Here is a 57671-nt window from a genome sequence, read left to right on the forward strand (position 1 = left end):
TCGACCCGAGTTTCGCCCATTTGTCGACTGTGTATTCTCTCAGGCAATTGAAGCCAGCCAGACTGAGCTCCCTAAATCCGAACTTCATTTGAAAGGCAGCACAAAAGTCGAAGACGTCTGGAATTCTTATGGTATTTTGTTAGGAGAGGATAAGTCGTCCACTTTAGAGCAGCTCATCAAGACACTCCTACCTGAAAATTGCAAACCGAATTCTATTGCAACAATTGAAGGAATGCAGATTCAAGTCGTCAAAATGGTAGGAGAAAGAATTACAACCATTTCGCTATCATTAGCTTGATATAATAACGGCCAAAGAAACCATTACGCATGGCAGGCTTTGTGCAGAAATGCGATAAACAATAGCAGGAATGACCGCAAAAACGGAGCCGAGTGAAATGATCATTCAAAATCGACCACTCCACTCGGCTCCGCGCAACATGGTTATGCACAAACCATTGAACACCACCTCACTTTATCCATGATTTATGATCATAGATATACCTTACCCTATCTCCATAATTCATGGTCTTATCTGCACCCAGGAAGTGATATAGGCTGGCTATCTTTTCGACACTTGGAGCTCTCACCCTCTCTTCGATTCTCTTGAGCAATACGGCCGCCACATGCACATTTGGCCTGGTGAAATTGTCTACATCTTCTTTCAAATAGCCTAACTCACTAGCCAGCGGCTTCCATTGGCCGTAGTGAATATTCATTGGCCTGAACGAACTATTCCACCAGGGGGTATTCCAAGGATCACTCCATAGGTCAATATGGTCTCGACAACCATAAGAGGCTTCCATGTAAGCAATGGCAGCCAATAAATTAGGATCTATTCCCACTTCATGGGCAACTTCATAATACATGAAGTCGTCACCATAGATTTCATCGAAGAAATCCACCTCCACTTCGAGAGTTCCATATGATGCCTGAGGCTCCTGGGCTATCTCGAAAATTGCTGGAGTGTTGTAGATAATACTCTGACGGCGGCCAGCTTCGGTATTGACGATAGGGATCTGCCTCCCTGTGTCCTGTTCCTGAAGCCTGCCCCTCAAGGGATCTCCTTCGGAGTCTCTGGCTGATTCGGTTCTCTGCTCCTCAGGCAAGCCTGGAAATGTGTGTAATTTTCGCATCTTCTGTACCCTGCGTTGTATATTTTCTTTCCTCCATGCTGGGCACAGGTTGCTGAAGGACATAGCCAGCCATAGATGAACTTGGGGTAAGAAATTTCTCAAAGGATGATAGGATCAACCCTTTGCGTCAGTTGCTCTGTTTTGCTCTACTGCACTGACTTTGTCTGACTGAAAAGACCATGAACCCATCCGACCTGCTGGCGACCAGCACAAGCCAGGAGTGGCATCAAAGCCTTGCCACCTTGATTCGCAGTGCTGCCGATGCTGATTTGCCACGCCGCCTGGAACAGGCCTTGCAGCGCCTGGTCAGCTTCGACACCGTCGTCCTGCATGCTTATCGCAATCGTAGTCGACCATTGGTTATCCACGACAATTACCCCCCTCATCGCCGTGAAGCGGGTGTGGATAAATATCTGAGCAGAATCTACCTGCTGGACCCGATCTTCCTGGCCACTGAGTCGGGCATCGATAGCGGCGCTCACCGCCTCAAGGAACTGGCGCCCGACCGCTTCGAGAGCAGTGAGTATTACGATCACTACTATCGAAGCCTGGGACTCAAGGACGAAGTCGGGCTCTTTGCTCGAGTCTCGGACGATACCGTCATGGTGGTCTCGCTGGGCTTCAGTGCCGAGTCCCCGCCTCTGACTCGGCGGAGCATGCAGGCACTGCGCAACCTGACCCCCGTGGTCGCCGCCCTGCTTAGCCAGTTTTGGGCCTGGCAAAGCGCCCGCTTCGACGATGCCATGACCACCACAGAACCGGTAGACCTGGCCTTTTCCAGTTTCGGCCAAGGCCAACTGACACGCCGAGAGCAGGAAATCGTGAAATTGCTGCTGGCCGGACACTCGGCCAAATCCGCAGCCAGGGAGCTGGGTATCAGCGACGGCACAGTGAAGGTCCATCGCAAGCACCTCTATCAGCGTCTCGGCGTGTCCAGCCAAGCCCAGTTGTTTCGCACCTTTCTCGACCATGTCGCCCTGATTTCACGCCAACATCGTCAGTAGTGCCATCCCTGCTGGAAGCCGCCCGTCAACACTCTTGCTGCCGCGCTCTTTCCAGCAGCACATCGCATAATACCTGGGTACCCATGGCACATTGCTCTGGCGAAGCATACTCTGCCTCGTTGTGGCTGATGCCATCCCGACACGGGACAAAGATCATGGCTGTCGGCGCGACACGCGAAACATAAACGGCATCGTGCCCGGCGCCACTCATCATGCGCCGATAAGGCATCCCTCGGCCCTTGGCTGAACGTTCCACACTGTCGATGCAGTCTTCATCAAACGCCACGACCGGCGATACCCATAGCGGCTCGGTACGAAATGTCACGCCAAAGGCTTCTTCAAGCTCCGCCACTTCGCTCTCGAAACGTTTCTGCAGTTGATCCAACAGTTCTTCATTGCCATGGCGCAGGTCGACACTCATGCGCACCTCACCGGGCACCACGTTGCGCGAAGCTGCCACAATCTCAAGTTGCCCAAAAGTCACCCGTGTGGCACCGGACGTATCGGCCAGAGCATAGGCATAGAGCCGATCGATCAGACGCGCAGCTGCAGCCAAGGCATCCTGCCTCAGGCTCATGGGCGTCGGGCCTGCGTGGGAAGACTGACCTGCAATGGTCAGGTCAAACCAGCGCATTCCCTGTACGCCGGTGACGACACCTATCGATTCTCCGGCATTCTCGAGTACGGGTCCCTGCTCGATATGCAGTTCAATGTAGCTGCCCAACCCAGGCTCACCCAATGCCAGCCCCCGAGGCAGGCCACTCTGCTCAAGCGCCTGCCCAATGCTGATGCCATCGCTGTCGGTGATGGCCAGAGTATCTTCCAGCTTGAAGACGCCAGCGTAGGTCCCCGATGCCACCATGGCCGGGGCAAAACGGCTGCCTTCCTCATTGGTCCACACCACCAGCTCCAACGGACGTTCGGTAACGATGCCCTTGTCATTCAAGGTACGAAACACCTCCAGGCCAGCCAGCACACCCAGAATGCCATCAAAGCGCCCTCCTTTGGGCTGCGTGTCCAGATGACTGCCTGTCGCGACCGGAGGCAAATCGTTACGGAGCCCCTCGCGGCGAATGAACAGATTGCCGACCGGATCCAGGCGCCACTGGCAGCCGAGTTGCTCGCACCAGTCGATCAACAGACGACGACCCGCGGTGTCTTCAGCCGTCAGGGCCAGACGGCAACTCCCACCGCCATCGGTGGCACCGATCTCGGCCATGGCCATCAGGCTGTCCCACAGGCGCTGGGAATTGATCTCGGGGGAAGGCAATGACGTCGCAGTCATGGGCCAGGACTCCTGTTGTTATGAGGACTGTTATGAAGATGGATATTGCTGCCGTTCAAGAAACGCTGAATAAATCGGCGAGCATGCACAGGCATGCATGCACTGTGTCCTTCATTGTGGGGAGGCGCTGGCCGCTCACGACATACCCCCATGAGGATATGTCACCTGCACGCCGCCTCTAGCGAGACTGACCTCATTCAACAGGAGGTCTCCAATGACAACGCATACGCCCTCATCCACTCCCAATCAGCCGCTCGATGCCCAGCGCCTGTGGCGCCAGGACAAGGATCACTTCATCCACCCTTTCACTGATTTCAGCGTGTTTCACGAAAAGGGCTGTGAGCTGATCACTGACAGCGAAGGGGTTTTCGTCTCCGATATTCATGGCAACCGTTTCATCGATGGCATTGCTGGCCTTTGGTGTGTCAATGTTGGGCACGGGCGCAGCGAAATCGGCCAGGCAATGGCCGACCAGGCCACTCGCATGGCCTATTTCTCCACCTTCAACAACTTGTCCAATGCCCCCGCTGCGGCACTTGCCGCCAAGCTCGCCGAGCTTGCCCCGGCGCACCTCAATCATGTGTTCTACACCTGCGGTGGTTCCACCGCCAACGATGCCACCATTCGTCTGGTGCACTACTACTTCAACCGCCTCGGCAAGCCAACCAAGAAGCGCATTCTGTCACGCCGCAACGCCTATCACGGCACGACGTACCTGTCTGCCAGCCTGACCGGCATTGAAAGCAACAACTGGGAGTTCGACACTCTCGACCATCTGGTCACTCACGTCAGTGAAGCCAACCTCTACCGGCGTCCTGAGGGCATGAGCGAAGACGCTTATTGCGACCATCTGGTCAAGGAATTCGAAGACACCATCGCCAGCATCGGCGCCGATAACATTGCTGCCTTCATTGCTGAGCCGATCATGGGCGCCGGCGGGGTACTGGTGGCGCCAGACGGTTACCATGCCCGCATGCAGGCCGTGTGCCGCGACAACGACATCCTCTACATTGCCGACGAGGTCGTGACCGGTTTTGGCCGGCTGGGCCATTTCTTCTCTTCCGAAGCGGTATTCGATACCCAGCCCGACATCATTAATGTGGCCAAGGGATTGTCATCCGGCTATGCCCCACTCGGTGCCACCCTGATCTCCGACAAGCTTTACGAGGTCCTGGGCACACCGCAGGGCAAGGGTGGTGTCTTGAGCACAGGCTTCACCTACTCCGGGCATCCTGTCAGCTGTGCTGCTGCCTTGAAGAACATCGAGATTCTGGAACGGGAAAATATCTGCGCCAACGTGCGCCAGGTCGGCCCCTACCTCGAACAGGCGCTCAAGAGTTTGAGCCATCACGCCACCGTGGGGGATGTTCGCGGCAGCCACTTCATGATGTGCATCGAGAATGTCGCCGACAAGGCCACCAAGGAACTGTTGCCGTTAGAAGCCCGTGTGGGAGACCGAGTCGCTTTTGAAGCCCAGAAACGCGGCTTGATCATTCGACCGGTGGGCCACCTCAATGTGGTGTCTCCCCCCCTGATCTGGACTCGGGAAACCATCGATACCGCAGTGGCCATTCTGGACGAGGCCTTGGCCGCCACCACCGCATCTCTCCAGGCTGACGGTTACCTGTAACCCTCGCCGGAAAACCTCCGCTCCCCCGACAACAGGCCGCCGCAAACGGCGGCCACAATAATTGGAGCTTGTATGGATAATTATGGCGTTCTGAGCCTGATTCCCACCATTGTGGTGCTGGTCATGGCCATCATCACTCGACGAACCATCGAATCCCTGCTGGCTGGATCCCTGGTCGGCCTGTTGATGATTTCCCCTTCGCAGGTCATCAGCCAGGGTTCCGATATTCTGCTCAACGTGCTCGGCAATGACACCGTCACCTGGATCATTCTGGTCTGTGGCCTGTTCGGTAGCTTCATCGCCCTGCTGGTACGCACCGGCGGAGTGTTGAGTTTTGGTGACGCCATGACCAAGCGCCTCACCTCACGCCGCCAGAGCCTGCTCGCGACCTGGTTCCTGGGCCTGGTGATCTTTGTCGACGACTACCTCAACGCTCTGACCATCAGCGCTTCGATGAAGAAAATCACGGATCGCTACGGTATATCCCGGGAAAAGCTGGCCTATATTGTCGACTCCACCGCGGCCCCTGTATGCATTCTGGTGCCATTTTCCACCTGGGCGGTCTTTTTCGCCGGCCTTCTGGAAGATAACCAGGTCACCAGCAATGGCATGTCGCTGTATATAGCATCCATTCCCTACATGGCCTACGCCTGGGTGGCCGCCGCTATCGTTCCCCTGGTGGCCATCGGGATGTTTCCGGATTTCGGCCCGATGAAGACAGCGGAAATCCGAGCCCGCAATGGCCAGCCTGTTCCCGATGGCGGAGAAGAACATGCCCTGGAACTCCAGGATAACGGTGGCACCACTCCCCACCTGATCAACTTTCTGCTGCCGATTGCCAGCCTGATCTTTGCCACCTGGTACTTCGACATCGATATCCTGCGTGGTGTCATGGTGGCCCTGGCAGTGACTCTGGTCTTGATTGCCAGCCAGCGCCTGCTCAGCTTCAACGATACCTTCGATACCGCCCTGGAAGGCTTCAAGGCCATGATCATGCCGCTTGGCACCTTGGTTGCTGGCTTTACCCTCAAGGAAGTCAACGATGTCCTCGGTCTCACCGAAGTGGTCATCCATGCGGTCGAGCCACTGATGACCCCCGGGCTATTGCCTGCAGTGGTCTTCGTCACCATGGCTTTCCTGGCCTTCGCTACAGGCTCCTTCTGGGGGTTGTTTGCGGTTGCCATGCCCATTGTGCTGCCCCTGGCGCAAAGCGTTGATGCCAACATGCCGCTGGTCGTCGGTGCCCTGATCTCGGCCAGTGCCTTCGGCAGCCATGCCTGTTTCTATGGCGACTCCACGGTGCTGTCTGCGCAGGGCAGCGGATGCAGTCCCATGGCCCACGCCCTGACCCAGTTACCCTATGTCCTGATTGCCGCGGCCCTGGCCACCGGTGTATTCCTGATTATCGGTCTACAGTGAGTCCTTTCATGAACACCATCATTTCTCCTACTCCAGCCGAACAGGGCTGGTCCATGCCTGCGGAATTTTCCCCCCACGATGCCTGCTGGATGCTGTGGCCACAGCGGCCAGACACCTGGCGACTGGGTGCCAAGCCGGCTCAGCAGGCCTTTGTCGAAGTGGCGACGGCCATCAGCCACAGCGAGACAGTCTACGTCGGTGTGAATGATGACCAGTACGAAAATGCCCGCCATCAACTGCCCACACAGATACGCGTCGTGGAGATTTCCAGCAATGATGCCTGGATGCGCGATGTCGGCCCGACCTTTCTCACTCATCCCGAGAAAGGCCTGGCCATGGTGGACTGGGAATTCAATGCCTGGGGAGGGCTCAAGGATGGACTCTATTTCCCCTGGGACAAGGACCGGCGCATTCGCCAGAAGATTGGAGAAATGCTGGGGGTACCGTGCTTCAAGGCTGGAGTGGTTCTGGAAGGCGGTGCGATTCATGTGGATGGCGAAGGCACCCTGATCACGACCGAGGAGTGCTTGCTCAACCCCAACCGCAATCCGGGCCTGACACGTGACGAGATGGAGCAGGTACTGTGTGCCTATCTGGGTGTCAGCAAGGTGATCTGGTTACCCCGTGGGTGTCATTTGGACGAAACCAATGGCCATGTGGATAATCTTTGCTGCTTCATCGCGCCATCCGAAGTTGCCTTGACCTGGTGCGACGACACTTCGGATCCACAGTATGAAATCTGCCGTGAGGCCTTGTCCGTACTGAGTTCGTCGGTCGATGCAAAGGGTCGCCCCCTTACGGTACATCGTCTACCCCAACCCGGCCCTCTGTATATCGCCGAGGATGAAGCCAGCGGCATTGATCGTCTTGCCAGCTCCCACCCGCGCCAGCCTGGAGACCGCATGGCTGCGTCCTACGTCAACTTCTACATCGGCAACCGTGTCGTGGTGATGCCCCTGCTGGACCCTCAACGAGACGCCGAAGCCAGCGCCATTCTTGAAAAGCTGTTCCCGGGGCGTCGAGTCGTAGGGGTCCCGGCGCGGGAAATCCTGCTCGGAGGCGGTAATATCCACTGTATTACGCAACAGCAACCGGCATTCGGCAAGAAATGAGGAGAGATCGTCGCCAGCAAGAGACATTTTAGAGAAAGATCAATATCTTGAGAAACTAGAACAGTGTTCGATAAGATTCGTCTCAACAGCGTATTCAACAGGAGGCGCAATCATGAACAAGCATATCAAGACTCTCTCTTCCATCATGTTGGCGGGTGTCATGGCTCTGAGCCTGAGCGCCTGCGGTACCAGCACTGGCGGACGCGCCTTGAGTGGTGCCGGTATCGGTGCAGCCGTGGGTGCTGGTACTGCTGCCGTGACCGGTGGCAGCATGACCAAAGGTGCTGTCATCGGCGGTGGCCTGGGTGCCGCGGCAGGGGCCATCACGGATTCCGACGACATCGACCTGAGCCGTGACAAGCACCGCCGCTACCGTTACTGAACAGCGGCTTGACGACCGGATAGACCTGATGACGATAGGATAGGCGGGCTCGACTACGGGCCTGCCAGGACAAGGAAGCCCTGTATCGGGCGATACAGGCGTCACCTGTGCGAAAATCTCGGGACGAGATGCCTCAGGATGAGGTTGCCCCAGGATGGGCATCATCTACCTTCTGCGTTACGCTTTTCCAACGACTCTATTCCAGCCCCTCTTCTTCCATTCCTGCTGATGCCAGGATGGTTTCCTCTCTTCTTCGCCTGCTCAAGATGCCCCCATGGCTGATGGCAAATCCCGTTCAGGGCTGTTGATAAAAAAACCGCTCAAGGTTGTTCTATGGAAAAACCGCTCAGGGCTGTTCTATGAGACCGCTCAAGGCTGCTCTATAAAACCGCTCAGGGCTGCACAAACAACGACATGCCCAGCGCCACCGCTCCGACGATGACAGCAGTGATAACCGCGATAGTGACGACTCGATCCAACCAGCGATCCAGTCTGCCGTCATGCGGTACCGTTTTCCTGCTGCGTTGACGGGAGGTGCGATGAGAAGTGCGGCGTGGCGTGGCGCCACGGGCGTGAGAAGAAGGCATGCCCCAGATTCCTTTCACTTATGTGGAAAGCTTACGCTCTCCTGGTCGTACTGACCACCATGTCAGTAGCCCGGTGTACAATTTTCTTCCCGGCTTTTTATTTCGTGTATCTGCCTGCCTCTTCGAAACAACGCCGACACACAAGGCGTCGGCGTTGTTGGTCAAAATGAGACCAGGCTTCCTGCTATCGGTTCCATCTCGCTATCGGATCGGAGCCTCCTGGGACACTGGAGTCCCTGGGAAGTCATCATCTTCTTCCAGCAGGTCATCGTCTTCCTTGAGCGCTTCTTCTGGCGGAGGCATGCCTTGCTCCTTGGCCAGATCACAGGCTTCGAAAGCGTCGGCTCCCACTGGCATCTCCTTGTAATGGTTATAAAGCCCTTCGAGCATCAGTTTGCGATCCCGGCGCAACTGTTTCATCAGGACGATGACCATCAGGAACAGGATAAAGGTGAAGGGTAGTGCCGCCAGTACAGAAGCGGATTGCAGGCCCTTGAGTCCTCCGGTGACGATCAATGTCAGGCAGATGGCCGCAATCAACACTCCCCATAGCACTCGCTTGTAGAGAGGTGGATTCATCGAACCGTTGTCGGTCATTTGAGCGACGATATACGTGGCAGAGTCCGCCGACGTCACCAGGAAGATGAAGATCAGCACCATGGCCATGACAGAAAGCAGGCCGGAGAACGGCATCAGGTCGAACATCTTGAACAGGGCGACGGTGATGTTGTCCTGGGTTGCCGCTGCCAGACCGAGGTTCTCCGTCGCCAGCTCCATATGGATTGCAGTACCGCCGAAGATCCCCAGCCATACGCAAGCCAGAACCGGAGGCACGAACAACACACCAAAGACGTACTCCTTGATCGTGCGACCTCGAGAGATACGTGCCACGAAAGTACCCACGAAAGGCGACCAGGCAATGACCCAGGCCCAGTAGAAGATGGTCCAGCTCTCAGCCCAGGGGTTTCCGTCATAGGGGGACATGCGCAAGCTCATGACGAAGAAGTTCTGCAGGTAATCCCCCAGCCCCAGGGTAATGGTCTCGAGGATTTTCAAGGTCGGGCCGGTCACCAGCATATACAGCATCATCAGGATGCACAGCAGCATATTGAGGTTCGATAGCCGCTTGATGCCTTTGTCCAGGCCTGACCAGGTAGACGCCATGTAAGCCATGAACATGCAGGCCAGAATGATGAACTTCCACAGGCCATTCTCCGGAATACCGAACACTTCATGGAGTCCGCCATTGGTCTGCAGTACACCTAACCCCAGAGAAGTGGCCACCCCCATCACCGTGGCAACAACGGCAAACACATCAAGCATGCTGCCAAAGCGCTGCAAGCCAGGGCGTTTTACCGTCAAAGGGCGCAGCACTACCGAGACCAGACCCGCTTGTTCCTTGCGAAACTGATAATAGGCGATGATCAACCCGACCAGGGCGAAAGCGGTCCACTGATGGATACCCCAGTTGAAGAAGCTGTATTGGATCGCGTAACGCGCAGATTCCACGCTTTCCGGAGGGACATCCCCATAGGGAGGTGAAATGTAATGGGTCATGGGTTCAGCCATGCCGTAGAACACCAGTCCGACACCAAACCCTGCAGCGAGCAGCATGCTCACCCAGGAGAAAAAGCCATATTCCGGTTTTTCATCCTGCGACCCCAGGCGCACCTTGCCGTATTTGCTCATGGCAAGGGCAAGCAGGAATATCATGATGACGAACACGGATAGCAGATAGAACCAGCCGAACAAATGTACGACGGAACTGAGTGCGGCGCCCGCGACGTTGCCAAACTCCACGGGAAAGATGGCACCGAGAGCCACCAGCACCAGTATGATGATGGCGGAGACATAGAAGACCCGCTGTCCTTCGTTTTGTTGCATAACGCCTTCCTAATTATTGACACTTATTGGGAAGGCCTGTGCAGCGCCGCACCGGCCGTGTCCTACGGACGGAAGCTCTTCTAGCAAAGCATTGCCAGGCGGCCTTTGCAGACCCATAGCAAGATAACAGTTAAAATGTTATCGATATATCGGAGGCAAGGCCCCCTAGCATGTCCAGCATACCGAACAAGGCATCGTTGGCAGCCGGATTCGCTACTCTACTACCAATACAGCACAAAAATCTCCTCCTCCTTGCCATCACAACGTGCAAACCCCTGACTTTTGGCGGTCCACACTATGTCTCTACTCAGCAGCACCCCACTATCCGTACTTGACCTGGCGCCTATTCGGGATGGAGGTACCATTGCCGAAAGCTTCCAGGACAGTGTTCACCTGGCCCAGTTCGTCGAATCATTGGGCTTTACCCGTTTCTGGCTAGCCGAGCACCACAGCCTGGAAGGTATCGCCAGTGCCGCCACCTCGGTGTTGATCGGCCATATCGCCGGGCACACGTCACAGCTGCGCGTCGGCAGTGGTGGGATCATGTTGCCCAATCATCCTCCATTGGTGATCGCGGAACAGTTCGGTACCCTTGAAACCCTCTACCCCGGACGCATCGACCTGGGGCTAGGCCGAGCACCTGGTGCCGACGGAGCCACCATGGCAGCCCTGCGCAGGGACACTTACGCTGGTGTCGAAGACTTCCCCCAGCGCCTGGCTGAGCTGCAGAAATTCCTCGGCGACGAGCAGCCAGGCCAACACGTACGCGCGGTTCCCGGTCAGGGCACCAAGGTGCCTCTCTGGCTACTTGGCTCAAGCCTGTACAGTGCTCAATTGGCCGCACGGGAAGGCCTGCCCTTCGCCTTTGCTGCCCAATTTGCGCCGGCCCAGCTCGACGAAGCCCTGCACCTCTATCGCACCCAGTTCCGTCCTTCTGATGTGCTGGAGAAACCCCATGCCATGGTCGGACTACCTGTCATTGCCGCGCAGAGCGATGAACAAGCCAATTTCCTCGCCAGCACGGCACGCCAGAAGTTTCTAGGCATGATTCGAGGCAAGCGCCAGCGCGCTCAACCCCCGACCAAGGAACTGGACTGGACCCCAATGGAGCGCCATCAAGTGGAAGGGTTTCTTGGGGCCTCCATCATCGGAGGACCCGACACCGTGCGCCAAGAGCTGGAGCGCTTCCTTGAGCGTACCGGTGCCGATGAGCTGATGCTCAACACGGATACCTACGATATCGAGGACCGCCTGGAGAGTTATCGCATCGTAGCCAGTATCTGGAAGGAATGAACGATCAACGCCAGTCCGGCTCTCGACTCAGCCACTCCGGCCCAGCAGCCTCAAAGGCTGCCGCATAACGCAGCAGCTCAAGCTCCTGGCGGGGCGGAGCAATCAACTGCAGGCCCATGGCCTTGCCCTGTTGATTGAACCCTGCCGGGATGCTGATTACCGAGCAACCCGACAATGATCCCGGTATGACCACTTCCATCCAGCGATGATAGGTATCCATGGAACGCCCACCCACTTCCTTCGGCCAAGGTGTATGCACGTCAAAGGCAAAGGTCTGGGCACTGGGTAGCGCCAGCACATCGAAACGTTCGAAGAGCTTGAGCAGGGACGCATACCAGGCGCTGCGGGACACGTTGGCCTCGTGCACTTCCAGTGCAGAGCGCTGCATACCCTGCTCGATCTCCCACTGCGCCTCGGGCTTGAGGGCCTGACGACTGTCTGGATTCGACCAGGCCGCCACCAGCTTGCCGGCCACCGCCCACTGCCGCAGGACCAGCCAGCTCTGCCACAGTCGTTGTGGGGAAAAGTCCGGAATCAAGGGCTCCACCTCAGCGCCCATGCGCGAGAAGATATCCAGCGCGCCCTTGCACACATCAAGCACACCGTTCTCCATCGGCAGATATCCATTCCAGTCGCCAATCCAGCCGATGCGCATGTCTTTCGCAGCCCTGGTATCACCGGGCTCCTGGGCAAATCTTGCAAAAACCGCAGGATCATCCTGCAATGACAATGGCTGGCTGGGATCAGCGCCGGCCTGAATGGCCAGCAACTGGGCCAGATCCGCCACGCTTCGAGCCATTGGGCCTTCGGTGGCCAATTGATGGCCAAAGACATCGAAAACGGGACCATAGGGAACTCGCCCGAAGGATGGGCGCAGCCCGTACACATTGTTGTAGGCAGCCGGATTACGCAGTGAGCCCATCATGTCACTGCCATCGGCTACCGGCAGCATGCGCATGGCCAGCGCTACTGCCGCACCGCCACTCGAACCACCCGCACACAGGTCATGATCATAGGCATTGCCGGTGGCACCAAAGACACTGTTGTAGGTCTGGGAGCCAAGGCCAAATTCGGGAGTGTTGGTCTTGCCAATGAAAATGGCCCCCGCATCACGCATGCGCTTGGCCATCAAGCCATCATCGGCAGGGGTCTGGCCGGCGAACAACGGAGATCCCATCGAAGTAGGAATATCACGAGTGGGAGACAGGTCCTTGATCGCCTGAGGGATGCCATGCAGCCAGCCCCGCGAATGGCCCTGGGACAGCTCACGATCACAGGCTTCGGCCTGAGCCAGCAGCATGTCATCGCTGACCCTGGAAATGATGGCATTGACCCTGGGATTGACTCTGTCGACATGCCCCAGATAGGCCGCCATCACTTCGCGACAGGAAACCTCCCGGGAGTGAATTGCCCTGGACAGCGCCGATGCGCTCCAGGCCAGTATGTCAATATCGGCTGATGAGCCAGAAGCGAGCAATGACATGGAAGAACCTCGCAGGCACGAATGTTGTTGTCAGAGGCTCAGGATATAACACCCTCAATGTTGTATACATCATTCGTCAAGAGATTCATCAGGAGAGAAACATGTCTATGCCATGGACAGGCATCTTGTACATGGGCCATCTGCATGGGGATGCATTCGATCATGTCGCGTCATCAACCGCGGGGCATGCCTTTCTCCACCACCTTTTATGTCGACTCAACCTGCCGCCACTGAATGGGAAGATTCCGCGTTCGATAGTCGCGTCGTGCCTGAACCCCGACAGACCCTGTGCCTTTCTCCACTGATTGATTGCCTCCAGAGCCCCTTCTGGAGAATCTTCCTTGTCGGATGATGGATAAAAGATGAGATCTCTGACGTAAGGGTAGCGGCTGACCTGCTCTACATGTGATACCAGTTGATCCATATAGACGCCCAACTCGGCGATCGACATGTCCTTGCGGACCGGAAGAGCAAAAATCTCCCACAGCAGATCGAGAAACTCTGTTTTGGTGTAATCAGAAAACATTTGTTTTCCGGCAAGGTGCTGCTTGACGCCATCCACTCTTTGCCAGGGCGCCTGATGTGTATCGTGCCGACTGCCGCCGTTGCGGCAGCCGAGCCACCGAAAGAGTCTCATCCCCATCTCCTTGCCCGAAAGCATTTTTCAACTTTCTCATGTTGGGCGTGGAGACGGTCTTGTCACAATCATCCAGAGATAAAGAACATGTAAGACGTTTCCGAAAACACTCTCCTCATTACAGACTCACTCACCGAGGCGACCATCTTTCTTAATTTTCACACAACACCATACAGTCGGTTCTGGGTGTCAAGATAACCCTTGAAGGCTTCCTCGTAGGCTTCGCCGTTGCGAGAGTCAGGATCCACTTGAGCCGCACCATCCAGATGAACCAGCTGCTCGCACAGGGCATCAAGCTCACCGACACCCGCGCACCATGCCGCTTGAATGGCAGCACCAAGCGCCGCCGCATCCGTCACCGTGGGACACACCACCTGGGATTGCGTGACATCGGCAACGATCTGGCGCCAGGCAGCGCTTTTGGCCCCTCCTCCGATAAGGCGAATCTGACTGACCTGAGAGGCCAAGGGGCCAAGCAGCTCCAGGCCATAGCGCAGGCCAAAGGTCGCCCCCTCGACCACCGCGCGGCACAGGTTCTCCGGGGTTGTGTTGACGCTGGTCAGGCCGTGGAACGAAGCAGAGGCCTCCGGCAATGTCGGTACCCGCTCACCATTGAAGAAGGGTAATACCGTGACGCCACCAGCACCAATGCGCGACGCTTCTATCGCGGCATTGAAGGCGACGATATCAAGCCCGAACAGTTCTCGTACCTTGGTCGTCGCCGAGGTGACATTCATCGTACAGATCAGTGGCAACCAGCCGGTGTGACTGGCACAGAAGTTGGCTACCTGCGCATCTGCCTCGACAGAGGCTGAGGAATGAGCGCACACCGTTCCGGAAGTGCCCAGGCTCATGGTCACCATGCCCGGCGCGATATTACCGGTGCCAATGGCTCCGAGCATGTTGTCGCCACCGCCACTGGACACCACGACTCCATCACGCAGGCCAAGCTCCCGTGCCAGCTCGGGACGAACATGTCCTGCCGCTTGTCGAGAATCGATCAGGCGGGGCAACACCCGGTCCGGATCAAGCTCCGGCGCGATCATGGAAAAGACCTGATGATGCCAGCCACGTTTTCGGGTATCGAAGTATCCCGTGCCCGAAGCATCACCGGCTTCGGCCACCTTCTCGCCGGTCAGCCAGAGGTTGAGATAATCGTGGGGCAACAACAGGCTATTGATACGGGCATAGGCATCTGCCTGGTGTTGACGTAACCATGCCACCTTGGAAGCGGTATAACCGGTCTGCAGCACCAGACCAAGCTTGTCCAGACAGCCGGCTTCTCCGCCCAGAGCTTCCTTTAGCGCCTCATTCTGTACATGCGTTTCGGTGTCGCACCATAGCTTGGCGGGGTATAGCGGCTGGTCATTGGCATCCAGGGCTACCATGCCATGCTGTTGGCCCGACACACCGATGCCACGGATGTCCCCCGCTTTCACACCGGCACGTTGCAGCGCCTCATGAAACGCGCCGAGAAAAGCCCTTATCCATTCTTCAGGACGTTGTTCCCGGCGCCCATTGTCTCCTTCGACAAGCTGGTGAGGCCGACTGCTCTCCCCCAGCAAACGACCGGCATCCACATCCACCACCACCACCTTGGTGCTTTGGGTTCCGCAATCCACTCCCACGTACATGCGCTTATCGCCCTCTCGAAGAGTTTCCGTCAGACAAATGATTCAAGGGTAGCTCGAACCCCCCTTGCATGCAGGGATTCCAATGTATCGAGATAGGCAGAGACGAAACGTGGGTCGTCCACAAGGTCTCCGAACAGCTCGCGGTTTTCGATAAAGGCCGTCGGCCTGCGACGATTTTCGCCAGCAATGGTCATCAGCGAATCCTTCAGCCGATCAACCACTTCGATGGGTTCTCCAGCCTCATCGACACCTTCAGCATAACGCGCCCAACTGGCCACTACCGCGGCAGAGCGCCTGATGTCACCGCCATGCTCCAGTTGATGACGTATGACGGGCACCAGCCATTTGGGGATACGATCAGAACTCTCGGCACAAAGACGTGCCAGGGTATCCTTGATTTCCGGGTTGGCAAAACGCTCGATCAAGGTCAGGCAATACTGCTCCAGATCGACGCCTGGCACCGGCTCCAGGGTTGGACTGCCTTCCTCTCTCATATAGCCCAACAGGAAATCGACGAACAATGCATCCTGGCAGACCTCATGAGCATAACGATATCCAGCCAGATACCCGAAATAGCACAAGGCCTGATGACTGGCATTGAGCAAGCGTAATTTCATCAGCTCATAGGGCATGACATCCGTCACGACCTGCACACCCACCTTATCAAGCTCCGGGCGGCCTGAAACGAAGTTATCCTCCAGTACCCATTGGCTGAAGGGTTCGCACACCACAGGCCAGGCATCCTCGATGTTGAAACGTTGCTGGAGCTCGGCGATGTCGTTGGGCGTCGTGACCGGAGTGATGCGGTCGACCATGGAATTGGGGAAAGGCACATGATACTTGATCCACTGCGCCAGCTCTGGATCCCTCGCCTGGGCAAAGGCGCCGAACATCGCACCAGCCACCTCTCCGTTGCCTTGGATATTGTCACAGGACATCACGGTAAAAGGCGCGATCTCTCGTTCGCGACGACGACGCAACGCTTCAACCACCAGACCAAAGCTGGTGCGAGAAGACTCCGGATGACGCAAGTCGTGCTGAACATCAGCGTTATCCAGGTCGAATTCTCCCGTGACGGGATGAAAGTTGTACCCGCCTTCCGTCACGGTGAGTGAGACGATGCGAATGTCAGGGGCCGCCATGGCCTCAATGACGGCTTCCGGGTCATCCGGGGCAAACAGATAGTCAAGCATGGCGCCCATTACCCGAGGCTCGTAGCTGCCATCCGGGTGCTTGACCACGAGGGTATAGAGATAGTCCTGGCGACTCAGGGCATCACGCATGCGGCTATCTCCAGGCATCACGCCTACGCCGATAATGCCCCAGTCCCGGGCCAGGCCTTGTTCCATCAGGGTATCCACATACATGGCCTGGTGAGCGCGATGAAACCCACCGACACCAATATGCACGATGCCCGGCGTAATATGGTCACGATCATAGCCTGGGCGAGCCACACGCACGTCAAGCTGGCCCAGCGTCGCTTGGCTGAGTCGAGTCATGGCAAAGTCTCCCGATATATTGAAGCGTTATCAGTCCCAGACCAGATCGGCAGCTGCCGAGCAAGCCTTGATCAGCCGGGCATTGAGCATGTCCTTGTCGCGTGTCTTGGCGATGGCTCCTGCCTGATCCTGGCCCATGCCCAGCCAGCGCTGGATCAGGCGCTGCTCAAGCACTTCGTCATCGACATGGAGAAACAGGCTGAAATCGAAATAATCCCGCAACGCAGGCCAAGGACCTTCTTCCAGCAACAGGTAATTGCCTTCGACGATGAGAATTCGCTGACAAGGGGTGATCACACGCCCCCCGGCACGCGCCAGGTCCAGGGGCCGGTCGAATACCGGCACAGCCACATCACAGTCCGCCGGCCTGAGCCGAGCCAGATCGTGGCACAAGCCCGCTGCATCAAAGGTCTCCGGCGCTCCCTTGACGGGCAGTAGCCCCATGGGCTCAAGGACAGCATTGTCGTAGTGGTAACCATCCATCGGCACCACCGCCGCCACTCCGGGCCTGCGTTCATTGATGGCGCGTTCCAGCCAGGCTGAGCGATAGGACTTTCCGGCACCGGGAGGCCCTGCCAGGGCAACGATATAACGCTTGCGCCCTTCAGCCGCTGCAATCAGCCGTTCAGCGACACTGTCGATGGAAAGATTCATGCAAGGACTCTCCGTTTTCAGCTCATCCAGTTGCCGCCATCGACATTGAGCGTCTGCGCGACCACATAATCGCTGTCGCCACTGGCCAGAAACACGGCCGCACCGGCATGATCCTCAGGGCGCCCCATGCGTCCCATGGGGACTGCCTCACCGACCAGACGCTTCTTCTCGCCCAGGGGGCGCTGCTCGTACTTGGCAAACAGGGCATCAACCTCCTCCCACATGGGAGTATCCACCACCCCGGGAGCAATGCCGTTGACGCGAATACCGTGCTTGACCAGATCAAGCCCTGCAGATTGCGTCAGGCTGATCACTGCTGCCTTGGTCGCACAGTAGGTACTGACTAGAGCCTCTCCTCGCCGCCCTGCCTGGGACGCCATATTGATGATGCGTCCTGCGCGTTTCTGTTCGACCATGGACTTGGCCACCGCCTGCAAGGTAAAGAACAGGCCTTTGACGTTGACGGCGAACTGACGGTCGAAGCTGCTTTCCTCGACGTCCAGCACAGGGGCCATATCAAAGACAGCCGCATTATTGACCAGCACATCGATGCCACCGAACTTCGCTGTCACCTCTGTCACCATGGCATCGATGGAAGCCCGGTCACAGACATCCAGTCGCACCCCCAGCACCCGATCTCCACCATCCAGATGCATGATGGCTTCTTCTATGGCGGCAGTATCGATATCTGCCACCACGACCCGGGCGCCCTCCTGAAGATAACGCTCGGCAATGGCCAGGCCGATACCTCTCGCACCTCCTGTAATCACCGCCACCTGATTGTCCAGCCTAGCTGTCATGCTGTTTGCTCCTGTTGGCAAAGGCTTCATTCAAAGGATTACAAGGTCGCATCAAGCCTTGAGCCGTTGTTCACTGCGCCAGTCCTCCACCAGCCCGGGTAGCTCCGCCATGCGCTGCATGACTCGCCATACCCCGAGCTCGCTCAGCCTGTCGGCCTGTCCTGCCGGTACATGGCTGGCACCGATAAAGCCGATCACCGTCATGCCTGCAGCCCGCGCGGCTCGGGCTCCGGATACCGAGTCCTCGACGACCAAGCAGTTTCCCGGCATGACACCAAGCGTCTCTGCCGCCAGCTGATAGACCGCCGGATCGGGCTTGGGACGCTCGACCTGTTCCGCGCAGAAAATCGGCGCGCCCTGCAAGACGCGATCCAGCCCGGTCTTGGACAGGGATGCCACCACTCGGCAACGACGGCTGTTGGAAACTACCGCCTTGGGCAGATCCACAACCGTTATCGCTGCCGCGGCACCCTCGATGGCATCGAGCTCCTGGGCCAAGCGCGCTTCAATTTCATCATCGAGCAGTGCCAACGCCGCCTGGGGCAATGCATGGGCGCTAAGCGCCTCGAGCCCCAGCAGAATGGCCTCGGTCGTCTGGCCAAGCGCCTGGGCCAGGGCCTGTTCCACATCAACATCTGGCAACCACTCACTGAGGCGTTCGATCAGAGTCGCTTCGGCGATCACCTCGCTATCGACCAGTACGCCATCACAGTCAAAGATCAAGGTCTGCATGGGCGTTCCTTCTTGTAGATGGATTCGATCCAGTTCCAATGTCCAGGCCTTCGAGGTTGGCGCATCATTCAGGCCTTTGACTCAGCACGATTGTCCTGGCGCGTCAGCGATGCCAGGGGATGACGTTCAAGGCTTTCCAGGGCCAGGCCATCGGCGTCGAACAGGTGAGCGCGCGAGGCTGCGAAGCCGAATCGAATATCATCGCCAACACGATGGGCCACATCGCCATCCACCATCAGGGTGACCAGCTGACCCTCGGTCTCTACATACAGCGACGTCTGGCCGCCCAGGCGTTCAATGACGCTGATTCGGCCACTGAGCGCCCCCTGCTCGTCCAGCTCAAGGTGTTCCGGACGGATGCCCAGTTCCATGGCGGCATCGCGGGCAATGCCTTCGCCATTGGCTGGCACGCATACGTTCCCTCCGCCCGGCAGGCGAACCTCGACCCCGGCGGCACCAACGCCTTCGGCGACCGCGGGCAGGAAGTTCATCTTCGGCGAGCCGATGAAACCGGCAACAAAACGATTGCGGGGATGGTGATAGAGTTCCATGGGCGACCCTACCTGCTCGACGACACCGCCCTGCAGGACCACGATCTTGTCCGCCATGGTCATGGCTTCGATCTGGTCGTGGGTGACATAGATCATGGTGGCCTTGAGCTCTTCATGCAGTCGCGCCAGCTCTATGCGCATCTGTACACGCAGCGCAGCATCCAGGTTGGATAGTGGCTCATCGAACAGGAAAATGCTGGGATTGCGCACGATCGCACGACCAATGGCCACACGCTGACGCTGACCACCGGACAGGGCCTTGGGTTTGCGTTCGAGCAATGGTTCGAGCTGAAGGATCCTGGCGGCTTCCAGCACCTTCGAGCGGCGCTCTTCCTTCGATACACCGGCCAGCTTGAGGCTGAAGCCCATGTTGTCCTCCACCGTCATATGCGGATAGAGGGCGTAGCTCTGAAATACCATGGCCAAACCACGTTCAGCCGGCCCCAGCTCATTGATGCGCTGACCATCGATCAGCAGGTCTCCGGAGCTAGTACTTTCCAGGCCGGCTATCATGCGCAGCAGGGTCGACTTGCCACAGCCAGAAGGGCCGACGAACACCACGAATTCCTGGTCCTTGACCTCCAGGTCGACACCCTTGATGACCTGGGTGTCGCCAAAGTTCTTGACCACATTGTTGAGAGTGAGAGTTGCCATCTTGTTCGTCCCCTTATTTCACAGCACCGAAGGTCAGACCACGCACCATCTGTTTCTGGGTCAGCCAGCCGAAGATCAGAATCGGCGCAATGGCCATGGTCGACGCAGCAGACAGCTTGGCCCAGAACAAGCCCTCGGGACTTGAGAAGGAAGCGATGTAGGCGGTCAGCGGGGCCGCATTGGAAGTAGTGAGATTGAGGCTCCAGAACGCCTCGTTCCAACTGAGGATCACCGACAGCAGGCCGGTGGAGGCAATGCCGGGCAGCGTCAGTGGCAAGAGCAGGTACCACACCTCCTGCAGGGTGCCGGCACCATCCATTCGTCCTGCCTCGAGGATGTCCTTGGGCAAATCCTTGAAGAAGGTATAAAGCATCCATACCACGATCGGCAGGTTCATCAGGGTATAGACAATGATCAGCCCCGTACGCGTATCAAGCAGGCCTACATCACGGAAGATCAGGTAAATCGGTACCAGGACACCCACCGAAGGCAGCATCTTGGTGGAAAGCATCCACAGCAACGTGCCCTTGGTACGCTTGGTCGGCAGGAATGCCATGGCATAGGCCGATGGAATGGCAATCAACAGTGCCAGCAACGTGGAGCCAAAGGACACCGCGACGCTGTTGAGCGCGAACTTGAGGTAGTCCGCACGCCCCTGAACGGCGGCATAACTTTCCAGCGTCGGGCTGAAGATCAGCGTCGGATCCGCCACCGCATCCGTCTCGGTCTTGAAGCCGGTGATGATCATCCAGAAGATCGGAAAGAAGATCAGCAGCGCCACTGCCCAGCCCAGCAGAGCCATCCCCACCTTGCGCCAGCGCTGAGCGCGAGCCACATCACCGATACTGACGTGGGCAGGAGCGACGGCGGTCTTGGCAGTTGTCGTCGTATTCATTGATATCACCCTCAATTTTCCAAGTTCTTGGCCACCATGCGGACCAGGAAGATGGCGACGATATTGGCCAGGATGATGGCGATCACCCCGCCGGCAGAAGCGGTGCCCACGTCGAAGTCGAGCAGCGCACGAATGTAGATGAGATAGGCCAGGTTGGTGGTGGCCAGGCCCGGGCCGCCCGAGGTGGTGACGAATATCTCGGCGAAGATGGTCAGCAGGAAGATCATCTCGATCATGATCACCACACTGATGGCCCGCTTGAGATGCGGCAGAGTGATATAGAAGAAGATCGCCAGAGGTCCCGCACCATCCATGCGCGCTGCCTCGACCTGATCATCATCCAGAGACTGCATGGCGGTCAGCAGGATCAACAGGGCAAAAGGCAGCCATTGCCAGGCGACGATGATGATCACCGACGTCAGCGGCAGGCTGGAGAACCAGTCGATCACCGGCAACCCGAGGCTCTTGGACAGCCAGGCCAGCACCCCGTTGGAGGGATGCATCATCATGTTCTTCCACACCAGGGCACTGACCGTCGGCATGACGAAGAAGGGAGATATCGCCAGCACTCGGGCAATGCCCCTGCCCATGAATTCCTGCTGGAACAGTACCGCCAGCAGGGTCCCTCCGACCACGGTGATGGCCAGTACCCAGCCTACCAGCAGCAGCGTCGTGCCCATGGCCGACCACAACGCTGGATCGGTGAGCAGGAATTCATAGTTTTCCAGCCCGGCGAAACCGCCCATGCCAGGCATCAGCAGGTTGTAGCGCTGCAACGAGAACCACAGCGTCATCGCCAGCGGCACTATCATCCACAGAAACAGTAAGGTGACCGCAGGCGCCTGAAGCGAGAGAGTACGCAACCCTCCGACAGTGCGGCCGGAAGCTCGTGTCTTGATCATGGGAAGTCACTCACAGGGAAGTGGGGTATGGCGGCGGGCGAAATAGCACCGCCTGCCGCTCAGCAGTCTGGACTACTTGATATAGCCAGCCCGCTTCATGTTGCGTTCAGTCGCCCCCTGGACTTGATCCAGAGCTTGCTCCACGGGCATGTCTCCGGCCAGCGCCGCGGCGATCATCTGTCCTACCTGAGTGCCGATCGCCTGGAACTCGGGAATAGCGACGAACTGCACCCCGACATAAGGGTTCGGTTCCAAGGTGGAATCATTGGGATCCGCGTTGCGGATGGCATCCAGCACGAAACTGGCAAAAGGCGCAGCCTCCTGATACGCAGGGTTCTCGTAAGTGCTTTCCCGAGTGCCAGGTGGCACGCTGGTCCAGCCCTTGGTCTCACCGACCAGCTTCACGTAATCCTGAGAGGTAGCCCAGGTAATGAAGGTCTGGGCAGCTTCCTTGTGCTCGGAAGAGGCAGGAATGGCAAGCGACCAGGACCACAACCAGTGGGATCCCTTGGGCGTTTCGGCTACCGGAGCAGGTGCGAAACCCAGCTGCTCGGCGACCTCTGACGCATTCGCATCATACAAACGCCCTGCAGCAGAGGTGGCATCGACCCATATGGCGCAGTTGCCACGAGAAAACAGCGCAAGGTTCTCGTTGAAGCCGTTGGAAGTGGCGCCGGGGGGGCCATAGTTCTGCATCAGGTCGACATAGAAGGAGATAGCCTCCTTCCAGGCTTCGCTGTTGATCTCCGGATTCCAGTCCATGTCGAACCAGCGACCACCATAGGTATTCACCAACGTGGACAGGAAGGCCATGTTCTCGCCCCAGCCGGGTTTGCCACGCAGGCAAATACCCGCCATGTCATTATCCGGGTCGTTGAGCTGCTCGGCCCAGCCACGCACCTGCTCCCAGGTCGGTTGTTCGGGTACCTCGATACCGGCTTGCTCGAACAGATCCTTGCGGTAATACATCATCGAACTTTCAGCATAGAACGGTAAGGCATAGAGCGTGTCTTCGTGGCTCAGGCCATCTCGTACCGGCTTGATCAGATCGTCAACCTGATACTCTTCCGGGAGGTTCTCCAGCGGCTCCAGCCAGCCACGTTCGCCCCAGATCGGCACTTCATAGGTACCGATGGTCATCACATCGAACTGGCCACCCTGGGTTGCGATATCCGTGGTCATACGCTGGCGCAGTACATTCTCTTCCAGCACCACCCAATCCAGTGTGATATCAGGGTGCGCCTTTTCGAACTCCTGGGTCAGCCCCTGCATGATGATCATGTCATTGTTGTTGACCGTCGCAACCGTGATGGTTTCGGCTTGGGCCGCCATCGCACCTAGTGAGGCAATCCCTGCCAAAAATACCTGCGATGTCGCTGGCCTCCGCCAGAAAGGTTTTCCTGCGAGATGGGTAAGGCTTGGCAGGGAATGGTTCATGGCGCGCTCCTGATCGTATGGTCGTCAAGCGAGATTGTTGTTGTGAAGCTGACAGCTGCGAAGTTGACAGCCGTGAAGTTGACAAAAGAGTAGCAACCCAGGCGCCAACCGTTGTTCAAGCATCAATAATTGTTCAAACATCCATCATGAGTTAAACATCCACAACTGATCAAACACATCAGCGAATGATCAAATGATCGGACAAGGCGCCAAAAAACGCAAAGCCAATACACTTAGACTTTAGGAGCAGCCCTGGAAACGCCAGGGGTTATGGCATCTGAACGGAACGACGATATCTGAACAGAACGAGGATATCTGAACAAAGCAACTATAGATGATCGACCACAAAGCGTGCGGCATGCTCATCGGTGATCAAGCCATTGAGCCAGCCTCCACGCAAGGCCGCGAGAATGCCTGGCCCCTTTTCACGCCCGCCAGCCAGGGCAACCACAGGCAGATCGTGGAACATGGGTAACGGTAGACTGGTCACTCGTCGGGTGATGGAGCAGTCAATGACTTCGCCATTGGCATTCATGGGCCACCCCAGCAATTCGCCCACCGCATCAAGCGCCAACAACTCTTTCAGCTCATCTGCGCTGATGAAGTGATCCTGAAACAGCGTCGCTTGGGGATCGATACGCCCGACGCCAATAAAGGCCGCTGCAGCCTGTGTCGCCACATTACCAATGGCGCGAAACAGAGGCTGAGACAGCAATGATTCCTTTTCCTCCACCGAGGTGGCCACGACTGGAGTAGGCAACAGAAAACGCTCGCCACCCGTCTTGTCCGCTGCCACCATGACACCGTCATAACGGTTGGCTGAACCATCGCGGGCAACGTTCCCCACCAGGGAAACGAAACGGTGCTGAGGACGATCGATGCGACTGAGAGCCTCGGCAGTCGCTCTGATGGACCGCCCGGTACCCAGGGATAGCGTCTGAGGTTCGCTACGTTCGATGAACTTCGAGAGGCGCTCGGCTCCTGCGACGGCCAGGTACGGTGTGGTATCGGCAGCACCGGTGGCTGCCGGTACCACATCACAATAATCGAGCCCGAAGCGCGTGCGGATCGCTTGGGAAAGCGCCGTGCAATGGGCAATGGGGTGATCGATATGGACCTTGATCAGCCCTTCCTGGCGCGCCAGGGCAAGCAGACGTTGGACCCCCGGGCGGGATACCCCCAGCTGTGCGGCAATATCATCCTGTGTACAACCACCAACATAGGACAACCAGGCTGCCCGAGCTGCCTGATCCAATTTGACTTCGAACTTGTCCACACCACGCCTCACTGCCAATCGTACGTCGCTGCATCATCGCAAGGTCTGCGCTCATGCACAACGCGCTCCTGGCAACCATACCTCTACGGAAAGCCCGCCGAGACTGGCCTCTCCCAAGGCCAGGCAACCACCATACAGCGTCACCAGATCTTCGACGATGGCCAGCCCCAGTCCGCTGCCAGGACGTTTCTCATCCAGGCGAACCCCTCGGGCCAGCACAGCCTGGCGTTGCTCCTCAGTCATCCCCGGGCCATCATCTTCCAGCAACAGGCAGGCGCCATCGCCTTGCAGACGAAAACTCAACTCAACCCGACCGGAAGCCCAGTCAAGGGCATTCTCAAGCAGGTTGCCTGTCAGTTCCTGAAGGTCCTGAGGATCGACACGCAGCATCAGACCAGGAAGGAAGTTCCGCTCCAGATGCTTTCCGCGACGCTCTGCCAGGCGCGCAAGTCCACCCACGACCGGGGCTAACACCTTTTCGACGTCGATACTGGCGGTCAACGCGGCACTTCCTGCTGCACTCGCCCGGGCCAGATGATGGCGCACTGCGGCATCAATGCGAGAGACCTCTTCCCGTACCTGGCGCCGTGCCGCTTCAGGCAGACGGTCAGCCTGAGCCTGAAGCACGCTGACCGGCGTCTTGAGTGCATGTGCCAAGTTGCCAGCTGCCGCGCGCCCGCGTTCGATCAGGCGACGGTCATGATCAAGCACTTCATTCATGGTCGTCGCCAGTTCGCCCAGCTCACCTGGCAATTGGGTTTCAAGGCGTTCACGGTCCCCCGACTTCACCGCAGCAAGGTCGTCATGCAACGCACGTAACGGTGCAAGCCCCCAGCGAATCTGCAACACCAGGCCACTCAGCAGCAAGACACTCAGGGCTACCAGCGATAACCATAGCAGCCATTCAAAACGGGCCATTTCGGCAGTCAGTTCCCGGCGAGTCACTGCCAGGCTGACATGCACTGGCTTCTTCTGCCCTGGCACCAGCAATGTCTGTTCCACCATACGCAGTGACTGCCCGCGCGGACCTTTGATCGTCCTCCAGCTAACTCCGGAGGTACGTCCCAGTGGCAATCTCTGATCCCATAACGACCGAGAGGTGCGAGTAAAGGCGTCACCATCACTGACCTGCCAGTACCAGCCGGAATAGACCTGCTCGAAGCGGGAGTCGGCCATGCGGTCGTTGAGGGTAAGGGCTCCGGTGGCAGGATCCAACTCGAAGGAGGCCAACAGCACCTTGTGCATGGAAGCCAATCGCTCATCGAACGAAGCCGAAGCAGACTCACGAAAGCTGAACGACAGTCCCAGGCCAACGATGGGCACAATCACCAGTACCAGGACGATGGAGGCAACGATCAAGCGCCGTGCTAGGGTCCAGTTACCAGCCCTGGCGGACACTTTTCGCATGGAAATACGCTTGGACACACTCACCCTGCCGCAGAATCAACAGCCACCAGGCGGTAGCCTTGGCCGCGCAATGTCTGGATACGTTCACCTCCCAGCTTGCGCCGGAGGCGACTGATCTGCACATCGATGACATTCGAATCCGGCTCATGGTCACGGTCATAGACATGCTCGGACAACTCGGCACGGCTGACGACACGCTCCTGGGCATGCATCAGATAGGCCAGCAGGCGGGACTCCTGGGCAGTCAGCGTCACCGGGCGCCCGGCCAAGGTGACACTGCCCGTATGCGTATCGAAATTGAGGTCTCCCGCACTGAGCACTGGATGAGCATGGCCATGGCTACGGCGAACCAGGGCACGCAGGCGGAACAGCACTTCAGCCGTCTCGAAGGGTTTGGTCACATAATCATCGGCGCCGGCGGAAAAGCCCGCCGCCTTGTCCGACCAGCGCTCCCTGGCAGTAAGCACCAGCACCGGAAGATCGATGCCATCCTCACGCCATTGGGATAACCAGCGGGTGCCATCACCGTCAGGCAGGCCAAGATCAAGCACCACCGCATCGTAACGCTCAGTGCGCAACAGAAAGTCTCCATCCCCGCCTGTAGCAGCCAGTTCCACCAGCAGCCCGCCATCCTTGAGCGATTCAGCCAAGGCTTCGCCTAGCGCCTGATCATCCTCTATCAACAAGATCTTCATCGGCTTTCCTTATTGATTGGCTCCTGGGGCTGTCTTTTGCATCTCCCGGATGCCGACGCCTTCGATGCCGATAAGATCGCCGCTGACAGCATCAAATTCAAACTCCACAATCTGCCCGTTCGGTCCAACCATCTCGACTTCGTAGGTGATCTCACCGTCATCGCGCTCCAGCTCTACCTCAAGCACCTGGCCTTCGTAATGCGCTTCCAGCCAGTCGAGTATCTGAGGCAGTCCCACCAGATGGCCATCCGCCACCTGTTGGTGGAGGTCCTTCCATTCATCTGCGTCATCGTCATCGATATGGAGCATGACATCGGAGTCATTCCGGCTTTCTGTTGTGGAATCACTCGTCACTTCTTCACTGACTGAATGTGCTTCCTGACCAGTGCCTGCAGGACTCATGACCACCCAGCTGACAGCCCACAGAACCGCAAGCAAGCACACAGCAACGGTAGTTCGAACCAGTATTTTCATAGCATGTAGTGTCGCCCAGCCAAGATGAATGAAGCATGAATATCACTGTCAGCTTAGTGACAGGTCGACTCTGAGAGGATGGCCTCATTCGCCCAATAGTGCACGCCTCAACAGTGCACACCACAGGCGACCCATATGTAGCAGGCCCCAGAGGGAGTAGCACTATGAAAAAGACGTTGAGTTACAGCCTTGCCGCCCTGACGCTCTCCGGCACAGTGAGCACCGCTGCCCTGGCGGATGACAAAGGCATCTCCCGGGAAGAGTTGAACCGTCTGTTGCAGAGTGCCAGCGACTATGGATTCACCAATTACGACGAACTCGGTGTCGACGACGGCCAGTTCGAGATCGAAGGCTGGCGCAAGGACGGCTGGAGGCTCGACGTCGATATGGCACTCAATGACGGCAATCTCCTGCGAGAGCAGCAGCGTCAGAGCCAGATTCCTGACTGGAGTCTGAGCGGCGATGAAGTCAGCAAGGCTCTGGACAGAGCACAGAACGAAGGCCTGGAGCTTATCGTCGGTCTCGACGCCAATCAATCCCATATCGAAGTGGACGGTTACGGTACGGACCACCAGGAAATCGAGATACACCTGAACCGCGACACATTCGAAGTTGCTGGAGTCGAATACGATGATTAATGAAGAACGTTTCACTCACGCTGATGAATACCGCGAGAACAGCGCTTGGCACCAGGCCAAGCGTTGGCAGGAAAAAGTTCGCCAGTCGACTCGTCCCATGAGGCGACCTGGTGTCCTCCGAATGACATTGGCCTGGATTGCCTGTCTGTTCACTTTGCTGGTCGCGGGGATACTGGGGCTGATTTTCTCCCTGATTGGCCTGGCCCTGATACCGCTGATTCGCCACCGAGTGAAACGCCGCATGGAGAATCTGCGGGCAGAACAGGCCGAGGATGTCACCCCTGGATATTCCTCCCGGCCATCTTCAAATCACTCGTCTCAGGTATGGGAAGGCCAATATGAGATCAAGCATCCCTGATGCACTCGGATATGGCCTCGCCATACAGCTGAATATCATTAATTGATACTGGGAAGACTCACTTCCGTAGCAGACATCGCTCGCTGCGGGAGTGGCCCTGAAAAGCCAGAAGCTCCATATATCCGGGATATTGTTTGTTATTCCATATAAGGTATCGTTTTGCTGAAATGCTCCTGGAGTTAATGAAACATTAATGCAAATGTCAGTTTTCCTGAAAAAGGGAATGCCACACTATCAAGAAGCCATGCTACCAACACATATCATGAGCAATAAAACATAAACGAAGGAATGTAGCAGCCAGACTCGCTGACACAAGGATATGTCATCATGAATAAAATCCTGGCCACTGGGCTTATCGCCCTGACCCTATCGATTTCCACTATGGCGAATGCCGACAGCAGTGCCAGCCGCGCTGATATTGAACACCTGTTACAGGATGCCAAGAGCTACGGTTTCACGCGTTTCGAAGAACTTGAAGTTGATGATGAAGATCGTTTCGACGTGGAAGGCTGGCGAGAGGATGGCTGGCATCTGGATATCGACCTGTCACTGAGTGACAGCCGCATATTGAAAGAGCAACAGCGCAAGAGCGAGACCCCCGAATGGAGCCTGAGTCAGGATGAAGTCATTCAGGCCCTGGATGCTGCCCAGCAATCTGAACTGGATGAAATTTCATCTATAGAAGTTGATTGCACAGGCCGTATAGAAGTCGAAGGATACAATTCTCAACATCAGGAAATCGAATTGTACATTGATAGAAATACCTTTGACGTCATCGGAGTCGATAAAGACGTATAGTCGTATCCAATAGTTATAAGGATACGACTATTTTTTTATATACACCAAGAACAACAACTATCGTAAGCACCATCAACTTATCGCGACCATATAACCTCTGACGAGTGGCATATTGAGAGGGAATCTTCGCTGTCACATTCGTCATGACCAATATCGCCACATCCACCAATGAAAGGAAGCATGACAATGCAAGATCATGAACGGAATCCAATCGACGAATCTCGCAACGCTGACGCAGCTCTGCAGGATATCATTCAGGGCTTTCAGAGCTTTCGCCAGAATGTCTATCCGCAACAACAGACACTCTTCAAGCGCCTGGCCAAGGCACAGCAACCACACGTCATGGTCATTACCTGTGCCGACTCACGTATCGCACTGGAACTGATCACCCAAAGCGCACCCGGTACCCTGTTCGTTACACGCAACGTCGGCAATGTCGTCCCGCCTTATGGCCAAATGAATGGTGGAGTATCCACCGCTATCGAGTACGCCGTGCTCAGCCTGGGTGTGAAACACATCATCATCTGTGGTCATTCCGACTGTGGTGCGATGAAAGCCGTGCTCAATCCAACCAGCCTTGACGGCATGCCGACCGTCAAGGCCTGGTTGCGTCATACCGAAGTCGCTCGCAGCGTGGTAGAGACCAACTGCGGTTGCGCGGACCACGACACCCTGGGCGTGTTGACCGAAGAAAACGTCGTAGCTCAGCTCGACCATCTACGCACCCACCCATCTGTCGCTGCTCGCCTGGCCAGTGGCCAGCTCAACATCCACGGCTGGGTGTATGACATAGAAAGCTGCACCATCCGCGCCTATGACGCAGCCAAACGCCGCTTCCTGCCATTGGATGGCAACGAAGTTCCTTCTGCGACACCGCAGCCACGTTATGCCAATGCCTGAAACTCTGCGCAATCACCGTAGCCCCTGACATTCATCGGCTCTGGAGAAAGCCTCATGAAGATGTTTCGCACTCTACCGCAAGACGCAATGGCCTCTGTCGTGGTCTTTCTTGTTGCACTCCCTCTGTGCATGGGCATTGCCATCGCTTCGGGCATGCCCCCAGCCAAGGGCCTGATCACCGGTATCATTGGTGGACTCATCGTCGGTTTCCTTTCTGGCTCACCTCTACAGGTCAGTGGACCGGCAGCCGGTCTCGCCGTGTTGGTATTCGAACTGGTTCGCACCTATGGCATGGCAGTCCTCGGCCCTGTGCTGCTATTGGCAGGATTCATTCAACTACTGGCTGGCCTGTTGCGCCTGGGAGGCTGGTTCCGGGTCACGGCCCCGGCTGTGGTATCCGGCATGCTGGCAGGTATCGGTATCCTCATCGTGCTATCCCAGCTCCATGTGATGTTCGATGCAGCTCCCCTGGCGTCTGGCCTGGATAACCTGCTCGCCTTTCCTGGAGCGCTGATGGAAGCTTTCAGTTTGACTGGTAAAGGCAGTGCACTTGCGGGATTGGTCGGTATTGGCACGATCGCCAGCATATGGCTATGGGAGCGTTATCGCCCCAAGGCTTTGCGTTTCTTGCCCGGGGCACTGGTCGGCGTTAGCTTGGCGACACTGTTCAGCCTATGGCTGGCACTGCCGATCAAGCGTGTAGAATTGCCTGCCAACCTGGGTGATGCCATCGACTGGATTACCCCACAGGGCCTTGGCAGCCTGGCCGACCCACAATTGCTGGTTGCCGCTCTAGCTCTCGCCTTCATCGCCAGCGCCGAGACATTGCTGTCGGCAGCTGCCGTCGACCGAATGCATTCTGGACCACGTTCACAGTTCAATCGTGAACTCTCGGCGCAGGGCATCGGCAATATGCTGTGTGGCGCCTTGGGTGCCTTGCCGATGACCGGCGTCATCGTGCGCAGCTCAGCCAATGTCCAGGCAGGTGCACGCAGTCGGACCTCTGCCATTCTCCACGGCCTCTGGCTACTGGCGCTGGTTTCCTTGTTACCCAGCGTGTTGCAGAGCATCCCTATCGCCAGCCTTGGCGGTGTGCTGGTCTACACCGGATTCAAGCTGGTCGACCCCAAGGCGATTCGCAACCTTGGCCAGTATGGGCGTATCCCCCCACTGATCTATGTCGCGACAGCACTATGCATCGTTGCGACTGATCTGCTGACCGGGGTACTGGTAGGCTTTGCACTGACCTTGCTGAAGCTGTTGTGGAGCGCTTCGAAGATCCACACCAGGCTGATAACGACGGATGCCAACCGGGCCGAACTGCACCTGAGCGGCACAGCCACTTTCCTGCGTGTGCCACGTCTGGCCAAGGTCCTTGCCGATATCGAACCGAGCACTCACTTGCGCATCTGCATGGATCAGCTCCATTACATTGACCATGCCAGCATAGAGCTTCTCGAAGACTGGGGGCGCTCTGCCCGCACCCAAGGAGGCAGCCTGGAGATTGTCGGTGAACAAGAGCTGAAACATCGTGTCGAGGGTCGGCAAAGGGCAGCACTGGCGCAACCCTGACAGATGTCGTTTCAGTGTGTGTCGTACTAACGATGGCCCGGGCAGTGATGCCCGGGCCATTGCGTGTTATCACTGAGACTTGCCGACTGTCAGGTGTCGTCTTCTTCCTTGCCTGCAGGCAAGCGCACTGCTGCCTCTCTTGCTAATGCCCGGTCTTCTTCCCTGCCACCTCGCTGCACAGCCAGTTCATCACGCAGCAAGGACACTTCCTGACGCAACTCGATAATTTCCTTGTAAAGCTCCCGCATCATCTGGCGGTTGGCCCGGTGCAAGCGCCCACTTTCATCTTCCTGTTCATCCACGAACAACGAACCAACATAAGCAGCAAAGCTACCGAACAATCCGACTCCCGCAACCATCAGCATGATGGCCACGACCCGACCCAGGGTGGTGACAGGGTAGTAATCGCCATATCCCACCGTCGTCACGGTGACAATGGACCACCAGATTGCCTCCTCGGCCGTGTTGATGGAGCTTCCTGGATTCGGTCCCTCGACCAGCAGAATCACCGTGGAACCGATGATGATCAGTACAATCGACGCCGAGGCGACAGAGGCAAAGATGCCCTTGGCCTTGTTGCGAAACAGCAGCTCCCAGATCGCATGCATCGACTTGAATGCCCGCAGCAACCGGATGACCTGAATGACCCTCAACGCACGCCCGGCATAGAAATAGCCCACAGGGATGCTCGCCAGCAGATCGATCCACCCCCAGCGCATGAAACGCCACTTGCTCTCGGCGGCCCGAAAACGAACCACAAAATCAGCAAAAAAGAAGATGCAGACCAATACATCCAGCTTGTCGATCAGCCTATCGATTTCTTCCGGTAGCTCATATAAAGACTGAACCACCATGGCGCCGATGACATAAATGGACAACAGCACGATCAGCAACTGAAACAGGCTCAAGCGTTCATGTTTCATGGAATAAGATAATTTTTAGTGGCAGCAAGTCTTCGACATTATGCCAAGTATCCTCGACTGCCTAGCGACTTTTAGTTGATCATTCCGCTATAGCATTTACTGCGTGGGCGATATTGAGTGGAGGATAATATGCATCTTTTCTAGAATGCGCTGACATTCTCTGCTTGCCCTCATGAAAGGATGCTCATGCCCCGCCCGCTCATCACTCTAGTGGCTCCCGCCATTGTCCTGGGTTCCTCTCACACCCTGGCACAGGCACTTCCCGACCATGCCACCGAGCTGACACCCGTCACGGTCGAAGCATCACGCCTGTATCGCGAACTCTACACCACCCCCATGGCCGTATCCGAAGTCGATGAACAGGCCATCAGCCAGGGCCAGCAACGGGTTCGTCTCGATGAATCCCTGGCTCTGGTGCCAGGTTTGTTCATTCAGAATCGTGATAATTTCGCTCAAGGGCAGCGGGTTTCCATTCGGGGTTTTGGTGCCCGGGCCCCTTTTGGTGTGCGTGGTATCACCATCCTGATGGATGGCATTCCCTATACTTTGCCTGACGGCCAGGCTCAACTGGATGCCATCGATCTGGACAGTGCACGCCAGATCGAAGTGATCCGTGGTCCCGCGGCAGTACAGTACGGTAACGCAGCAGGGGGCGTGGTCTCTGTGACAACCGCAGATGGTCGGGGGGAAGGCCCTTCTACCACGCGACTGCATGCCAGCGGAGGTAGTGACGGCTATGCAAAGCTGGCCGTACAGAATGGTGGCGAAAATGGTCCCTGGTCCCACCACATCAGTGCCTCCTGGCTACAACTCGATGGTTATCGGGACCACAGCCGGGTCGAGAAGGCACTGTTTGATGCCAAGTTGCGCTATCAGTTGGATGCCGACCGAGCCGTAGGCCTTACCCTCAACCTGCTCGATAACCCTGTTGCCGAAGATCCTGGTGGCCTGACCCGAGAGCAGGCTGACGACGATCCGCGTCAGGCTGGCCGTTTTACCAAGGACTATGATACTGGCCAGACGGTCGATCAGCAGGTGATTGGGCTGCATTATGAAGACTTGGCCTTCGGCCCTGGAGCGCTCTATCTACGAGGCTTCACCAGTTGGCGAGACTTTGAGCAACAACTGCCCTACCCCGGTGACAGCTTGATCGACTACAAGCGCAACTACTATGGCGGCAGCGCAGAGTACCACCAGCGTCTGCACCTGGGTGAGCGACCGCTGGATGTCATGTTCGGCATGGACGTTGCCCACCAGGAAGACGACCGCCACCGTCGTGAGATCGCCTTCGATGGCAGTGACCTGGGAGAAGTTGCCAACGAGACTCAGAGCGCCGACTCGCTGGGGCTTTTCGCCCAGGGAGACCTGGCCTTGAGTGATGCCTGGACATTATCGCTGGGAGGACGCTTCGATCATGTCGAGCTGGAAGTGGACGACGACTATCAGGACGACGGCGACCAGAGCGGCAAGCGCACCTTCGATGAAACCAACGGCAGCCTGGGCATCAGTTATCGCTACCTGCCTTATCATCAGCTATACGCCAATACCAGTACGGCATTCGAAACCCCTACCTTCTCCGAATTCGCCAACCCTGATGGCACCGGCGGTTTCAATCCAGATATCGAGCCACAACGCGCCTGGAGCAGAGAGTTGGGGGCCCGGGGCAGCCTGGGTGGTCTGGATTACGACGTGGCCCTGTTCTCCATTGACGTCAAGGATGAGCTGGTCCCCTATGAAGGCAGCAGCGGCCGCACTTTCTATGACAATGCTGGCGATACGTCTCGTGATGGTATCGAAGTCGCACTAGGCTGGCAGCCACTGGATAGCCTGCGCCTGGACTCGGCCCTGACACTGGCGCGCTATCGCTTCGATCATGTGTCCGGCTCCGACCTCGATGGCAAGCGTCTGCCCGGCTTGCCGGAGACCACCTGGAATACCCAACTGACCTGGTTTGGCCAAGGCAGCGGTGCCGCACGCCGCTTTGCCACTCTGGAAACCCAGTATGTCGGTGACATGGTGGCTGACAATGCCAATCAGGTGGATGTCGACGACTACTGGCTGGTCAACCTGCGAGCCGGAGACGGCTGGCGTCTGTCTTCCGGTAACGTTGTGTCCGGCTACATCGGGATTCGCAACCTGTTCGATGAAGCTTACTACGCCAACGTCCGCATCAACGCCAATAATGATCGCTACTTCGAACCAGCTCCTGACCGCTCCTTTTATGCAGGTCTGGAGTTGACCTTCTAGATCTTCTAGACCCTCCGTATCTTCCGGAAACGACAGTGGTTCGCCACAAACGATAAAACCCTCTGCGAAAGAGGGTTTTATCTTCAACCAGCGATTCGGCCAGAATCAGAAACGATAAGTGACCTGGGCACCAAAGCCATGGGCAGAGTTGTCGTAATCTGCCTTGTAGCTGCCACGCAACGGATCTTCCTGGGACAGCTCGGCGCTACTCTCGTCGAGATAGGTGTAGGCCACATCCACCGTCAGGTTCTGGACCGGTGTCCATCCCGCGCCAAGAGAATAGATCATACGATCACCGGACGGCACACGAACGGTACGGTCTTCATCTCGAATGGGCGATTCATCATAGGCCACGCCACCACGGAACACCCACTGGTCGTTTGCCTTGTAGCTGGCACCCACGGCATATTGCATGCTGTCCTTATAGTTCTGGACTTCTTCAATCTGGCGAATGTCATTCTTGACCACCAGTTCATCGAAGCTACTCCACTCGACCCGTGTCACACCGCCCATCAGCGTCCACTTGTCGTTCAACTCGTGGGTCACCGACAGATCCCAAGTGGCCGGCAGGCTTACCCCGAGGGAAGCATCTGTACTCAGTGAAGCCGAAACGGGAATCGTGCCGAGAACGGGATGGTCATATGGGACAACCTGATTCTCGAAGGAGGCATCCCCCTCGAGGTCGTAATCCACCTCGGAGTGATAGGCAAGGCCGAATGTCGTGCGCTCCCAGGGCTTGTACATCAGACCCCAGGTAAAGCCCCAGGCTTCATCGTCACCATCAACCACCACTCGGCCATCCCCAGCTACCGAGGTACTGCCATCCGGGTTCACGACGGTAGCACCACCAGGCGTACGGGAGCCCAGCTTGCCTTCAATACGGTTGTAGGTCACGCCGAAACCAGCAGATACCTGATCACTGAACTTGATCGAGATGGTCGGCTGAATAGTGGCAACCTCAACATGGCTGTAATCGCCAAAGTAGCGCCCCTGGAAGTCTGACTCGTAGTCGGTAATCAAGCCGAAAGGCGCATAAACCCCCAGGCCGAAGTGCAGATGGTCATTGATTGGTTGTACGTAATACGCAAAGGGAATCGCCTTGTCCGGCACCATATCGCCGTCATTGTTGCCGGTGGCAGTGCCAGAAGCATTATCGATATCCGAACTCGGCATCAGATAGGCCACACCACCCGTGATCTGGGCCTCATCGAGGAAGGACATCCCCGCTGGGTTGCCATAGACGATAGAAGCATCATTGACCGTCGAAGCACGTCCGGCGAATGAGGTGCCCTGTCCACTGACGCTCTGCTCGTTCAACTGAAAGGCGCCAGCCATGGCCTGGGAGGAAACAGCGGTGGCAGCCGCTGCGATGGCGAGGGTGAGAGGTTTGAACTTGTTGTGCATTATCTCGACGTCCTATATCAGCAAGCTGGTCGTTATCGTGTTGTTCAACCGCGCACCCGCTCCACAGGTTACGGCTTGTAATGAGTGTTTGCGATAGACGTGGAGAGTTCAAGGGCAAACGTTCGTTTGAAACCCATATTTGCTCATACTTTGGTCAAACGCCACACCACCTTTCATTAAATTCAAATAGTTACCGACATTCATATATTAAATCATGCTGATAAAAAAACGCCTTGACCTTTGTGTTACTCAAAGGTTTTACACTGCACCTTGTATCCACACTTCTCATCAACGCGTTTCTCATCAATACATTCCTCAATAAAGAGGAGAGGTAGATGAAAGTCAGTGAACTCGCACGCCAGGCCGGCGTGACTGCTGAAACAGTACGTCACTACACCCGAGAAGGATTGCTGGCACCAAGCCGAGATCCTGGTAATGGCTATCACCACTATGACCGCCAGGACCTGGAACGCCTCGACTTCATCCAGCGTGCCCGGACCCTGGGCTTCAGCTTGTCCGAAATCCACGACATCCTCGATCACGCCGCCCATGGTGACTCGCCTTGCCCCATGGTGCGAGATCTGCTGGCCGCCCGCCTACCTCAGATCCGCCGCCGTATTCGTGAGCTTGAGGAACTGGCCTCGCGCATGGAGCAGGCCATGAAAAACTGGGAAAAGATGCCCGACGGTGTTCCCGATGGACATAGCCTTTGCCGCTTGATCGAAAGCGTGCCGACGCCGTCACAGGAGGAAGACGCATGAATGCACCAGCCCCCAAGATTCGTCATGTCCCGGGAATGAGCTGCCAAGGCTGCGTCGGTCGGATGCGCAAGGCCATCACTGCTGCCGATGACTCTGCCTTGGTGGAGGGCATGCCTGACACCAGGCGTCTGGAGGTCGCAACGCAGTTATCCGATGATCAGCTCGATGCGATCCTGCGTGACGCTGGCTACCCTGCTGAAGGTGTTGATTACCCCGTCGAAGAAGATGATGGAGGTGCTGCTGAGGTCATGTCCGAGGCAGACAGCTCTTTGCCGTCGCCGTCAGGCAAGGGACAATTCCAGCAGAAATTGAGTGAGACCGCCTCTTCCACCCAGCGCCTGTCGATTCAGGGAATGACCTGCGCCAGCTGTGTTGCCAGTGTGCAAAAGGCACTGTCCGCTGTTCCTGGGGTAGAAAAAGCCGAGGTCAACTTCGCATCCCATAGCGCCCGGGTACGCGGCTCTGCCGACAGTGGCGCCTTGATACAGGCGGTAGAGGCGACCGGTTACAGTGCAGAGCCCATCGTCGATCTGCGCCAGGCAGAGCAACGTCGCGTCGAGCATAACCAACGTGAATATCAGCGCATGCTGCGTGGTAGTCTGCTGTCTCTGGCCCTGGCCATACCTCTGATGATCAGCATGCTGCTGTATCACCCCGCTCCCATTGGCATGGCACGTATTGGCTGGGGAGCAGTCGGTCTGGCCACACTGGCCATCCTGGCTGGCCCCGGCAGACATTTTTTCACCAATGCCTGGAAAGCTGCCCGCCATCACCAGGCCAATATGGATACCCTGATTGCCATTGGCACCGGGGCCGCCTGGCTGTATTCCATGGCCGTGGTGGTTGCAGCTCCCTGGCTGCCGAAGATGGCCCATGGTCTCTATTTCGAAGCCTCTGCCATGATCATTGGCCTGGTTCTTCTGGGTCATGCCCTGGAGCTCAAGGCGAAAGGCAAGACATCAGAAGCCCTGCACCGCCTGCTTGACCTTCAGAGCCAGAGCGCTCGCGTCGTACGCAATGGCAAGGAAATCGATCTGCCTATCGACGATGTCACGGAAGGTGACATGGTTCGAGTACGCCCAGGGGAGCGTCTGCCCGTTGATGGCGAAGTGGTCGAAGGGCAAAGCCATATCGATGAGTCCATGCTCACTGGTGAGCCCTTGGCTGTGTTGCGCAGCCCTGGCGACGAGGTCAACGCAGGCACTGTCAATGGCCGAGGGTCCCTACTCTATCGGGCGACACGCGTGGGTGCCGATACTCGCCTCGGGCGCATCACCGAGCAGGTCGCCACGGCCCAGGGTTCCAAGCCTCCGATTGGCAACCTGGCAGACCGGGTGTCGGCCGTGTTCGTACCCAGCGTGATGATTCTGGCGGTACTGACCGCCCTGGCCTGGTATCACTTCGGGCCCGAACCACGGGTCATTCATATGCTGGTCACAGCGACCACTGTCCTGATCATTGCCTGTCCCTGTGCCCTGGGCCTGGCGACCCCCTTATCTACCATGATTGGTGTGGGCAAGGCCGCCGAGCATGGAGTGCTGATACGTTCTGGCGATGCACTGCAGACGGCCAGCCGGATCACGACCCTGGTGGTCGACAAGACCGGTACCCTCACCGAGGGTAAACCTCAAGTCACCGACAGCCGTATTGTGCAAGGAAACGAGCGTGAGCTGCTGAGCCTGGTTACCGCCTTGGAAAGTCGCTCCGAGCACCCCCTTGGCGAAGCGTTGATCCAGCACGCAACGAACATCCTTGGCGGGACAGCTACTGCATCAGAGATCAGTGACTTTCAGAGTGTAACCGGACGAGGCGTGACCGCTCGGGACAGCGCGGGACACGCCTTGGCCTTGGGTAATGAGCGCCTGATACAGGATGCTGGCGCCAACCTGGCCGCCCTTGGTGAAGACCGTGAGCGCTGGGAATCCCAGGCTCGCAGCCTGGTCTACCTGGCTATTGATGGACAACTGGCAGCCGCCTTTGCCATTCAGGATCCGCTGCGTGCCGACAGCCAGGAAGCGATTTCCCGACTACAGAAGGAAGGCCTCAAGGTCGTCATGCTGACGGGAGATAACGCCGCTACTGCACAAGCCATCGGTGCCCAGGTCGGTATCGACATGATCAAGGCCGACCTGACGCCAGAAGACAAGCACAGCGAAATCGAGCGTCTGCAGCGTAACGGAGAAGTGGTCGGCATGGTCGGCGATGGTATCAATGACGCTCCGGCACTGGCCCGGGCCGATGTCGGCTTCGCCGTGGCTCAAGGCAGTGATGTCGCCATCGAAAGTGCTGGCATTACCCTGATGCGCTCCTCCCTTCATGGCATTGCGGATGCCATTGAGATCAGCCGGGCAACACTATCCAATATCAAGCAGAACCTGTGGGGAGCCCTGGGCTACAACACCTTGTGCATACCTATTGCAGCGGGGGTGCTCTACCCGTTCACTGGCATGCTGTTGTCACCCGTGATTGCTGGAGCGGCCATGTCACTGTCATCGGTTACCGTGGTCGGTAACGCCAACCGCCTGCGTCTGGCACGCATCGGCCAACGCACGGAGGGAAACTCATGAGCCTGATCATTACCCTTGCCGGATTTGGCTTGATTGCCCTGATCGTCTGGTGGTTCTGGCTGAGCCATTGATAGGGGAAAGCCGGGCTTTATCTGGAAAGCCTAATAGTTTGGCCAGATACCCGGCGTAGCCAACTCCAACAGATGCCCGTCGGGATCACGAAAATACAGACTCTCACCGCCCTTGGACCAATGGGTGCGCCCTTCGATGGTCACGCCATGAGCGGTGAGGGCCTGCTCCCAGTCCTGCAGGCCATCTGCATCGATGGAAAACGCCATATGCACCGGCCCATTACCATCATGAGGTGGAATCGTCCCCCTCTCCTGGGGCAGGACAACGGTTTCCCGGGTTTCTCCTTCCAGGAAAAGCAGCAGTACGGAGGGCCCTACCTCATAGGCAGTGAAGCGATGATCTGCAGTAAAGGGAGACAGGCCCATCACTTCCTCGAAAAAAGCGCGAGCACGAGACATATCTGCTACATAGAGCGCCGTTTCCAGCACGGCATTAAGTTGAGGCATGGTCGCCTCCTCTGCGCCAGCAATGATGAAATCTTTACCTGCATGTCCACAGCTTAGGCCATATGCCAAGGCTATCAGTACTGGCTACCTGCACTAGCAGGTCTCGCCATGCTCGATCATCAGTTGCAAGGACTCACGACCACGGTATCGGTTGCGATTGAGCTTGTAGGCGCAGCGCAAGGTGTCACCTTCCGAGAAGGATGGCAGTTCGCCTGGCACCAATGCTCGGAACCAGATGGCCTTCCAGCTCATCCGCCCCTGAGACAATTCCATCATCAAATGGCTGCCATCCCCCACTGGCCGCAATCGCTCAATGATAAACTCGCCTTCGAACAAGGGAGATTCGAATTCTCTCCCGTAGGGACCCAGAGCTTCGATTTCATCCAGGGTGGCAAGATCCAGCTGAGCGATGCTCAGCTCACCATCGGTATATATCCTGGGAGCCAGTTCAATGCCCTCCAGTTGCTCCCCGACTGCCTGGAGAAAGGCCCGGCGGAAGTCGTCGAGGCATGGCAAGGGAACGCCGACACCCGCAGCGCCACGATGCCCACCAAAGCGCGGCAATGCCTCCGGCGCCAGTTCATGGGTACGCTGCAAGGCATCGCGCAGATGAAGCTGCTCTATCGAGCGGCCAGAACCTGTCAGCATGCCAACCTCGGCAGCGGGTGTCAGAACCAGCGTAGGCCGCCCATAGGCCTGCACCAGGCGCGAAGCCACGATCCCCTGCACACCAGGATGTCCATCTTCCAGATACACCACGATAGCTGGCGCATCCTCGAGCAATGCAGATTTCGCCAGGACCTTGGCATTTTCGACCATATCAGCTTCGATGGCCTTGCGCGCCTGGTTATCATCATCCAGTACAGCCAGATGCCTGTGAGCGACATCATCACTGCCAGCCAGCATGAAGTGTAGCGCAGCATAAGGGTCGTCCAGGCGAGAACGGGCATTGATACGCGGGCCCATCTGGAAACCCAGCGTCTCCGCATTGAAGGGGACACTATCTGCCCCCAGTCGTTCAGCCATGGCTCGCCAGCAGGGCTCATTCATGCGATTGATCAACGTCAGGCCATGGCGCACCACCGCTCGATTGATGGCACTGCCTCCCAGGGAGACACAGTCGGCCACGGTGCCAAGGGCCACATAAGACAGCCAGGGAGAAAGCTTGGGCGTATCCGCTTCTAGCCCCCCTTGCTCGATCAGGGTTGCTCGGGCCAGCGACATCACCAACCAGGCCACCATGCAACCGGCAATCGTGGCATCCGGATAGCCGCAGTCACTGCGAGTCGGATTGACGGTCGCATATGCAGAAGGAGGAGGCCCCTCGATGGGCAGCGCATGATGATCACTGACCACGACATCAATCCCGGCCTGCTTGAGCCGAGCGATACGAGGTTCATCGGATGAGCCACAGTCGGCAGTGATGACCAGGGTGGGACGTGGAGACAATTTCAGGGTACGTTCCACCAGCGGCATGCTGATGCCATAACCATCATGGATACGATGGCCGATCAAGCTATGCAGACGCTGCTGAGGTACGCCGAATAATTCGTTGAGCGTACGCCGAATCACCACATGGGAAGTGATGCCATCCACATCGTAGTCGGTGAGAATGCCAATATGCTCGCCTTCCGCTACCGCCCGAGCAATGCGCTCGGCCGCCCGAGAGCCATCTGCCAATCGTTCAGGGTGTGCCAGATGACGCAGACCGGGATCCACCAAGGGCTCAATATCACCGTCATAATCACGCAAGCGCCCCGCTAGTATTCGAGCCTGCAGCTCCGTCAACCCCGCCGCCACAGCACGCTGATAGAGCGCCTCATTACATGGACGAGCAAGAATCAAGGGACGCGAAAAGGTCTCATTCCCTGCGACAGGCAAAGATGACATGGGGTTCTCTCTGGGAATGGAATTCAAGCCGTAAGCCGTAAGCCGTAAGCCGTAAGCCGTAAGCCGCAATCGTCGAGTAGCGAGTTGTCCAGCGCCACTCCCTGGATCACAGACAAGAGACCGGGTTCGGGATACTTGAAACTTACAGCTTACAGCTCGCGCCGCATGGCGGCGCGTCACTCAGGTCAGCGGCAGCATGACATGCGTCTGGTAACCAGGACGCTGCGTCAGGCGTTGATACCAGGCTTCCAGATGCGGCAGCTCAGGGCGTTCGATATCCATGTTGAACCAGCCGTAGGCATAACACCCCATGGGAATATCGCCAATGGCAAACTCATTGCCGGACAACCACTCCTGCTCGGCCAGCACATGGTCGACGACAGCCAGCTTCTCACCGGTGACAGCAAGACCCCGGGCCATGGCAGCATGGTCACGAGTCTCCTCAGTCTTGCGTACCTTGTTCTGGAAAAGATCGCGGAAAGGACCGGACAAGGTGGACAGGACCCAGTCCATCCACATGTCGCTGCGCGCCAGGCTGGCTGGGCTGTGGCTACCCAGCTTGCCATCACCATAGGTGGCCAGCAGATAACGCAGAATGGCGTTGGACTCCCATACAACCAACTCGCCATCTTCCAGAACAGGAATCAGACGGTTGGGATTCAGCGCCTGATACTCCGTACTGTCGAGGCCTCCGAAGGGGCCTCCCATATCCGCGCGCTCCAGCTGCAAGCCAAGCTCATGAGCGCACCACATGACCTTCTTGACGTTGACCGAGTTATTACGACCGAGCAGACGCATCGACAACCTCCCTTGTCCTTGAAGCAAGCACCCAAGTCTTGGAACACCCATCAAACGCGGTACTGGTCAGCTGCGACGATGCTCGGCGACATAGGCCTGTACCGCACCGAGTTCCGCTGGCAATACACTATAGCGCTCTTCCCGCTCCAGCAGGTCTTCCATATGTGGCGGCAGAGGCACGCCTGGGAATCCGGCCTTGACCACTGCCTCGGCAAACTTGGCGGGATGAGCCGTTGCCAGCGTGATCATCGGCGTAGCAGTATCGCTGCGCTCGCGCTCCGCTGCACGGTACCCCGTAGCGGTATGCGGGTCGAGAATTTCCTGAGTCCGGTGATGCGCTTCACGAATCACTTCGAGAATGGTGGCATCATCGATGCTATGGCTGGAAAACTTGCCACGCAGGCGCGCCAGCGGAGCCTCTGCCAGCACTGTCGGTTCATTCTGGAAACGCATCAACAGTTCAGCAACGGCATTGCCATCACGCTCGTAGGCTTCGAACAACAGGCGCTCGAAGTTGGACGACACCACGATATCCATGGAGGGCGCCAGGGTCGCCAGCAGTTCCTTCTTGGAGAAATCATTGTCGGCCAGGGTGCGATGAAGGATGTCATTGGCATTGGTGGCAATGATGAATTGCTTGACCGGCAACCCCATGCGGTGGGCCACATAACCGGCAAATACGTTGCCGAAGTTGGCCGAAGGGACACAGAAGCTGACTTCGCGTTGGGGAGCGCCGACCGCGACAGCTGATGCCACGTAGTACACCACCTGGGCCATGATCCGTGCCCAGTTGATGGAGTTCACTGCGACCAGGCGGGTGCCGTTGAGGAAACTCTGGTCGGCGAAACTGGCCTTGACCATGGCCTGGGCATCATCGAAGTTGCCCTCGATGGCAATGTTGAAGACATTGTCCGCCAGCACGGAAGTCATCTGGCGCCGCTGCACTTCCGATACTCGGTTATGCGGGTGGAGGATGAAGATGTCGAGATTGTCGCAGTGACGGCAACCCTCGATGGCAGCAGAGCCGGTGTCACCAGAGGTTGCGCCCATGATCACCGCACGCTCGCCACGCTTCTTCAAGAAGTGGTCGAGAATACGGCCGAGCAGCTGCAAGGCAACATCCTTGAATGCCAAGGTCGGGCCATGGAACAGCTCGAGCAGGAAGTGGTTGGCATCCAACTGGTTCAATGGCACTACGGCATCATGGCTGAACGTGGCATAAGCATCTTCGATCAGGCCACGCAGGGTGGCATCATCGATTTCGCCGCCAACAAAGGGTTTCATCACCCGGAAGGCGATCTCGGCATAGGACAGACCGGCCATCTCGGCAAGGTCTTCCTTGCTCAGGGTCGGAAAGGTCTCAGGCACATAGAGACCGCCATCGGATGCCATGCCGGTGAGCACAACGTCCTCGAAGGAAAGTGCAGGCGCCTGCCCGCGAGTGCTGATATAACGCATCTTGTCTTCCTTGCTGCGGCAGGTGGCCGCGGCCTATGAATCCAGCGAAGGTGACGCCATCGGCGTCACCGGGCTTCAGTCCTGTTCGTCGAGACTTTCCACGCGGATACGAGTGACGGAACCCGCGATATCGGCCAGAGCTTCGATACGGCGAATGGCCTCGTTCATGTGCTTTTCCAGCGTACGATGGGTCAGCAGGATGATCGGCACCAGCTCACCCTCGGTTGCCTCCTGCTGGATCAACGCTTCGATGGAGATACCTTCCTCGGAAAGGATCGTGGCGACACGTGCCAACACACCCGGCCGATCCACGGCCAGCAGGCGCAGGTAATAGGCCGTGGTGATATCTTCCATGGGCATGATCGGCAACGAGTCACAGTCACCGTCGACGCCACTGAAGGCCAGATAGGGCGTACGATAACGGTGCTCGGTGGAAATATCACGAGCCACATCAAGCAGGTCAGCCACCACCGCAGAAGCTGTCGGCTCAGCGCCGGCACCCGCACCATAGTAGAGCGTCGGACCCACCGCATCGCCCATCACAGCGATGGCATTCTTGACCCCATGAACATTGGCCAGCAGGCGCTCCTTGGGAATCAAGGTCGGATGAACGCGCAGTTCCAGACCATGATCAGTACGTTTGGAGATTCCCAGGTGCTTGATGATGTAGCCCAGATTGTCAGCCTGCTCGACATCTTCCGCAGTGACTCGAGAAATGCCTTCGGTGTAGGCCTTGTCGAACTGAAGCGGAACACCATAGGCCAGTGAGGCCAGAATGGTCAGCTTGTGGGCAGCATCGATGCCTTCGACATCGAAGGTTGGGTCTGCCTCGGCATATCCCAGCGCCTGGGCCTCGGCCAGTACGTCCTCGAAGGTTCTCCCCTCATCACGCATGTGAGTGAGGATGTAGTTGCCGGTGCCATTGATGATACCGGCAACCCAACTGATACGGTTGGCACCAAGCCCTTCACGCAAGGACTTGATCACCGGAATCCCTCCGGCCACCGCAGCCTCGAAAGCCACGATGACGCCCTTCTTGTGAGCTGCCTTGAATATCTCGTTGCCGTGGACGGCAATCAGTGCCTTGTTGGCCGTCACCACATGCTTGCCATTTTCGATGGCAGTGAGCACCAGATCACGAGCCACATCGTAACCACCGATCAGTTCCACTACGACATCCACGTTGGGATTGGACGCCACGGCAAAGATATCGTTGGTGGTATTAATACCGGTGAGGTCGCATTCAGGGTTGGGACGACGATGAGCAACCTGCTCAATCACAATGGGCCGCCCGGCACGCCGCGCAATCTCATCAGCATTACGTGTCAGGACATTGAAGGTTCCGCCTCCGACGGTACCCAGGCCACAGATTCCCACTCTCACCGGTTTCAAGATGTTTCTCCCTCAATTGGTTGTTTCTGCCTACGGCAGGTGTCACAGCAAATGTCCCTCGAGGACATGGCCTGGGTGCAGATCCCAGGCTCTTTTGTCGTATGAAACGCTATCAGTGTCAGCTCTTGACGCCCAGCATGCCTGCCAGGCGATCAGCAGGCACATAACCTGGCACCAGACGACCGTCGGGCAGCACGATGGCAGGTGTCCCCTGCACACCCATTTCCAATCCCAGGCGATATTGCTGCTCCACGGGATTGTCGCAGCTTGCCGCCTCTTCAGGAACCTCTCCCTGCTTCGCTGCGGTCAAAGCTTCCGTGCGATTGTCGGAGCACCATACTCGAGTCAGTTCACGAGCTCCTTCGCTGAGCATGCCGCCTCTCGGGAAAGCCAGGTAATTGACCTGAATGCCCATTTCATTGAGCTTGGGGACTTCCTCGTGGAACTTACGGCAATACGGGCAGGTTGTGTCAGTGAACACATGAATCACCGCCTTGGGTTCATCTGCCCCTCGGTAAATGACCTGATCGTCGTCCGCAATGGCAGTCAGCCTGTCGGCGCGGCGCTCGTTACGCTTTTTTTCGGACAGATTGACCAGGCCTTCGGGGCCATTCTCATACAGATCACCAAGCAGGAAATAGCTGCCTTCAGAGTCGGTGTAGAAAGACTCGCCACTGGTAAGATGAACCTCATAGAGGCCTTCCATGGGAGACTCGAGCACTTCCTCGACCGGCATCTCCTTGCCGTCAACCTCGAGATTCTGCAGCTTGGAGGGCACGGCAGCCTGGGCCAAGCCTGCACAGGACATCGAGATGGCCAGGGTCATGGCGGCCATAGCGGGAAGAGTACGATTCATAGATCAGCCTCGAGGATGATGGTCGGCATGCAGGGCTTCCAATCTGGCCTGCGCCACATGTGTGTATATCTGGGTTGTCGAAAGGTCAGCATGTCCCAGCAGCAACTGTACGACACGCAAGTTCGCCCCATGATTCAATAAATGAGTGGCGAATGCATGCCGCAGAGTGTGCGGCGATAATGGGCGGTCAATGCCGGCCACCTTGGCGTAATGCTTGATCCGATACCAGAATGTCTGGCGAGTCATGGTCGCATCGTGGCGCCCGGGGAACAACGCCGGCCTGGTGATATCCATCATCAATGCACCACGCGCTTCACGAATGTAGCGCTCAAGCCAGTGGGAAGCCTCTTCACCAAGCGGCACCAGCCGATCCTTTTCGCCCTTGCCGCGCACCCGGACCACCCCCTGACGCAAATTGACGGCATCAGTGGTCAGTCCGACCAGTTCACTGACCCGCAACCCGGCACCATAGAGGACTTCCAACATGGCCCGGTCGCGCATGCCAATGGCAGTATCCAGCTCCGGGGCTGCCAACAAGCGCTCGACTTCCTGCTCCTCGAGCGTATCCGGTAACGACGGCCTGACCCGTGGTAGCTTGATCCCGGTCAGCGGATCCTCAGTGATACACCCTTCTGACAGTGCCCAGCGATAAAAACGCCTGAGGCTTGCCAGCAGGCGCACGTTGCTGCGCAATTGGTAACCATTGTCCCTGCGCTCACTCAGCCATCGCGGCAATAGAGACTCATCCGGGCTCAGCAGTTCCCCACCCTGCTGCTCAACCAGATAAGCTGCCCAGGCATTCAGATCGTGCCGATAGGCTGACAGAGTATGCTCGCTGGCACCTTGTTCAAGCCATAAAGCGTCGAGAAAGGTATCGATCAGAGCATCAGCTGTTTGCTGGGTCATCAACTATCGCCTTGGCATTCCCCGGCTCCATGACAAGACACCCCGCCCCGCAGAGAGCGGTGACGGGGTGTCAATCAAAGCAGCATGAAACCCTGATATGAGTGGAGTACCAGATGCATCAGCATGACGCCATGAGGCGCCCCTCCCAATCAGGCATTCAGCAGCCTTAAGCCAGCTTTTCCTTGATGCGCGCAGACTTACCGCTACGCTCACGCAGGTAGTACAGCTTGGCCTGACGCACGTCACCACGACGCTTGACAGCAATGGAGTCAACCAGCGGGCTGTAAGTCTGGAAAGTACGCTCAACGCCGACACCGTGAGAAATCTTGCGCACGGTGAAAGCGGAGTTCAGGCCGCGATTACGCTTGCCGATGACCACGCCTTCGAAGGCCTGCAGGCGCTCACGGTTACCTTCCTTGACCTTGACCTGAACGACAATGGTGTCGCCCGGAGCGAAGTCAGGTACCTGCTTGCTCATCTGCTCGGCTTCGAGTGCCTGGATCACCTTGTTCTTGCTGCTCATATCGTCAAACTCCTGAAAATGTTGTGACTCACCGATCGATAGTGGATGCCGGTGGGTCGTGATCCCGGCACTCGCAGCACGAGAGCGGGTCGGTTTGTGACGCAAATCCGCAGAAACCCGAGACTCAGGACGGCCCTGTTTCCGAGGAAGCGGATTGCACCTCCGCCTGATCGGCGTATTCGTCCATGAACTCTTTCAACAACGCTTGCTGTTCCGGTACCAGTTCCCTGCCTTCCAGCAAGTCCGGCCGACGCAACCAGGTGCGCCCTAGAGACTGCTTCATGCGCCATCGGCGAATATTGCCATGATGACCACTGAGCAAGACTTCCGGAACCCGCCGCCCATCGATCACCTCCGGGCGCGTATAGTGCGGGCAATCCAGCAACCCATCATTGAACGAGTCCTCGACCGCGGAATCCTGATGCCCCAATACGCCAGGCACCAACCTTGCCGCCGTGTCGATCAGAACCATGGCCGGCAGCTCACCGCCGCTGAGCACATAGTCTCCAATGGACCATTCTTCATCGATATCCGCTTCTACCACACGTTCATCGATGCCTTCATAACGTCCAGCCACCACGACAAGAGGCGGACCTGAAGCCAGCTTCTGCGCTCCCTTCTGATCAAGCCTGCGCCCCTGGGGGGACAGGTAGATCACTCGCGGCCGCTGACCAGTGGCCTGCTCGGCACGCGCACGGGCGTCATGAATGGCGCTGCGCAGGGTGTCAACCTTCATCAACATACCGGGGCCTCCGCCATAGGGGCGATCATCCACAGTACGATGACGGTCAGTGGCATAGTCCCTGGGATTCCAGAACTCCACCGTCACCTGGCCTTTCTCGACCGCTCTCCCGGTAACGCCGTGGCAAGTAATCGCCTCGAACATCTCGGGAAACAGTGACACTACACCAATCCACACAGCACTAGTCTCCTGTCGGTACTACCGATGACCCAGCATCAAAAATCTGGATCCCAGTCGACCAGCATCTCCCCCGCGTCCAGATCGACATGCTTGACCACATCGTCGGGCAAGAAGGGAAGCAGACGCTCACGATCATCCGGGGCACCCTCGCCCTTGACGACCATGACATCATTGGCACCGGTCTCGAACAGGTAGGCCAAATGCCCGAGGCACATACCTTCCAGCGTGATGACCTTGAGGCCTTCCAACTGATGCCAGTAGTACTCGCCACTGTCGAGCTGAGGCAATGCCTCCTTGGGCAACAGAATTTCCGCACCGGCCATGGCTTCGGCCTGACTACGATCATCGATGCCCTGAAGACAAGCCACCAGACCTCGCCCTTGGCGACGGCCCTGCTTGAGACGATGGTGTGAAACCTCTCCATCACGGCGGAGCACCCACTCGGCATAATCGAGAATGCCTTCCATGGGGGAGGTATACGAATACACCTTCATCCAGCCCTTGATGCCATAAGGACTGGTCAGCTTGCCTAACACGACGTAGTCGTCGGCCGATTGGCGCACAGCGCTTTGGCTCATTGGCGACTCCATGACTCCTGCTGACGACAAACTGATTCACACCTTCTGGAAACACTGGCAACGCATACCGTCAGCCTATTTCCAGTTACCTTACTGCCTGGTGACATTCAACAGGCTTCGCTGTGTGTCACCTCGACCTGGATGAACTCAGGCCTGCTTGCGTGCTTCCTTGACCAGCTCAGCGACGCGACCAGACAGCTGGGCGCCCTGGGACTGCCAATGAGCAACGCGATCCAGGTCGACGCGCAGACGCTCTTCCTGACCACGGGCAACAGGATTGAAGAAACCCAGACGCTCGATGAAACGGCCGTCACGGGAGTTGCGGGAGTCGGTCACGGTCAGGTGGTAGAAGGGACGCTTCTTGGCGCCACCACGTGCCAGACGAATGGTAACCATACGTTGACTGTCCTTCGGTTGAACTACGATTGATAACAGCGCATATGATGACGAAAACATCAGCATCAGTGTGCGCTCACGACACGACAAGGGCCGCGAAAAACACGGTCCTTCCAGTGAAGAGGCGGTATTTTACGGAAAAGCAGCCATCATGGGAACCTTTTTCCGCCCATCCGTGCAAGACACGGACAATAAAGGCCCCCTCCACCGCCGCCCTTGGTGATCAGGATACAGCGCATCTCAAGGACTTACCCTCGGCTCAGCGCCAGGGCATCCCCCCAGGCCCGCCCATGCCACCGCCGGGGCCCATCATGCCAGACATGCCACGCATCATCTTCTGCATGCCGCCTTTCTTGCCTGCCTTCTTCATCATTTTCTGCATCTGCTTGTGCTGCTTGAGCAGACGATTGAGGTCCGGCACCTGCAGGCCTGCACCCGCCGCGATACGGCGCTTGCGTGAACCATTGATGATGTCCGGTTGGTGGCGTTCAGCAGGCGTCATGGAATTGATCAATGCTTCAAGCTTGCCCAGCTCCTTCTCGGGACCCGGCCCCTGAGCCAGTTCAGCCATCTGCCCCATGCCCGGCAACTTGCCAAGCAGCCCCCCCATGCCTCCCATTTTCTTGAGTTGCTGGAGCTGTTCACGGAAGTCCTCAAGGTCAAAGCCTTGTCCTTTCTTGACCTTCTGCGCCAGCTTCTGGGCTTTTTGCTTGTCGACGGTGCGCTCGGCTTCCTCGATCAGGGAGAGCACATCGCCCATGCCCAGAATACGCGAGGCCACACGATCGGGGTGGAACGGCTCAAGTGCATCGACCTTTTCGCCGACACCCATGAACTTGATCGGACGTCCGGTAACATGGCGCACCGACAAGGCTGCACCGCCACGAGCATCACCATCCGCCTTGGTCAGCACCACACCTGTCAGCGGCAAGGCATCGGCAAAGGCCCGTGCCGTATTGGCAGCATCCTGACCGGTCATGGCATCGACCACGAACAGAGTCTCGGCCGGATCGATAGCCTGATGCAATGCCTTGATCTCTTCCATCATGGCCTCATCGATGGCCAGACGACCGGCGGTATCGACGATAACCACATCATGGAACTGGATCTTGGCATGCTTGATGGCTGACTCGGCAATATCCACCGGCTTCTGGTCAGAGCTCGACGGGAAGAAGTCGACTTCGACTTCCTTGGCCAGAGTTTCAAGCTGATCGATGGCTGCCGGACGGTAGACATCGGCAGAAACCACTAGGACTTTCTTCTTTTCGCGCTCGCGCAGAAAACGTGCCAGCTTGGCCACGGAAGTGGTCTTACCCGCCCCCTGCAAACCCGCCATCAGCACGACGGCAGGAGCGCCCTTGAGGCTCAGGCCTTCATTGGCCTCACCCATGGTCGCTTCCAGCTCCTGCTGAACGATCTTGACGAACTGCTGACCTGGGGACAGGCTGCGCGATACTTCCTGGCCCACAGCACGTTCACGCACCCGTTCAATGAAGACCTTGACCACTGGCAGAGACACGTCTGCCTCAAGCAACGCCTTACGCACCTCACGCAAGGTATCCTTGATATTGTCCTCGGTCAGGCGCGCCTGGCCCTTGATGGACTTCAGCGTCTGAGATAGACGCTCGCTGAGATTCTGAAACATGAACTTCTCCAACGGTGCGTGATCACGCAGCCTGAGCATTTGGGGATGAATTATACGCCTACTCGGTCCTGGGCTCCATGCGTTGGCTGTCAGCGAGAATGAGATACGTTATAGTAGGCCTTCGCAGGGCACTCCTCGATTTCAACAAGGCGCACGGACAGCAAGCATGCAGGCGTTTCCATTGGCCTTGATGGCCTTCGTCTTTTACCTGGCCGCTGCCTCATGGCAGGCTCTCACCCTATTGCGTCGCGTACCACCGCGAAGCCTTCTGGTGCGCGGCCTCGGCAGCCTGGCTGTGGCGCTGCACCTGACAGTGTCCATTGGACTGCTAATAGCAGATGGCTCATTGCTGCCTGGCTTCTCGACCAGCGCAGTATTGATAACCGGCCTCGCAGGGCTGTTGCTGTTGATCACCAGCATGTTCAAACCCGTACTGAATATTGCCGCCGCTCTTTTCCCATTCTCTGGCCTGGTGCTGCTGCTGGGCACCGAAATGCCGACACCGGCCAGCACGAACGGCATGACGCCAGGCATTGCCTTGCACGCAGCCAGCTCCGCCCTCGCCTTTGCTGTTCTAGCCATTGCAGCCCTTCAGGCAGTCCTCGTCGGCATCCAGAACAAGGCACTCAAGCATCATAGAATCCGTGGTGTGGTTCAAGCACTGCCTCCGCTGACAACCATGGAAAGAGTCTTGTTCGAGATGATCTGGGTCGGCATGGGTCTGCTGACACTTGCGATTGGTAGCGGCATCATCTTCCTTGACGACATGTTTGCCCAACACTTGGTACACAAAACTGTACTGTCGTTGCTTGCGTGGTTGGTATTCGCCACTTTGCTGATCTGTCACCATCGCCTGGGCTGGCGAGGCATGCGTGCCGTACACTGGACACTGGGCGGTTATATCGCCCTGTTACTGGCCTATTTCGGCAGCAAATTCGTGCTTGAAGTGTTGCTGACGACCAACTGACTCCTGGCCCTAAAGCATAGGCTGAGCATGGTGTTGCCTTGACAGGCTGCCATCGCCCCCCTACAAATCGAACCTCACCCGTGACCAAGGACCCGACGTCTTGAACGACGACTTCCCCCTGGGATTGCTGTTTGGCCTGCTCTTCGTGCTGATTGCACTTTCCGCCTTCTTTTCCAGTTCCGAGACCGGCATGATGTCGATCAATCGTTATCGACTGAGTCATCATGCTGGCAGAGGACAGAGCAGCGCCAAGCGCGTCATGCGCCTGTTGACCCGCCCGGACCGCTTGATCGGCGTCATCCTGATTGGCAACAACTTCGTCAACAACCTGGCAGCTTCCATCGCCACCATCATCGCCATTCACTTCTTTGGCGACGTCAGCGGACCCGCCATCTCCACCGCCACTCTTACCATTGTGGTACTGATATTCGCAGAGGTAACCCCCAAGACCTTTGCTGCGGTAAAGCCTGAGCGTATTGCCTACCCGGCCTCCATGATCCTTGAACCCTTGCTCAAGTTGCTCTATCCGCTGGTTTGGGTGGTCAACACCATTTCCAATGGATTATTACGCCTGCTTGGTATCAAGAGCATCGAGGGAGGGGCCGACAACCTGACTCGAGATGAACTGCGTACCGTCGTGCATGAAGCGGGCACCATGATTCCCCGCCGCCACCAGGGGATGCTGCTGTCCATACTCGACCTGGAAAATGTCACTGTGAATGACATCATGGTGCCGCGCCACGAGGTCGTGGGCATCGATCTGGATGACGAGCTGGACGACATTCTGACCCAGATCCGCACCAGCCAGCACACTCGCCTACCTATCTACAAGGGCGACATCAACAATATCATTGGCATGCTCCATCTGCGCAATGCTGCGCGCTTCCTGTCTCTTCCGGAGGTGACCAAGGCAGCCATTGTCCAGGAAGCTCGCGAGCCCTATTTCATCCCCGAATCCACTCCATTGCACACCCAACTGCTCAACTTCCAGACGCAGAAACGGCGTATTGGCATTGTGGTCGACGAATACGGGGATGTGGAAGGTCTGGTGACCTTGGAAGACATTCTTGAAGAGATCGTAGGCGAGTTCACCACCGATGTTGCAGCCATGGACATCGGCATGCAACCACGCCCCGATGGCAGTCACGTGATCGAGGGCACCGCCAACATCCGCGATATCAACAAGGCCTTGGGCTGGCAGTTACCCACGGATGGCCCCAAGACCATCAATGGCCTCATCCTGGAACATCTGGAGTCTTTCCCCAACGGCCCGACCTGCCTTCAGATCGGCAACATTCGTATGGAGATTCTGGAAATTCGCGACAACCTGATCACTTCAATATGTTGCTGGCCAGCCGCCGCCAGGCGACCGGTTGACGACATCAACGAGCAGTAAGCGAAAGGCGCTTCAAGAGCGAGATCCCACCTGACTTCCGGCGCCTGCATTTGAAACCTGCACAAGGGCATTGCACTGGCATGCCCTCACCGGTTGCCGGCCCATTGGTCAGCTTCAGTCTTCAGTTCCCGAACCCTCCTCTCCAGCAACTGCCGAGTAGCCAGCTCTGGCGCAACTGGCTCGCCAAAGTACAGAGCAACCCGGGCACGGAAGCGCCTGGGCCACTGAGATAAGGCTCGGCCATGACGATGGGATGTCCAGGAGCCCCATAAACCGGACATGGCAGCAGGAATCACAGGCACAGGGTCCCGTGTCAGGATCAGATCCAGACCACGACGAAACGTGTTTATTTCACCCGATGTGGTCAGGCGCCCTTCTGGAAACAGCATGACGATGTCACCATGGCGTAACGCCCTACTAACTTCATCCAGGGCGCGACGCACATTGCCTGGGTCCCGCCTGTCGGATTCCACCGGAATCGCCCCGACCATGCGAAATAGCCAATTGAGATACTTCGACTCGTAGATCGGCTTGTCCATCATGAAGCGCACCGGCCTGGGACAACCACCGCCTATCACCAAGGCATCAACAAAGCTGACGTGGTTGCACACGACCAATGCCGCACCATAGCGCGGGATATGAGAGCGCCCCCGAAAACGCAGGCGATAGAGTATATGAATGAGACCAAACACCATGCAACGCAGATGCACCGCCGGGTGACGGGAGCAGTGCCAGATGTAGGCCGTAAAAGCGAGGACGACGAGAGCCCAGAGAAAAATCGATATCACGGAGTACTGAATTTATGGGCCAAGCCCGCCAAGGTGGTATCCAATAATTGGTCCAGCAGTTCTTCAACGGCAAAGGCTCCCCCTTGCCAATAGCCGAGGCGATCATTCAGCCCCAGTTGGACCAGGCCGTGAACACTACCCCACAGCGTACGAGCCAGGCGACGGGCCTCAAGATCATCGAGGTTAGGCTCATACTCCTTGAGCGCCTCTTCCACTCTGGAAAACAAGGCCTCGATCATGTCACTCTGACGTTGGTCCAGCTCACCTTCCTGCGCCAGCGGATAATCAAACAGCAACTGCCATCGATGGGCATCCTGGCGTGCAAAGGTCCAGTAGCCCAAGGCCAGGGCCTTGAGGCGCTCGGCCGGTGGCGTCGTATCGGCCAGCAAGGGCTCGATGACACAGCGCAGACGCCCCAGGCTTTCCAGATTGACATGCTGCAACAGGTTATGGAAGCTACCGTACAGCTTGAGCAAAGTACTCGGAGCACAGCCCACATCTCGGGCCAGGGAGCGCAGTGAAAGTTCATGCACTGGCTGTTCGGCCAGCCATGCATCGCAGGCGGCCATCACCTGAGCGTGAAGCTCTTCTGGAGCATGCTGTCTGGGACGGGCCATGGGATTCCTCACACATGCTGCCATCTGTTCAGGCGGCAGTCATTTTGTCATGTTATCCTGAGGATAACTTAATCGAACAGTGTTTTCGACAGCTTATTCATTCAGCCGTTCCAATGTCGTAACTTGCATCCACTGTTACTCATTCAGTACAGCGCTTAGTGCAAAGGTTCCCTTCGAAGGCTTGGCACTCCATCATATGCTGCTCTTATTCGCCTCCGGGCAACCTGGGAAATCATGACTGGACGGCTCTACATCCCACACTCCTGCATCGAAAGCGCACTACCGGACGTGATCGCGCCAGTGGCGACGATATCCGGTGTCAATATGGCACCACGCCAGGCACTGTCAGCCATTCGACTGGAATCCAGGCGACCGACGCTTACCCAGCTTTTCTGGGGCCTGACACCTCCATGGCTCAAGGTGCTTGATCACGCACCTCATTGCGCACGAGCTGAAAGCCTGGACAAGCGCACCATGTTCCGGGAAGCCTTTCGGGCACGACGCTGCCTGATACCGGTGGCAGGCATGTATGCCTGGCGACCAGGGCCTGGCTACAAGCAACCGTACCTGATCACCCGTGCCGACCGAGGGCCATTACTGCTGGCCGCGATCTGGTGCCGATTTCACACTACGCTTTGTCATTACAACGATTCCTTTGCCCTCATCACGGTGCCATCCCCAACCTTTCTGGAACCGCTTTCTGAGCGCCTGCCAGCCATTATCACAAGTGATGATGCCGCCACATGGCTGACACCAGACAGCAACCAGAAGGTGCTTGAAGGGTTACTTAATCCGGCGCCCGGGGAACTGTTGGGCGCCTTCCCGGTATCTAGACGTGTAAACAATCCGCGTGAACAAGACCCATCATGCGCGCACCCCATTGGCAGAATGATGCGCCAGTTACCTGAACAGGAGAGCTGATGGCCGCAATATCCCCCCGGCGAGGCATCTGTGTCCTCGCCACTACGTTGTTGATGACATTGACACCCTTGGCGTCATCCTTGAGTCTGGCAGCCACGGCTTCCGAGGCCTCTCCTCCTGACGATGCCAGCGAGGCCATTGCCCAGGTTGCCCACCCCATCGTCAGCCCTCATGACACCCGGGACTATCGTGTCATAACACTGGATAATGGTCTGGAGGTCCTGCTGGTCAGCGATCCAGAGGCGGACAAGGCCGCCGCATCCATGAACGTTTCCGTGGGCAGTGCCCAGGACCCGGACGACCTGCAGGGCCTGGCCCATCTGCTTGAGCACATGCTGTTTCTGGGCACCGATGCATTCCCGGACAGTGATGCCTACCAGAGCTATATCACGCAGCATGGCGGCACTCACAACGCTTTCACTGCTTCGCAGGACACCAACTACTTCTTTGAAGTAGAACCCAAGGCCTTTTCCGGGGCTCTGGAAAGGTTCAGCCACTTTTTCATCGATCCTCTATTCAATGCTGATCGCCTGGGTAATGAGCGCCAGGTAGTACATTCCGAATATCAATCCCGCTTGCGCGACGATGGGCGCCGCGGAAATGAAGTCCTGGACACTCTGCTCAACCCTGCCAACCCTACCGTCGGCTTTTCAGTAGGCAGCACCGAGACATTGGCTGATCGTCCCAAGGGCGAACCCAGTCTGCGAGATCGCATCATCGACTTCTACCAGAACCACTATGGCGCTGGCGTCATGCACCTGGCCATTGTGGCGCCATTGCCCATGGACATGCTGACTCAACTGGTCAACGACAACTTCAGCGCCATCCCCAATCGCGACCTGGAACGGCAAGTCATTACCGAGCCACTGGTGGATGAGTCCCATCTACCACTGGCAGTAGAGTTCAAGTCACTTCGCGATAGTCGCCTGGTGAGCTTCATGTTCCCCGTGCCAGACTCGATTCTTACCTATCGGACCAAACCTGCCAGCTACATCGCCAATCTGCTAGGTCACGAAGGGCCTGGCAGCCTGCTCAGTCGGCTGCGTGAAGAAGGCTGGGCAGATGCTCTGTCCGCAGGCGTCGCCCACGGAGATGGCCAGCATGCGCTGTTTTCCGTGGATGTCAGCCTGACGCCGGAAGGCGCCAAGCATATTGATAGTATCCAGGCCAGCCTGTTTGCCACTGTCGACCTGATTCGCAATCAGGGCATTAGCGAAGCCCGCTATGACGAGCAGGCCAGCCTGTCCGAGCAAGCCTTCCAGTTCCAGCAGCATGGCGGCGCCATGAATGAAGCCACGCGCTTGTCCATGAGTCTGACGCTTTATCCTCTCAAGGATGTCAACCGTGCAGGCTTTCGCATGGATGGCCTCGACAAGTCCGAGGTGGAAGACCTGCTCGACGACCTTCGCCCAGAGCGCATGCTGCGCCTGTACAGCGGCCCGGAGGTGGAAAGCGAGCAGCGCACCACCTACT

54 protein-coding genes (2 of these 54 cut by a window edge) are annotated in these 57671 nt (G+C 57.3%); 19 read left to right on the forward strand and 35 right to left on the reverse strand.

From position 1 onward, the window contains the following. Positions 1-298, forward strand: the 3' portion of a protein-coding gene (locus tag Q1K07_RS12460; RefSeq protein ID WP_300311272.1) for a potassium/proton antiporter. Its footprint begins 1409 nt before the window's first position; only the last 298 of its 1707 coding nucleotides appear in the window; its start codon lies beyond the left edge, outside the window; its stop codon occupies positions 296-298. 169 nt (positions 299-467) lie between these two features. On the opposite strand, the gene Q1K07_RS12465 is transcribed toward Q1K07_RS12460, so the two are convergent. Continuing rightward, positions 468-1133 (reverse strand): hypothetical protein, encoded by a 666-nt coding sequence (locus tag Q1K07_RS12465; protein ID WP_300311274.1) that lies wholly within the window; start codon positions 1131-1133, stop codon positions 468-470. 179 nt (positions 1134-1312) lie between these two features. Here Q1K07_RS12465 and Q1K07_RS12470 point away from each other — a divergent pair, with 179 nt between their 5' ends. Further along, on the forward strand, positions 1313-2137 hold the full coding sequence (locus Q1K07_RS12470) for a helix-turn-helix transcriptional regulator (protein ID WP_300311276.1): 825 nt from the start codon (positions 1313-1315) through the stop codon (positions 2135-2137). A 25-nt stretch (positions 2138-2162) separates the two neighbouring features. Here Q1K07_RS12470 and Q1K07_RS12475 read toward each other — a convergent pair whose 3' ends face one another. Beyond that, positions 2163-3422, reverse strand: coding sequence for a M20 family metallo-hydrolase (locus Q1K07_RS12475; protein WP_300311278.1), 1260 nt, complete (start codon positions 3420-3422; stop codon positions 2163-2165). A 214-nt stretch (positions 3423-3636) separates the two neighbouring features. Here Q1K07_RS12475 and Q1K07_RS12480 point away from each other — a divergent pair, with 214 nt between their 5' ends. From Q1K07_RS12480 to Q1K07_RS12495, 4 genes are all read left to right on the forward strand, one after another. Then, the gene (locus Q1K07_RS12480) at positions 3637-5052 is read left to right on the forward strand and encodes an aminotransferase (protein WP_300311280.1); all 1416 of its coding nucleotides are present in this window, start codon (positions 3637-3639) and stop codon (positions 5050-5052) included. A 72-nt stretch (positions 5053-5124) separates the two neighbouring features. Next, positions 5125-6471, forward strand: coding sequence for a Na+/H+ antiporter NhaC family protein (locus tag Q1K07_RS12485; protein WP_300311281.1), 1347 nt, complete (start codon positions 5125-5127; stop codon positions 6469-6471). An 8-nt stretch (positions 6472-6479) separates the two neighbouring features. Beyond that, positions 6480-7583: an agmatine deiminase gene (aguA, locus tag Q1K07_RS12490; protein WP_300311282.1), complete on the forward strand. Its 1104-nt coding sequence runs from the start codon at positions 6480-6482 to the stop codon at positions 7581-7583. Positions 7584-7695: 112 nt separating this feature from the next. Beyond that, complete coding sequence (locus tag Q1K07_RS12495; RefSeq protein WP_300311283.1) at positions 7696-7965, forward strand: hypothetical protein; 270 nt, start codon at positions 7696-7698, stop codon at positions 7963-7965. Positions 7966-8357: 392 nt separating this feature from the next. On the opposite strand, the gene Q1K07_RS12500 is transcribed toward Q1K07_RS12495, so the two are convergent. Continuing rightward, positions 8358-8552: a hypothetical protein gene (locus tag Q1K07_RS12500; RefSeq protein WP_149286410.1), complete on the reverse strand. Its 195-nt coding sequence runs from the start codon at positions 8550-8552 to the stop codon at positions 8358-8360. Between the two features lie 201 nt (positions 8553-8753). After that, positions 8754-10436 (reverse strand): BCCT family transporter, encoded by a 1683-nt coding sequence (locus Q1K07_RS12505; RefSeq protein ID WP_300311284.1) that lies wholly within the window; start codon positions 10434-10436, stop codon positions 8754-8756. Positions 10437-10733: 297 nt separating this feature from the next. Here Q1K07_RS12505 and Q1K07_RS12510 point away from each other — a divergent pair, with 297 nt between their 5' ends. After that, positions 10734-11729, forward strand: coding sequence for an LLM class flavin-dependent oxidoreductase (locus tag Q1K07_RS12510; protein WP_300311285.1), 996 nt, complete (start codon positions 10734-10736; stop codon positions 11727-11729). 4 nt (positions 11730-11733) lie between these two features. Here the strand turns inward: Q1K07_RS12510 and Q1K07_RS12515 are convergent, their stop codons facing one another. From Q1K07_RS12515 to Q1K07_RS12585, 15 genes are all read right to left on the reverse strand, one after another. Beyond that, positions 11734-13212: an amidase gene (locus Q1K07_RS12515; protein WP_300311286.1), complete on the reverse strand. Its 1479-nt coding sequence runs from the start codon at positions 13210-13212 to the stop codon at positions 11734-11736. Between the two features lie 160 nt (positions 13213-13372). Further along, positions 13373-13849: a bacteriocin immunity protein gene (locus Q1K07_RS12520; RefSeq protein ID WP_300311287.1), complete on the reverse strand. Its 477-nt coding sequence runs from the start codon at positions 13847-13849 to the stop codon at positions 13373-13375. Between the two features lie 158 nt (positions 13850-14007). Then, positions 14008-15483 (reverse strand): xylulokinase, encoded by a 1476-nt coding sequence (gene xylB, locus Q1K07_RS12525; RefSeq protein ID WP_300311288.1) that lies wholly within the window; start codon positions 15481-15483, stop codon positions 14008-14010. Between the two features lie 29 nt (positions 15484-15512). Next, positions 15513-16982: a mannitol dehydrogenase family protein gene (locus Q1K07_RS12530; RefSeq protein ID WP_300311289.1), complete on the reverse strand. Its 1470-nt coding sequence runs from the start codon at positions 16980-16982 to the stop codon at positions 15513-15515. A 30-nt stretch (positions 16983-17012) separates the two neighbouring features. Continuing rightward, positions 17013-17636, reverse strand: coding sequence for a nucleoside triphosphate hydrolase (locus Q1K07_RS12535; protein ID WP_300311290.1), 624 nt, complete (start codon positions 17634-17636; stop codon positions 17013-17015). Positions 17637-17653: 17 nt separating this feature from the next. Continuing rightward, positions 17654-18436 carry an L-iditol 2-dehydrogenase gene (locus Q1K07_RS12540; protein WP_300311291.1) on the reverse strand — a complete coding sequence of 261 codons (783 nt, stop codon included), beginning with the start codon at positions 18434-18436 and terminating at the stop codon, positions 17654-17656. 51 nt (positions 18437-18487) lie between these two features. Further along, positions 18488-19168, reverse strand: a complete 681-nt coding sequence (locus Q1K07_RS12545) for an HAD-IA family hydrolase (protein WP_300311292.1) — start codon at positions 19166-19168, stop codon at positions 18488-18490. Positions 19169-19236: 68 nt separating this feature from the next. Continuing rightward, positions 19237-20373, reverse strand: coding sequence for a sn-glycerol-3-phosphate ABC transporter ATP-binding protein UgpC (gene ugpC, locus Q1K07_RS12550; protein ID WP_300311293.1), 1137 nt, complete (start codon positions 20371-20373; stop codon positions 19237-19239). Between the two features lie 13 nt (positions 20374-20386). Further along, positions 20387-21175 (reverse strand): carbohydrate ABC transporter permease, encoded by a 789-nt coding sequence (locus Q1K07_RS12555; RefSeq protein ID WP_300311391.1) that lies wholly within the window; start codon positions 21173-21175, stop codon positions 20387-20389. Between the two features lie 104 nt (positions 21176-21279). Then, positions 21280-22170: a carbohydrate ABC transporter permease gene (locus Q1K07_RS12560; protein ID WP_300311294.1), complete on the reverse strand. Its 891-nt coding sequence runs from the start codon at positions 22168-22170 to the stop codon at positions 21280-21282. Positions 22171-22242: 72 nt separating this feature from the next. Then, positions 22243-23502: a sugar ABC transporter substrate-binding protein gene (locus tag Q1K07_RS12565; protein ID WP_300311393.1), complete on the reverse strand. Its 1260-nt coding sequence runs from the start codon at positions 23500-23502 to the stop codon at positions 22243-22245. A 433-nt stretch (positions 23503-23935) separates the two neighbouring features. Beyond that, positions 23936-24883 carry a sugar-binding transcriptional regulator gene (locus tag Q1K07_RS12570; RefSeq protein WP_149286424.1) on the reverse strand — a complete coding sequence of 316 codons (948 nt, stop codon included), beginning with the start codon at positions 24881-24883 and terminating at the stop codon, positions 23936-23938. A gap of 51 nt (positions 24884-24934) precedes the next feature. Next, entirely contained in the window at positions 24935-26290 is a 1356-nt protein-coding gene (locus Q1K07_RS12575) for a HAMP domain-containing sensor histidine kinase (protein ID WP_300311295.1), read from the reverse strand. A gap of 20 nt (positions 26291-26310) precedes the next feature. Beyond that, the gene (locus Q1K07_RS12580; protein ID WP_149286426.1) at positions 26311-26985 is read right to left on the reverse strand and encodes a response regulator transcription factor; all 675 of its coding nucleotides are present in this window, start codon (positions 26983-26985) and stop codon (positions 26311-26313) included. A 9-nt stretch (positions 26986-26994) separates the two neighbouring features. Further along, positions 26995-27294, reverse strand: a complete 300-nt coding sequence (locus Q1K07_RS12585; RefSeq protein ID WP_300311296.1) for a PepSY domain-containing protein — start codon at positions 27292-27294, stop codon at positions 26995-26997. Positions 27295-27623: 329 nt separating this feature from the next. Between Q1K07_RS12585 and Q1K07_RS12590 the strand changes: the two genes are divergently transcribed. From Q1K07_RS12590 to Q1K07_RS12610, 5 genes are all read left to right on the forward strand, one after another. Further along, positions 27624-28097, forward strand: coding sequence for a PepSY domain-containing protein (locus Q1K07_RS12590; RefSeq protein ID WP_300311297.1), 474 nt, complete (start codon positions 27624-27626; stop codon positions 28095-28097). Beyond that, positions 28090-28455: a hypothetical protein gene (locus tag Q1K07_RS12595; protein ID WP_300311298.1), complete on the forward strand. Its 366-nt coding sequence runs from the start codon at positions 28090-28092 to the stop codon at positions 28453-28455. Before Q1K07_RS12590 ends, Q1K07_RS12595 begins: the two co-directional genes overlap by 8 nt. Positions 28456-28782: 327 nt before the next feature. Next, a complete protein-coding gene (locus tag Q1K07_RS12600; RefSeq protein ID WP_300311299.1) occupies positions 28783-29253 on the forward strand; it encodes a PepSY domain-containing protein in 471 nt (156 codons plus the stop codon). Between the two features lie 186 nt (positions 29254-29439). Continuing rightward, positions 29440-30153, forward strand: coding sequence for a carbonic anhydrase (locus tag Q1K07_RS12605; protein ID WP_300311301.1), 714 nt, complete (start codon positions 29440-29442; stop codon positions 30151-30153). Positions 30154-30207: 54 nt separating this feature from the next. Further along, on the forward strand, positions 30208-31725 hold the full coding sequence (locus Q1K07_RS12610) for a SulP family inorganic anion transporter (RefSeq protein ID WP_300311303.1): 1518 nt from the start codon (positions 30208-30210) through the stop codon (positions 31723-31725). 89 nt (positions 31726-31814) lie between these two features. Here the strand turns inward: Q1K07_RS12610 and Q1K07_RS12615 are convergent, their stop codons facing one another. Next, on the reverse strand, positions 31815-32633 hold the full coding sequence (locus Q1K07_RS12615) for an ion transporter (protein WP_300311305.1): 819 nt from the start codon (positions 32631-32633) through the stop codon (positions 31815-31817). Positions 32634-32834: 201 nt separating this feature from the next. Here Q1K07_RS12615 and Q1K07_RS12620 point away from each other — a divergent pair, with 201 nt between their 5' ends. Next, on the forward strand, positions 32835-34895 hold the full coding sequence (locus Q1K07_RS12620) for a TonB-dependent receptor (RefSeq protein ID WP_300311307.1): 2061 nt from the start codon (positions 32835-32837) through the stop codon (positions 34893-34895). Between the two features lie 105 nt (positions 34896-35000). Here Q1K07_RS12620 and Q1K07_RS12625 read toward each other — a convergent pair whose 3' ends face one another. After that, complete coding sequence (locus tag Q1K07_RS12625) at positions 35001-36299, reverse strand: outer membrane protein transport protein (RefSeq protein ID WP_300311309.1); 1299 nt, start codon at positions 36297-36299, stop codon at positions 35001-35003. 335 nt (positions 36300-36634) lie between these two features. Between Q1K07_RS12625 and Q1K07_RS12630 the strand changes: the two genes are divergently transcribed. Further along, positions 36635-37060 carry a MerR family transcriptional regulator gene (locus Q1K07_RS12630; protein WP_300311311.1) on the forward strand — a complete coding sequence of 142 codons (426 nt, stop codon included), beginning with the start codon at positions 36635-36637 and terminating at the stop codon, positions 37058-37060. Next, a complete protein-coding gene (locus Q1K07_RS12635; protein WP_300311313.1) occupies positions 37057-39627 on the forward strand; it encodes a heavy metal translocating P-type ATPase in 2571 nt (856 codons plus the stop codon). The genes Q1K07_RS12630 and Q1K07_RS12635 overlap by 4 nt, the downstream gene beginning before the upstream one ends. A 101-nt stretch (positions 39628-39728) precedes the next feature. On the opposite strand, the gene Q1K07_RS12640 is transcribed toward Q1K07_RS12635, so the two are convergent. The 12 genes from Q1K07_RS12640 to ffh all read right to left on the reverse strand — a co-directional run bounded on the left by Q1K07_RS12640 (position 39729) and on the right by ffh (position 51509). Next, positions 39729-40145: a VOC family protein gene (locus tag Q1K07_RS12640; protein ID WP_300311315.1), complete on the reverse strand. Its 417-nt coding sequence runs from the start codon at positions 40143-40145 to the stop codon at positions 39729-39731. 93 nt (positions 40146-40238) lie between these two features. Then, complete coding sequence (locus tag Q1K07_RS12645; protein ID WP_300311317.1) at positions 40239-42035, reverse strand: DHH family phosphoesterase; 1797 nt, start codon at positions 42033-42035, stop codon at positions 40239-40241. A 180-nt stretch (positions 42036-42215) separates the two neighbouring features. Continuing rightward, complete coding sequence (locus Q1K07_RS12650; protein WP_300311319.1) at positions 42216-42833, reverse strand: glutathione S-transferase; 618 nt, start codon at positions 42831-42833, stop codon at positions 42216-42218. 66 nt (positions 42834-42899) lie between these two features. Then, positions 42900-44291: a threonine synthase gene (thrC, locus tag Q1K07_RS12655; protein ID WP_300311321.1), complete on the reverse strand. Its 1392-nt coding sequence runs from the start codon at positions 44289-44291 to the stop codon at positions 42900-42902. Positions 44292-44366: 75 nt separating this feature from the next. Continuing rightward, positions 44367-45683 (reverse strand): homoserine dehydrogenase, encoded by a 1317-nt coding sequence (locus Q1K07_RS12660; protein WP_300311323.1) that lies wholly within the window; start codon positions 45681-45683, stop codon positions 44367-44369. Between the two features lie 118 nt (positions 45684-45801). Beyond that, a complete protein-coding gene (locus tag Q1K07_RS12665) occupies positions 45802-46539 on the reverse strand; it encodes a DsbC family protein (protein WP_300311325.1) in 738 nt (245 codons plus the stop codon). Positions 46540-46542: 3 nt separating this feature from the next. Further along, complete coding sequence (gene xerD, locus Q1K07_RS12670) at positions 46543-47445, reverse strand: site-specific tyrosine recombinase XerD (RefSeq protein ID WP_300311327.1); 903 nt, start codon at positions 47443-47445, stop codon at positions 46543-46545. A 166-nt stretch (positions 47446-47611) separates the two neighbouring features. Next, positions 47612-47968 (reverse strand): 50S ribosomal protein L19, encoded by a 357-nt coding sequence (gene rplS / locus Q1K07_RS12675; RefSeq protein WP_149286447.1) that lies wholly within the window; start codon positions 47966-47968, stop codon positions 47612-47614. Positions 47969-48092: 124 nt separating this feature from the next. Beyond that, positions 48093-48887: a tRNA (guanosine(37)-N1)-methyltransferase TrmD gene (gene trmD, locus Q1K07_RS12680; RefSeq protein ID WP_300311330.1), complete on the reverse strand. Its 795-nt coding sequence runs from the start codon at positions 48885-48887 to the stop codon at positions 48093-48095. A gap of 38 nt (positions 48888-48925) precedes the next feature. Further along, positions 48926-49468 (reverse strand): ribosome maturation factor RimM, encoded by a 543-nt coding sequence (gene rimM / locus Q1K07_RS12685; protein WP_300311332.1) that lies wholly within the window; start codon positions 49466-49468, stop codon positions 48926-48928. A 147-nt stretch (positions 49469-49615) separates the two neighbouring features. Further along, positions 49616-49864 (reverse strand): 30S ribosomal protein S16, encoded by a 249-nt coding sequence (gene rpsP / locus Q1K07_RS12690; protein WP_300311334.1) that lies wholly within the window; start codon positions 49862-49864, stop codon positions 49616-49618. Positions 49865-50123: 259 nt separating this feature from the next. Further along, positions 50124-51509 (reverse strand): signal recognition particle protein, encoded by a 1386-nt coding sequence (ffh, locus tag Q1K07_RS12695; protein ID WP_300311336.1) that lies wholly within the window; start codon positions 51507-51509, stop codon positions 50124-50126. Positions 51510-51675: 166 nt separating this feature from the next. Here ffh and ccsA point away from each other — a divergent pair, with 166 nt between their 5' ends. Then, entirely contained in the window at positions 51676-52476 is an 801-nt protein-coding gene (ccsA, locus tag Q1K07_RS12700) for a cytochrome c biogenesis protein CcsA (protein ID WP_300311338.1), read from the forward strand. 100 nt (positions 52477-52576) lie between these two features. Next, on the forward strand, positions 52577-53872 hold the full coding sequence (locus Q1K07_RS12705) for an HlyC/CorC family transporter (protein ID WP_300311340.1): 1296 nt from the start codon (positions 52577-52579) through the stop codon (positions 53870-53872). A gap of 86 nt (positions 53873-53958) precedes the next feature. On the opposite strand, the gene Q1K07_RS12710 is transcribed toward Q1K07_RS12705, so the two are convergent. Both Q1K07_RS12710 and Q1K07_RS12715 read right to left on the reverse strand, forming a co-directional pair. Then, a complete protein-coding gene (locus Q1K07_RS12710; RefSeq protein ID WP_300311342.1) occupies positions 53959-54567 on the reverse strand; it encodes a 1-acyl-sn-glycerol-3-phosphate acyltransferase in 609 nt (202 codons plus the stop codon). Positions 54568-54656: 89 nt separating this feature from the next. Continuing rightward, positions 54657-55277 (reverse strand): TetR-like C-terminal domain-containing protein, encoded by a 621-nt coding sequence (locus Q1K07_RS12715; RefSeq protein ID WP_300311344.1) that lies wholly within the window; start codon positions 55275-55277, stop codon positions 54657-54659. A 234-nt stretch (positions 55278-55511) separates the two neighbouring features. Between Q1K07_RS12715 and Q1K07_RS12720 the strand changes: the two genes are divergently transcribed. After that, positions 55512-56198 carry an SOS response-associated peptidase gene (locus Q1K07_RS12720; protein WP_300311346.1) on the forward strand — a complete coding sequence of 229 codons (687 nt, stop codon included), beginning with the start codon at positions 55512-55514 and terminating at the stop codon, positions 56196-56198. Then, positions 56198-57671, forward strand: the 5' portion of a protein-coding gene (locus tag Q1K07_RS12725; RefSeq protein WP_300311348.1) for an insulinase family protein. It continues 1454 nt past the right edge of the window; only the first 1474 of its 2928 coding nucleotides appear in the window; it begins with the start codon at positions 56198-56200; its stop codon lies off the right edge, out of view. Before Q1K07_RS12720 ends, Q1K07_RS12725 begins: the two co-directional genes overlap by 1 nt.

It is taken from the genome of Halomonas sp., from assembly GCF_029263665.1.
GTDB lineage: Bacteria > Pseudomonadota > Gammaproteobacteria > Pseudomonadales > Halomonadaceae > Halomonas.

Bases quoted from the DNA above. Each gene is read 5' to 3' on its own strand.
- Q1K07_RS12465 (WP_300311274.1), bottom strand. From the start codon at position 1,133: ATGCGAAAATTACACACATTTCCAGGCTTGCCTGAGGAGCAGAGAACC.
- Q1K07_RS12470 (WP_300311276.1), top strand. From the start codon at position 1,313: ATGAACCCATCCGACCTGCTGGCGACCAGCACAAGCCAGGAGTGGCAT.
- Q1K07_RS12475 (WP_300311278.1), bottom strand. From the start codon at position 3,422: ATGACTGCGACGTCATTGCCTTCCCCCGAGATCAATTCCCAGCGCCTG.
- Q1K07_RS12480 (WP_300311280.1), top strand. From the start codon at position 3,637: ATGACAACGCATACGCCCTCATCCACTCCCAATCAGCCGCTCGATGCC.
- Q1K07_RS12485 (WP_300311281.1), top strand. From the start codon at position 5,125: ATGGATAATTATGGCGTTCTGAGCCTGATTCCCACCATTGTGGTGCTG.
- aguA (WP_300311282.1), top strand. From the start codon at position 6,480: ATGAACACCATCATTTCTCCTACTCCAGCCGAACAGGGCTGGTCCATG.
- Q1K07_RS12495 (WP_300311283.1), top strand. From the start codon at position 7,696: ATGAACAAGCATATCAAGACTCTCTCTTCCATCATGTTGGCGGGTGTC.
- Q1K07_RS12500 (WP_149286410.1), bottom strand. From the start codon at position 8,552: ATGCCTTCTTCTCACGCCCGTGGCGCCACGCCACGCCGCACTTCTCAT.
- Q1K07_RS12505 (WP_300311284.1), bottom strand. From the start codon at position 10,436: ATGCAACAAAACGAAGGACAGCGGGTCTTCTATGTCTCCGCCATCATC.
- Q1K07_RS12510 (WP_300311285.1), top strand. From the start codon at position 10,734: ATGTCTCTACTCAGCAGCACCCCACTATCCGTACTTGACCTGGCGCCT.
- Q1K07_RS12515 (WP_300311286.1), bottom strand. From the start codon at position 13,212: ATGTCATTGCTCGCTTCTGGCTCATCAGCCGATATTGACATACTGGCC.
- Q1K07_RS12520 (WP_300311287.1), bottom strand. From the start codon at position 13,849: ATGAGACTCTTTCGGTGGCTCGGCTGCCGCAACGGCGGCAGTCGGCAC.
- xylB (WP_300311288.1), bottom strand. From the start codon at position 15,483: ATGTACGTGGGAGTGGATTGCGGAACCCAAAGCACCAAGGTGGTGGTG.
- Q1K07_RS12530 (WP_300311289.1), bottom strand. From the start codon at position 16,982: ATGACTCGACTCAGCCAAGCGACGCTGGGCCAGCTTGACGTGCGTGTG.
- Q1K07_RS12535 (WP_300311290.1), bottom strand. From the start codon at position 17,636: ATGAATCTTTCCATCGACAGTGTCGCTGAACGGCTGATTGCAGCGGCT.
- Q1K07_RS12540 (WP_300311291.1), bottom strand. From the start codon at position 18,436: ATGACAGCTAGGCTGGACAATCAGGTGGCGGTGATTACAGGAGGTGCG.
- Q1K07_RS12545 (WP_300311292.1), bottom strand. From the start codon at position 19,168: ATGCAGACCTTGATCTTTGACTGTGATGGCGTACTGGTCGATAGCGAG.
- ugpC (WP_300311293.1), bottom strand. From the start codon at position 20,373: ATGGCAACTCTCACTCTCAACAATGTGGTCAAGAACTTTGGCGACACC.
- Q1K07_RS12555 (WP_300311391.1), bottom strand. From the start codon at position 21,175: ATGGCTCTGCTGGGCTGGGCAGTGGCGCTGCTGATCTTCTTTCCGATC.
- Q1K07_RS12560 (WP_300311294.1), bottom strand. From the start codon at position 22,170: ATGATCAAGACACGAGCTTCCGGCCGCACTGTCGGAGGGTTGCGTACT.
- Q1K07_RS12565 (WP_300311393.1), bottom strand. From the start codon at position 23,502: ATGGCGGCCCAAGCCGAAACCATCACGGTTGCGACGGTCAACAACAAT.
- Q1K07_RS12575 (WP_300311295.1), bottom strand. From the start codon at position 26,290: ATGCGAAAAGTGTCCGCCAGGGCTGGTAACTGGACCCTAGCACGGCGC.
- Q1K07_RS12580 (WP_149286426.1), bottom strand. From the start codon at position 26,985: ATGAAGATCTTGTTGATAGAGGATGATCAGGCGCTAGGCGAAGCCTTG.
- Q1K07_RS12585 (WP_300311296.1), bottom strand. From the start codon at position 27,294: ATGCTCCATATCGATGACGATGACGCAGATGAATGGAAGGACCTCCAC.
- Q1K07_RS12590 (WP_300311297.1), top strand. From the start codon at position 27,624: ATGAAAAAGACGTTGAGTTACAGCCTTGCCGCCCTGACGCTCTCCGGC.
- Q1K07_RS12595 (WP_300311298.1), top strand. From the start codon at position 28,090: ATGATTAATGAAGAACGTTTCACTCACGCTGATGAATACCGCGAGAAC.
- Q1K07_RS12600 (WP_300311299.1), top strand. From the start codon at position 28,783: ATGAATAAAATCCTGGCCACTGGGCTTATCGCCCTGACCCTATCGATT.
- Q1K07_RS12605 (WP_300311301.1), top strand. From the start codon at position 29,440: ATGCAAGATCATGAACGGAATCCAATCGACGAATCTCGCAACGCTGAC.
- Q1K07_RS12610 (WP_300311303.1), top strand. From the start codon at position 30,208: ATGAAGATGTTTCGCACTCTACCGCAAGACGCAATGGCCTCTGTCGTG.
- Q1K07_RS12620 (WP_300311307.1), top strand. From the start codon at position 32,835: ATGCCCCGCCCGCTCATCACTCTAGTGGCTCCCGCCATTGTCCTGGGT.
- Q1K07_RS12625 (WP_300311309.1), bottom strand. From the start codon at position 36,299: ATGCACAACAAGTTCAAACCTCTCACCCTCGCCATCGCAGCGGCTGCC.
- Q1K07_RS12630 (WP_300311311.1), top strand. From the start codon at position 36,635: ATGAAAGTCAGTGAACTCGCACGCCAGGCCGGCGTGACTGCTGAAACA.
- Q1K07_RS12635 (WP_300311313.1), top strand. From the start codon at position 37,057: ATGAATGCACCAGCCCCCAAGATTCGTCATGTCCCGGGAATGAGCTGC.
- Q1K07_RS12640 (WP_300311315.1), bottom strand. From the start codon at position 40,145: ATGCCTCAACTTAATGCCGTGCTGGAAACGGCGCTCTATGTAGCAGAT.
- Q1K07_RS12645 (WP_300311317.1), bottom strand. From the start codon at position 42,035: ATGTCATCTTTGCCTGTCGCAGGGAATGAGACCTTTTCGCGTCCCTTG.
- Q1K07_RS12650 (WP_300311319.1), bottom strand. From the start codon at position 42,833: ATGCGTCTGCTCGGTCGTAATAACTCGGTCAACGTCAAGAAGGTCATG.
- thrC (WP_300311321.1), bottom strand. From the start codon at position 44,291: ATGCGTTATATCAGCACTCGCGGGCAGGCGCCTGCACTTTCCTTCGAG.
- Q1K07_RS12665 (WP_300311325.1), bottom strand. From the start codon at position 46,539: ATGAATCGTACTCTTCCCGCTATGGCCGCCATGACCCTGGCCATCTCG.
- xerD (WP_300311327.1), bottom strand. From the start codon at position 47,445: ATGACCCAGCAAACAGCTGATGCTCTGATCGATACCTTTCTCGACGCT.
- rplS (WP_149286447.1), bottom strand. From the start codon at position 47,968: ATGAGCAGCAAGAACAAGGTGATCCAGGCACTCGAAGCCGAGCAGATG.
- rimM (WP_300311332.1), bottom strand. From the start codon at position 49,468: ATGAGCCAAAGCGCTGTGCGCCAATCGGCCGACGACTACGTCGTGTTA.
- rpsP (WP_300311334.1), bottom strand. From the start codon at position 49,864: ATGGTTACCATTCGTCTGGCACGTGGTGGCGCCAAGAAGCGTCCCTTC.
- ffh (WP_300311336.1), bottom strand. From the start codon at position 51,509: ATGTTTCAGAATCTCAGCGAGCGTCTATCTCAGACGCTGAAGTCCATC.
- ccsA (WP_300311338.1), top strand. From the start codon at position 51,676: ATGCAGGCGTTTCCATTGGCCTTGATGGCCTTCGTCTTTTACCTGGCC.
- Q1K07_RS12710 (WP_300311342.1), bottom strand. From the start codon at position 54,567: ATGGTGTTTGGTCTCATTCATATACTCTATCGCCTGCGTTTTCGGGGG.
- Q1K07_RS12715 (WP_300311344.1), bottom strand. From the start codon at position 55,277: ATGGCCCGTCCCAGACAGCATGCTCCAGAAGAGCTTCACGCTCAGGTG.
- Q1K07_RS12720 (WP_300311346.1), top strand. From the start codon at position 55,512: ATGACTGGACGGCTCTACATCCCACACTCCTGCATCGAAAGCGCACTA.